33 protein-coding genes and 1 pseudogene (1 of these 34 running past the window's edge) are annotated in these 52,446 nt (G+C 45.7%); 19 read left to right on the plus strand and 15 right to left on the minus strand.

Annotation, left to right across the window (positions count from 1 at the left end; genetic code table 11):
- Nucleotides 1–71 carry the beginning of a dodecin family protein gene (locus ACSLP7_RS04705; protein ID WP_291185282.1) on the minus strand. 130 nt of this gene lie to the left of the window's left edge, so 71 of the gene's 201 nt are visible here — the first part of the coding sequence; its start codon is at nucleotides 69–71; its stop codon lies beyond the left edge, outside the window.
- Nucleotides 72–179: 108 nt separating this feature from the next.
- The gene (locus ACSLP7_RS04710) at nucleotides 180–1,085 is read right to left on the minus strand and encodes a NifU family protein (RefSeq protein WP_435578245.1); all 906 of its coding nucleotides are present in this window, start codon (nucleotides 1,083–1,085) and stop codon (nucleotides 180–182) included.
- A gap of 347 nt (nucleotides 1,086–1,432) precedes the next feature.
- Between ACSLP7_RS04710 and ACSLP7_RS04715 the strand changes: the two genes are divergently transcribed.
- The 4 genes from ACSLP7_RS04715 (at nucleotide 1,433) to ACSLP7_RS04730 (ending at nucleotide 24,918) form a co-directional block, all read left to right on the plus strand.
- Entirely contained in the window at nucleotides 1,433–8,824 is a 7,392-nt protein-coding gene (locus ACSLP7_RS04715) for a choice-of-anchor L domain-containing protein (protein WP_435578246.1), read from the plus strand.
- 103 nt (nucleotides 8,825–8,927) lie between these two features.
- Nucleotides 8,928–17,210 (plus strand): T9SS type B sorting domain-containing protein, encoded by an 8,283-nt coding sequence (locus tag ACSLP7_RS04720; RefSeq protein ID WP_435578247.1) that lies wholly within the window; start codon nucleotides 8,928–8,930, stop codon nucleotides 17,208–17,210.
- A 108-nt stretch (nucleotides 17,211–17,318) separates the two neighbouring features.
- On the plus strand, nucleotides 17,319–23,915 hold the full coding sequence (locus ACSLP7_RS04725) for a T9SS type B sorting domain-containing protein (RefSeq protein WP_435578248.1): 6,597 nt from the start codon (nucleotides 17,319–17,321) through the stop codon (nucleotides 23,913–23,915).
- A 4-nt stretch (nucleotides 23,916–23,919) separates the two neighbouring features.
- Nucleotides 23,920–24,918: a PorP/SprF family type IX secretion system membrane protein gene (locus ACSLP7_RS04730; RefSeq protein WP_272832975.1), complete on the plus strand. Its 999-nt coding sequence runs from the start codon at nucleotides 23,920–23,922 to the stop codon at nucleotides 24,916–24,918.
- A gap of 50 nt (nucleotides 24,919–24,968) precedes the next feature.
- Here the strand turns inward: ACSLP7_RS04730 and ACSLP7_RS04735 are convergent, their stop codons facing one another.
- Nucleotides 24,969–26,138: a vWA domain-containing protein gene (locus tag ACSLP7_RS04735; RefSeq protein WP_435578249.1), complete on the minus strand. Its 1,170-nt coding sequence runs from the start codon at nucleotides 26,136–26,138 to the stop codon at nucleotides 24,969–24,971.
- A 197-nt stretch (nucleotides 26,139–26,335) separates the two neighbouring features.
- On the opposite strand from ACSLP7_RS04735, the gene ACSLP7_RS04740 reads away from it, so the two are divergent.
- The 3 genes from ACSLP7_RS04740 to ACSLP7_RS04750 are packed head-to-tail and all read left to right on the plus strand — an operon-like array spanning nucleotide 26,336 to nucleotide 29,850.
- The gene (locus ACSLP7_RS04740; protein WP_435578250.1) at nucleotides 26,336–28,585 is read left to right on the plus strand and encodes a histidine kinase; all 2,250 of its coding nucleotides are present in this window, start codon (nucleotides 26,336–26,338) and stop codon (nucleotides 28,583–28,585) included.
- On the plus strand, nucleotides 28,582–29,313 hold the full coding sequence (locus tag ACSLP7_RS04745) for a LytR/AlgR family response regulator transcription factor (RefSeq protein WP_435578251.1): 732 nt from the start codon (nucleotides 28,582–28,584) through the stop codon (nucleotides 29,311–29,313). Before ACSLP7_RS04740 ends, ACSLP7_RS04745 begins: the two co-directional genes overlap by 4 nt.
- A 6-nt stretch (nucleotides 29,314–29,319) precedes the next feature.
- A complete protein-coding gene (locus tag ACSLP7_RS04750; protein ID WP_435578252.1) occupies nucleotides 29,320–29,850 on the plus strand; it encodes a gamma carbonic anhydrase family protein in 531 nt (176 codons plus the stop codon).
- On the opposite strand, the gene murI is transcribed toward ACSLP7_RS04750, so the two are convergent.
- The 8 genes from murI to ACSLP7_RS04790 all read right to left on the minus strand — a co-directional run bounded on the left by murI (nucleotide 29,835) and on the right by ACSLP7_RS04790 (nucleotide 37,815).
- The gene (murI, locus tag ACSLP7_RS04755) at nucleotides 29,835–30,623 is read right to left on the minus strand and encodes a glutamate racemase (RefSeq protein WP_435578253.1); all 789 of its coding nucleotides are present in this window, start codon (nucleotides 30,621–30,623) and stop codon (nucleotides 29,835–29,837) included. The genes ACSLP7_RS04750 and murI overlap by 16 nt on opposite strands.
- A 68-nt stretch (nucleotides 30,624–30,691) precedes the next feature.
- Nucleotides 30,692–31,207, minus strand: coding sequence for an OmpH family outer membrane protein (locus ACSLP7_RS04760; RefSeq protein WP_272832969.1), 516 nt, complete (start codon nucleotides 31,205–31,207; stop codon nucleotides 30,692–30,694).
- A 51-nt stretch (nucleotides 31,208–31,258) separates the two neighbouring features.
- A complete protein-coding gene (locus ACSLP7_RS04765; protein ID WP_272832968.1) occupies nucleotides 31,259–32,122 on the minus strand; it encodes an OmpH family outer membrane protein in 864 nt (287 codons plus the stop codon).
- Nucleotides 32,123–32,165: 43 nt separating this feature from the next.
- Nucleotides 32,166–34,715: an outer membrane protein assembly factor BamA gene (gene bamA, locus ACSLP7_RS04770; protein WP_435578270.1), complete on the minus strand. Its 2,550-nt coding sequence runs from the start codon at nucleotides 34,713–34,715 to the stop codon at nucleotides 32,166–32,168.
- Nucleotides 34,716–34,719: 4 nt separating this feature from the next.
- Nucleotides 34,720–35,460, minus strand: a complete 741-nt coding sequence (locus ACSLP7_RS04775; protein ID WP_435578254.1) for an isoprenyl transferase — start codon at nucleotides 35,458–35,460, stop codon at nucleotides 34,720–34,722.
- Nucleotides 35,461–35,462: 2 nt separating this feature from the next.
- Nucleotides 35,463–36,158: a DUF6089 family protein gene (locus tag ACSLP7_RS04780; protein WP_291182121.1), complete on the minus strand. Its 696-nt coding sequence runs from the start codon at nucleotides 36,156–36,158 to the stop codon at nucleotides 35,463–35,465.
- Between the two features lie 93 nt (nucleotides 36,159–36,251).
- Nucleotides 36,252–37,145, minus strand: coding sequence for an NAD kinase (locus tag ACSLP7_RS04785; protein ID WP_435578255.1), 894 nt, complete (start codon nucleotides 37,143–37,145; stop codon nucleotides 36,252–36,254).
- Between the two features lie 13 nt (nucleotides 37,146–37,158).
- Nucleotides 37,159–37,815 (minus strand): CBS domain-containing protein, encoded by a 657-nt coding sequence (locus tag ACSLP7_RS04790; RefSeq protein ID WP_435578256.1) that lies wholly within the window; start codon nucleotides 37,813–37,815, stop codon nucleotides 37,159–37,161.
- 85 nt (nucleotides 37,816–37,900) lie between these two features.
- Here ACSLP7_RS04790 and ACSLP7_RS04795 point away from each other — a divergent pair, with 85 nt between their 5' ends.
- The 8 genes from ACSLP7_RS04795 to clpX all read left to right on the plus strand — a co-directional run bounded on the left by ACSLP7_RS04795 (nucleotide 37,901) and on the right by clpX (nucleotide 46,203).
- Complete coding sequence (locus tag ACSLP7_RS04795) at nucleotides 37,901–38,617, plus strand: pyridoxine 5'-phosphate synthase (RefSeq protein ID WP_435578257.1); 717 nt, start codon at nucleotides 37,901–37,903, stop codon at nucleotides 38,615–38,617.
- On the plus strand, nucleotides 38,614–39,378 hold the full coding sequence (locus tag ACSLP7_RS04800) for an alpha/beta fold hydrolase (RefSeq protein WP_435578258.1): 765 nt from the start codon (nucleotides 38,614–38,616) through the stop codon (nucleotides 39,376–39,378). Before ACSLP7_RS04795 ends, ACSLP7_RS04800 begins: the two co-directional genes overlap by 4 nt.
- Nucleotides 39,379–39,483: 105 nt before the next feature.
- On the plus strand, nucleotides 39,484–40,734 hold the full coding sequence (locus ACSLP7_RS04805) for an OmpP1/FadL family transporter (RefSeq protein ID WP_435578259.1): 1,251 nt from the start codon (nucleotides 39,484–39,486) through the stop codon (nucleotides 40,732–40,734).
- Nucleotides 40,735–40,758: 24 nt separating this feature from the next.
- A complete protein-coding gene (locus ACSLP7_RS04810; RefSeq protein ID WP_435578260.1) occupies nucleotides 40,759–42,291 on the plus strand; it encodes a G-D-S-L family lipolytic protein in 1,533 nt (510 codons plus the stop codon).
- A gap of 86 nt (nucleotides 42,292–42,377) precedes the next feature.
- Entirely contained in the window at nucleotides 42,378–42,731 is a 354-nt protein-coding gene (locus ACSLP7_RS04815; RefSeq protein ID WP_435578261.1) for a phage holin family protein, read from the plus strand.
- A gap of 78 nt (nucleotides 42,732–42,809) precedes the next feature.
- Nucleotides 42,810–44,132 carry a trigger factor gene (gene tig / locus ACSLP7_RS04820; RefSeq protein ID WP_435578262.1) on the plus strand — a complete coding sequence of 441 codons (1,323 nt, stop codon included), beginning with the start codon at nucleotides 42,810–42,812 and terminating at the stop codon, nucleotides 44,130–44,132.
- A 128-nt stretch (nucleotides 44,133–44,260) separates the two neighbouring features.
- Nucleotides 44,261–44,935 (plus strand): ATP-dependent Clp endopeptidase proteolytic subunit ClpP, encoded by a 675-nt coding sequence (gene clpP / locus ACSLP7_RS04825; protein ID WP_272832955.1) that lies wholly within the window; start codon nucleotides 44,261–44,263, stop codon nucleotides 44,933–44,935.
- Nucleotides 44,936–44,970: 35 nt separating this feature from the next.
- Nucleotides 44,971–46,203, plus strand: a complete 1,233-nt coding sequence (gene clpX / locus ACSLP7_RS04830; RefSeq protein WP_435578263.1) for an ATP-dependent Clp protease ATP-binding subunit ClpX — start codon at nucleotides 44,971–44,973, stop codon at nucleotides 46,201–46,203.
- On the opposite strand, the gene ACSLP7_RS04835 is transcribed toward clpX, so the two are convergent.
- On the minus strand, nucleotides 46,200–47,714 hold the full coding sequence (locus ACSLP7_RS04835; RefSeq protein ID WP_435578264.1) for a GH3 auxin-responsive promoter family protein: 1,515 nt from the start codon (nucleotides 47,712–47,714) through the stop codon (nucleotides 46,200–46,202). The genes clpX and ACSLP7_RS04835 overlap by 4 nt on opposite strands.
- 45 nt (nucleotides 47,715–47,759) lie before the next feature.
- Here ACSLP7_RS04835 and ACSLP7_RS04840 point away from each other — a divergent pair, with 45 nt between their 5' ends.
- Together ACSLP7_RS04840 and ACSLP7_RS04845 are read left to right on the plus strand one after the other, a co-directional pair.
- Nucleotides 47,760–48,563, plus strand: a complete 804-nt coding sequence (locus ACSLP7_RS04840) for a DUF2797 domain-containing protein (protein ID WP_435578265.1) — start codon at nucleotides 47,760–47,762, stop codon at nucleotides 48,561–48,563.
- 61 nt (nucleotides 48,564–48,624) lie between these two features.
- Nucleotides 48,625–48,864, plus strand: a complete 240-nt coding sequence (locus ACSLP7_RS04845; RefSeq protein ID WP_435578266.1) for a hypothetical protein — start codon at nucleotides 48,625–48,627, stop codon at nucleotides 48,862–48,864.
- On the opposite strand, the gene ACSLP7_RS04850 is transcribed toward ACSLP7_RS04845, so the two are convergent.
- Both ACSLP7_RS04850 and ACSLP7_RS04855 read right to left on the minus strand, forming a co-directional pair.
- Nucleotides 48,857–49,495: a LysE family transporter gene (locus ACSLP7_RS04850; RefSeq protein ID WP_435578267.1), complete on the minus strand. Its 639-nt coding sequence runs from the start codon at nucleotides 49,493–49,495 to the stop codon at nucleotides 48,857–48,859. The genes ACSLP7_RS04845 and ACSLP7_RS04850 overlap by 8 nt on opposite strands.
- 48 nt (nucleotides 49,496–49,543) lie before the next feature.
- The gene (locus ACSLP7_RS04855; RefSeq protein ID WP_435578268.1) at nucleotides 49,544–50,236 is read right to left on the minus strand and encodes a queuosine precursor transporter; all 693 of its coding nucleotides are present in this window, start codon (nucleotides 50,234–50,236) and stop codon (nucleotides 49,544–49,546) included.
- Between the two features lie 103 nt (nucleotides 50,237–50,339).
- On the opposite strand from ACSLP7_RS04855, the gene folK reads away from it, so the two are divergent.
- The gene (gene folK, locus ACSLP7_RS04860) at nucleotides 50,340–51,449 is read left to right on the plus strand and encodes a 2-amino-4-hydroxy-6-hydroxymethyldihydropteridine diphosphokinase (protein ID WP_435578271.1); all 1,110 of its coding nucleotides are present in this window, start codon (nucleotides 50,340–50,342) and stop codon (nucleotides 51,447–51,449) included.
- Here the strand turns inward: folK and ACSLP7_RS04865 are convergent.
- Nucleotides 51,446–51,988 carry an RNA methyltransferase gene (locus ACSLP7_RS04865; RefSeq protein WP_435578269.1) on the minus strand — a complete coding sequence of 181 codons (543 nt, stop codon included), beginning with the start codon at nucleotides 51,986–51,988 and terminating at the stop codon, nucleotides 51,446–51,448. The genes folK and ACSLP7_RS04865 overlap by 4 nt on opposite strands.
- Before the next feature lie 103 nt (nucleotides 51,989–52,091).
- On the opposite strand from ACSLP7_RS04865, the pseudogene ACSLP7_RS04870 reads away from it, so the two are divergent.
- Nucleotides 52,092–52,446 (plus strand): annotated as a pseudogene (locus ACSLP7_RS04870) (DNA mismatch repair protein MutS); the annotation flags it as partial.

A 52,446-nucleotide genomic window follows, 5' to 3' on the forward strand; every position in this document is an offset into this window, starting at 1 on the left:
GCGTTCTTAGTTGCATCTTCCCAACTCTCGTTAGAATTAGATAAAACCTCGATTACTTTTAAAACTGCCATAACTCTTTTGTTTAGTATTACAGTACCAAAGTAGTGTTACCCAGAACCAATCGGGCAGGGGAGTAAGGTATTTTTAACCTAGATGTATTTGGTCGAAAAAAGAGGCTTTTAACCGTTGATCGCTTCTACGTAAGAAACCTTGCCTTGAAGCATTTCACGCAACATGGTTTCAATACCGTTCTTTAGGGTAACGGTACTCGATGGGCAACCACTACAAGCGCCTTGTAGAATCACTTTTACGGTCTTGGTGTTAGCGTCATAAGAATCAAAAGCGATGTTTCCACCGTCACCAGCAACTGCAGGCTTTACGTATTCATCTAAGATCTCAACGATCTCTTTGGAGATTCCTTCCAACTCTTGCGGCTTTACAGGAACCACTTGGGCTTCTGGAGTGCGTTCTTCTGTAAGGATCGCATCGTCTAAGATGGTCTTGCCTTGAGCTACGTATTGGGTGATAAAATCACGAAGTTCTTGAGTGACCTCTTGCCATTCGATCCCCTCTAATTTCATAATGGAAATATAGTTTCCACTCATAAAGACTTCCTTGACAAAAGGAAAGCGGAACAAACGCAGTGCTAAAGGAGCGTTCTTTGCAGATTCCAAGGTTTTGAATTCGTAGGTGTCGTTCACCAAAGTTTTGTTGGCAACAAACTTCATTACCGCTGGGTTAGGAGTTACCTCGGCATAAACAGAAACAGGAACGTTCTTAGGTGCCTCCGCAGCGGTGATTACCGGTTTACCGGACTCGAGATATTCCGCAATTTGATCGGCCACTTGGTCTTGAACTTCATTCCACTCCACTATGTTGTAGCGTTCAATAGCCACAAAGTTTTGTGAGATGTACACGGTCTTTACAAAAGGTAAAAAGAACAATTCCTTAGCCAGTGGGCTGCGTCCCGATTCGTCAATATTGGCAAATTCAAAACTTTCTGACTGGGTCAGGAAGGTATCTGTGACAAATTTGACAATGGCCGGTTGTGAAGTTGGCTCTACAGTGACACGACGATTTTCCATGCGAATAACTTTTGTGCAAAATTACGAAATGCTCGACTTGTTCTTCAAGTATTTTTGCGCAATTCTAGTTCATTTTTAGGTTAATTTTTCCCGATTGCTTGTCTTGCGAAATAAATGGCTTTCAACCGCTTGGGATTTTAAGAAAATTTAGGAACCACTTCGGGTTTTTTGCCGTTAAACTGTTGTATAAGTATTGTTTATGCCGAAGTAGGTTTAAGAACTTTCTACTTTTCACCCAGTATTAGGCCCTCAATTAATTGCGATTGTCAGAATATCTCAGTTTCTTGTAAGGCTCTAACGTACTTAAGGTAAGGCTTAAAGCATATAACCAACAACCGACCAAAGCGATGAAAAAGCAATTACTATCCCTCTTTTTCCTCTTAGCATGTACCTATGGTTTTTCACAGACTATAGTCATGCAGGATGGTACCTTCAACACCTGTACAGGAACCTTTGTGGATTCCGGCGGGACTGCAGGGCCTTATGCGAATGGAGAAGATTTTACAATCACGTTTTGTCCGGATACCGCTGGCATGGCTGTTACTTTAGATTTTACAGTTTTTGCTACAGAAACTGGAGGGGATATACTCACAATCTATGATGGCCCAGATACCACAGGACCTATCATTGGTTCTTTTAGCGGACCTACATCGCCAGGTACCGTTTACACCTCACCCGCAACTACAACCGGTTGTCTGACACTGAGATTTCAATCGAATACGGTTGTTTTTGGAGCAGGTTGGGAAGCTGCCATCAGCTGTATTTTGCCTACAGATATTCCTTTGTCTCCTTTTATTGATGTAGATACTACAACCTACACCGTACAAGAATTAGTAGAAGATATTTTGATCGATAGCCCTTGTGCAGAGAGTTCCAATTATACCTCAAGTACGGGAATTGATTTTGGAGATGTTAACGGAATCGGTTATTTCAATGCTGAGGGAAGTGGATTCCCTTTTGCTGAAGGAGTTATCTTGACCACGGGGTCTGCAGAGGCTGCCGAGGGTCCTAATGATGAAATTCTCGGAGCCGGAGGCTGGCCGGGAGATGCCGATCTTGCCGCTATCTTGGGAATTGCTCCAGGTGATCTGAACAACGCCTCTTACATTCAGTTCGACTTCGTGCCGTCCATTCCCGAAATTGCCTTTGACTTTATTTTTGCTTCGGAGGAATACAACCAAAACTTTGAGTGTAGTTTCTCAGATTCGTTTGCTTTTATTTTGACCAATACGGCTACAGGTGTGGTGGAGAACTTGGCTGTATTGCCAGGAACCGCAATTCCAATTCAGGTAACCAACATTCGTCCTGAAGTTCCCGGTCAATGTGCAGCGGTCAATGAGATCTATTTTGACACTTATAATTTTGCACCCTTTGCTGATGAGACCACAGCGCCAATTGACTTTAACGGTCAAACCACCGTGCTCACCGCTATGGGAATGGTTACTCCGGGAGATCCGTATAACATTAAATTAGTAATTGCAGATAACCAAGATGACCTCTATGATGCGGCTGTTTTCATTGAGGCGGGGAGTTTTGATATTGATATCAACTTAGGTGATGATATTCTTATTTCAGATGGTTCAGCTCCTTGTGAGGGAGAAACTGTTAGTTTGAGTTCTGGAGGTGGTGCTCCAGGAGCCACTTACCAGTGGTATGTTTTCAATGATGCTACCGGAATGTTTGATGCCATTCCAGGAGAGACCTCTCCAACGATTATCATTGATACCCCTGGTTTGTATCGTCTTGAAGCTATTTTTTCTTCTGGATGTACCGTTGGAGATGAGGTTTTGGTTGAATTTTTCCCAGCGCCTATTCCGGGGACGCCAGATCCACTGACCATTTGTGATCGTGATAATGATGGTTTTGCTGAATTTACCCTTACCGACGCCGACGCTCAGATCATTGATGGCGGCACTGGATTGAACGTGCGCTACTACGAATTGCTCTCAGATGCAGAAGCAGGTGCAACGGGCGATCTTGCAAGTCCTTATACGAATACCTCAAACCCGCAGATTGTTTATGCGCGACTTGAAAATGATTTAACACGTTGTTTCAGTATTGTGGAGTTGGAGTTGATCGTGTACGATACTCCGGTTCTGGTAGATCCAATTCCAGATTTCATTGTTTGTGATGATGATGCCGATGAACTCTTCGTTTTCGATCTAACCACTTGGGATACTAACGTTACTGCAGACCCAACAGGATTGGTTATCAATTACTACGAGACCCTTGCTGATGCGGATGCCGCGACTTCACCCATTACCCCAGCGGACGCTTATACCAATACGTCCAATCCACAGACCATTTATGTGCGATTGGAGAATAGTGATGGCTGTTCCATTGTTGGAGAGTTTGATCTAATTATTAACCCATTACCCGTGTTCACCCCACCAGTAGCTTACGAGTTATGCGACTACGACGGTACTTTGGATGATGCCACGGAGTTTGATTTAAGCACGGTTACTACTGCGATGACTGCGGATGATCCTTTGCTTACGGTAAACTACTTTGTTTCTTTGGCGGATGCTGAGGCTGGCGCTCCAGCACTTCCTTTGCTGTATACCAACACGAGCAATCCTCAGACCATTTGGACGCGTATCGAAGTTACGGCCACGGGCTGTTTTGTGATTGAGAGTTTTGATCTGGTTGTTTTAGATACGCCATTTGCCAACCCACCAGTCTCGCTCAAGGAGTGTGATACGGACACGGACGGTTTTGATGAGTTTGATCTGACTCAGGCGGATGCGGATATCATTGGTGGTCAGACGGGCGTTTTTGTGAACTACTACTTCAGTTTTGCAGAGGCCGAGATCGGTGATCCGGCTACAGCACTGGCCAGTCCATATACCAACGTCACAAGTCCACAGACGGTTTACGCACGAATAGAAAATACCTTGACGGGCTGTTTTGATATCACGGAGTTAGAACTGATTGTGATTCTGGCCACCCCACTGCCCACCTACGAGCTTTGTGACGACGATGTAGCGGACGGCTTTACGGTCTTTGATCTCACGCTTTGGGATTTTGAGATTGCGGCAGACCCCACTGGTCTGGACATTACCTATCACGAGACGGCTGCGGACGCCTCAGCAGGAACTCCTGTCATTACTCCTGCAGACGCCTACACCAACACGAGTAACCCACAGACGATCTATGTCCGGGTAGTGAACTCCGACGGCTGTGTGACCATTGGTCTTTTTGAGTTGGAAGTACTTCCACTACCGATCTTTGTCACACCAACGCCCTTGGGTATATGTGACGATGCGGTCTTGGACGGCTTTGCACCTTTTGATCTGACGGTAAAAGATCCGGAGATCACCGGCGGCGACCCCACATTGAGTGTAAGCTATTATTTAACCGAGGCAGAGGCTGATGCTGCCACGCCAGCACTGACCAGTCCGTTTACCAATACGAGTAATCCACAGATCATCTACGCACGGATCGATGACTCCACCACAGGCTGTCACGATACCACGCCACTAGAGCTTATCGTCTATGCGCCACCTACGGCCTTCCCACCAACTCCATTGGAGCGTTGCGACAACGATGCGGACGATGTAGCGCTGTTTGATCTGACCCTTGCGGATGCGGATATCATCGGTGGGCAACCGGATGTGTTTGTGAACTACTACCTGACCTTGGCCTTGGCCGAGGCTGGAGATCCAGCCACGGCGCTGGTATCGCCTTACCCGAACATCGCCAACCCACAGATCGTGTATGCGCGCATTGAGAACTCCATTACGGGCTGTTTTGCCACTACGGAGTTGGAGCTGATCGTACTACCTGCAACCGATATCGGTAGCTTCCCAACCATTGAGCTTTGTGATGATCCGATTGCGGACGGTTCTACGACCTTTGATCTGACGCTATACGACACGGTAGTGGTGCCCGATCCAACGGGACTGACCATTACCTATCACGTTACCCCTGCCGATGCTGCTGTAGGAGCAGCGCCGATCACCCCGGCAGACGCTTACAACAACGTGACCAACCCACAGACGATCTATGTACGCACAGAAGACGCCGATGAATGTGTACAACAAGGACAGTTCGATCTTTTTGTTATTGCCAGACCGCTCTTTACTGTACCTACGCCATACGCGCTGTGTGAGGACGATGTGGTGGACGGCTTTACCGAGTTTGACTTGACGGTGAACAATTTGGAGATCATTGACGGCAATCCGTTCTACTCAGTACAGTATTACTTCAGTGATGCCGATGCAGAGGCTGGCGTGGATCCACTACCACCGATCTACACCAATGTGGTGAACCCACAGATTATCTACGTACGTGTGGATGATTCCTCGACGGGCTGCTACGGGGTACAACCCTTGGAGCTGATTGTGGTGAACCCAGATGCTGCGATGACTCCTGAACCGCTGACGTATTGCGACCCGGACAACGACGGCTTTGGTGAGTTCAACTTAGAAGACGCCACCTTAGAGATTACAGGCGGCGATCCAACACTTACGGTAACCTATCACGAGACGGAGGCCAATGCAGAGAGCGGGCTGTTGCCACTGGCAAGCCCGTACAACAACATTGTGTTTGGAACTCAAACCATCTATGCGCGGGTAGAAACTCCTCTTGTAGAGGACTGTTTTGTAGTGGTAGAACTCCAACTCATCGTCTTAGACACGCCTCAGATCGTTGATCCCGAACCACTTTTAGCCTGCGACGACAATGACGACGGCATTGTGGTGTTTGACTTGACGCTCAAAGATCCGGAGATCTTGGACGGTTTGGATCCTGCGGATTACACGGTAGAATATTATGAGGATGCGGCCTTCACTTCGCTGATCGCTCCGGCTACGGCCTATACGAACTTGACCAACCCACAGACGGTCTTTGTTTTGGTGACGGACAACACGAATATGTGCAGCTCTACCACCACTTTAGAGCTGATTGTAAACTTCCCACCGCGGGTATTCCCACCAGCGCCACTGGAGCTGTGTGATGTGAACAATCCGGGCGACGAGGTTGAGGAGTTTGATTTGGAGCTGGCCACGGCAGAGATCACGGGAGGAGACACCTCTTTGATTGTGACCTACCACGAGACTGCAGCCGATGCTGATGCGGGAGACAACCCACTGACGAGTCCTTACACCAACACGAGCAACCCGCAGACGATCTTTGTACGGGTAGAAGACCCGGACACGGGCTGTTTTGTGAGTGATGTGGTGACCTTAGACTTACGAGTAAACCCACAACCGAGTCCTACACCAGATCCCACGCCGATTGAGATCTGTGATGCGGACAACGACGGTTTTGTAGACAGTTTTATACTGACTGATAGAGACATTGAGATCATTAACGGGGAGCCTGATGTGGTGGTGAGCTACCACGAGACCCTGGCAGATGCCGAGGCGGATCTGTTCCCACTGGTATCGCCTTATGCGAACATTGTGGCCTACAGCCAGATTGTCTACGCCCGAGTAGAGAACACCCTGACGGGCTGCTTTGCCATTGTAGAGTTGGAGCTGATTGTACTGAACTCTCCAGAGCTGCCATTAGAGATCGAAGACTTTGTGATCTGTGATGACGATGACGACGGCATCGCAGTGTTTGATCTAACGACGAAGGATCCGGAGATCTACGGCACGCAAGACCCAGCGACGCTAGATCTGAGCTACCACTTGAGCGAGGCAGACGCCTTGGCAGGGGTGATGCCCATAGTAACACCAACGGCCTTTGTCAATACGACCAACCCACAGACGATCTGGGTACGCCTGTTTGATCCGCTAACGGGCTGCGCGAGTGTGGGCAGCTTTGAGCTGATTGTAAGCTTGCCACCGGTGATTGCCGCCCCGGGAGATCTGGATGCCTTGGAGCGTTGTGATGACGAGACCGCAGACGGTTTTGCCTCTTTTGATCTGACTCAGGCAGAAGACGACATTACCCTAGGAGCGCCAGGCTTATTGGTACAGTACTATACCACAGAGACAGACGCACAAAACGATACGGATGCGATAGACCCAGCGACGGACTACACCAACACGGTGAACCCACAGACGATCTGGGTTCGAGTGACGGACGGCGACACGGGCTGTGTCTCGTTCACGACCTTAACGATCCGAGTATTGCCTAACCCATCTCCGAACACGAACCCCGATCCGATCGAGGTGTGTGACGAAGTGACGGTAGGTGACGGGGTAGAGGTGATCGATCTGACCCAAAGAGAGGCAGAGATCATCGGCGGAGAACCAGGGGTATCGGCCAGTTATTATGAGACCCAGGCTGATGCACAGACGGGCGACCCACTGTTGGCCATCCCAGACCCAACGGCCTACAGCAATACCGAGACGCCACAGATCATCTGGGTACGCATTACCAACGACACCACAGGCTGCTTTACCCTGGTAGAGCTTCCGATTATAGTACACCCATTACCGGAGACACCAGAGGTGAGTGATTACATCATCTGTGAGTTGGCTACTGACGGCGTGGCGACCTTTGATCTGAACACGAAGATCCCAGAGATCTTAGGGGGACAAGATCCAACGGACCTAGTGATCACCTTCCACGAGGTGGAGGCCGACGCTGATGCAGGCATCAATGCGATTGCCACACCCGAGGCCTTTGTGAATGTGACCAATCCACAGACGATCTATGTACGCATTACCAATACGGTGACGGGCTGTTACTCGGCCACGCAGAGCTTTAACATCGAGGTTAGAGAAGGCGCCACGGCCACCGCACCAGCAGCAGTGTACCGCATTTGTGATAATGTAGGCGATGGCACGGACGGCATTGGGGAGTTCACCCTCTCTACACAAGATGCCGAGATACTGGGCGGACAAGATCCGGTGATCTATGTAGTGAGCTACCACGAAAACGAGGTGGATGCCACTACGGGAGACAATGCGCTACCAGACAGCTATATCAACACGAGCAACCCACAAGTGATCTGGGCACGGGTGACCAATACGGACACGGACTGCTTTGCCATCACTACAGTGACCTTGGAGGTATCACCACTGCCGGTGATCACCTTGGAGGACAGCTACAGACTGTGTGTGGATGAATTTGGTAACCCAATCCAGAACGAGTTTGGAGAGTCATCACCACCAGTGATCAACACGGGCTTAAGTGATCTGGACTACACTTTTGAGTGGTTCTTAAACGGCAATCCATTGCCAGAGACCACGGCGAGCATCGTAGCCAGAGCAGGCGGCACCTATACGGTGATCGCTACGGAGACCACCAGCGGACTGGGCTGTAGTGCGGAGGCCTCGACTACGGTGACGGTATCCTCACCACCGACGAGCTTCAGTGCCGAGGTGATCAGCAACGCCTTTGCAGACGATCATCAGATCCAGGCGGAGGCAACAGGGCTGGGGGTATACTTCTTCCAATTGGATGACGGACCGCTTCAGGAGAGTGGACTGTTCACCAATGTAACGCCGGGAGATCACATTGTGACCATCGTGGATCAGAACGGCTGTGGAAGTGTGAGTATCCCGGTAGGAGTGATTGACTATCCGCTGTTCTTCACGCCGAACCAAGACGGCTTCCACGACACTTGGAACATCATAGGAATTGCCAGCAATCCAACGGCGCAGATCTACATCTACGACCGCTTTGGGAAACTGCTCAAGCAGCTGAGTCCACTGGGTCCAGGATGGGACGGAACCTACAACGGTAACCCGATGCCGTCAAGTGATTACTGGTTCCAAGTGATTTACCAAGAAGACGGGATAAACAAAGAGTTTAAAGGACATTTTAGTCTTAAAAGATAGCTTTCAACGATAATTAACTAAATGATATCTAATAATATTTCTATTGATGAAGAAATGATCTAACTTATAAAACTAAAGATGTAGAAGGCAAAATAACCAAGCTATGAAAAAGGGATTGCTACTCTTAACGTTCTTGTTGACATATGCCGGTTTCTCACAAACCGTGGTCATGCAGGACGGAACCTTCAACACCTGTATCGGTAATTTTACCGACTCCGGTAATACAACCGCGTCATATGCAGATGGGGAAAATTTTACAATTACGCTCTGCTCCGATGTTGCCGGATTAGGAATACGATTAGATTTTACAGAATTCAATTTAGGTGCTGGAGACGGCATGCAAATATTTGATGGGCCAGATACCGCTGCGCCATTCCTTGGGTTTTTTACTGGTACTACCAGTCCAGGATTGGTTGAGTCTACGGGTGCTAGTGGTTGTTTAACTATAGTTTTTCAATCCGATGGCGCCGTTGTTGCTTCTGGTTGGAACGCAGATATCTCCTGTTGTCAAAGTATCGAAGCTGTATTTGACAGCTCAGTTCCCGCAGATGTTGGTGGAACCATTACAGCAGCTCCAACAGATAATATCACTTTTAATGGTAGCGCAATTTTTGGCGTTGATGGCACTGGCGCGACCTATGAATGGAATTTCGGCGATGGTACTACAGCGACCGGAACTACGGTAAATCATGCTTATATTGCCGACGGTGTTTATACCGTTACCCTCACCGTTACGGATGCCAGCGGATGCTTCAGTACCAATAATATTGGAGTACAGTGCGCAATCGGTAGCGCAGACTTAGAGGCAGTTCAGGTAGGAGATGTCGCATTTGCTCGTGGGTCCTATATGGAACTTGGATTAGCTGCGAATGGTGCATTTGGTCCTCCAGCAGGATTGAGACCTCCTCTTTTTAACGACCCGCGTGATGTTGCCAATAACCTTTTCGGATTTATAGCTAACCCGCAACAAGACGGTTGGATTGACTATGACGGTTGTTACTTTACACCAGGTTCTCCAGAAGAAGGCTTTGCCATTGAGATCGATGGAGTTGCCTACAACAACAATACTGCTTTTGGACCTTCAGGAATCTTTGAAATTCCTGGCGGGATAGTATCCGCAGCAATTGAAGCAGATCCCTGTATTGGAGAATTGGCGGTGATCACATGGTCGGGGCAGGTTGATGATATTCAAATAGATAGACGGGTAATCGTTACAAGATTGGGTCTGTTTATACAAATGGAAACTACAGTGACCAATGTTGGTGCCGTTCCTAAAAACGATATTTTCTGGATGCACAATGTAGATCCGGATAACAACCAATCCATCAACGGGAACTTCACAACCACCAATGAAATTATATCACAATCAGATTTTGCAGATCCTACGAGCTTTGTTTGTGCATTTCAAGGTCCTTTAGCAGCTTCTCAACCAGATGCTGACGGGTCCAACGTATGTTACTATGCAAACGACCCGCGCGCTAAGGTAACCTTTGGAGGATTTGCTAACCGAGACCCTTCTGATGTTTGGAACGGAATAGGGTTTACGCAAACAGAGGGCGCTATAAACACTGCGGATGAGGCCATTTCAATCGCCTTTAATATTGGTTCTTTAGCCCCGGGTGAGGCTAGAGATTTTGTTTATTTCTACTCGTTTGCTGATTTTGGGGGAGACGGGGTTTCTGCGCCTTCTCTTATCAATATTACGGGGACTCCACCAACTGTTTGTGACGGTACTGACGGCTTTATCACTTTTGCAAATTTGGTTCCCGATACAGATTACACCATCAATTATGAAGACGATGGGGTTCCTGTTGGGCCGCTGGTATTTACCTCTAATCCTCTGGGTGAGATCGTATTGACTGGTCTGGATGCCGGTACTTATGATATGTTCGACTTTGAGAATGCACTGGGTTGTGCCTTCACTGCAGACGATGTGATCAACTTACGCGATCCGGAGCCACCATCATTCACCGTTGTTGCAACAGATCCTACAGGCTGTACGCTGGACGGAACCCTCGAATTTGTCGGTTTGTTGGCAGACACGACCTACAGTGTTACCTATACGGTAGATGGTACGGTTGTGGGTCCTGTGGATTATACCTCAGATGCTAGTGGAACAATATTAATTAGTGGTTTGGGTCCTGGCACTTACACACTCATCACTCTAGAACGATTAGATTGTGTAACTATAGATCCGGGAACCTATGACCTTATCATTCCTGGTTTCACCTTTGATATTACAACAACCAATCCGTCGAGCTGTGTTCCAGAAGGAACCTTGACAATTACTGGCTTGAATCCAAGTGAAGCTTATGAGATTATTTACACTGTAGATGGTGTTGTGGTTGGTCCGGTAAGCTATACAACAGATCCGGCAGGGACCATTATAATAACAGGTTTAGCTCAAGGAACCTACACGGATGTCACCGTAGAGCAGGGAGGCGTTTGTTCTATTGTTGACCCGGGAGTTTATGAAATTGTTTATCCTGATATCATCTTCACCGTTACTACGGTAGACCTTATTCTTTGTGATTCTGACGGTGAGTTGATTCTAGACGGATTGTTTCCATCCACGACTTTTGATGTGACCTATACCGTTGATGGTACTGTGGTCGGGCCTTTGGCTTTGACATCTGATGGAGCTGGCCAGTTGATCATCGGTGGGCTAGATGCGGGAACTTATACAGATATTACCGTGGAGTCCTCTCCTTGTATCACTATAGATCCAGGGCCATATGTGTTGAATAATCCAGTTTTGGATCCAGTAGTAACGCCTATTGACTCACCAATTTGCGGTCCGGATGGAGCTCTACAAATTAGCAGCTTAAGTCCCGGATTTACCTATGATATTGCCTACACTGTTGATGGTGTTGCCCTGGGTGCTGTTTCCTATACTGCGGATACAGCTGGAGTTGTTTTGATCGGAGGATTGTTAGCCGGAGTTTATACAGATGTCATTGTGACCTTGAATGATTGTAACATCACTTTGCCAGGTCCTTTTGTGATCAATAACCCTCCTGATCCGGTATATACCCCACCAGTAGCTTACGAGCTATGTGATTACGACGGTACTTTGGATGATGCCACGGAGTTTGATTTAAGCACGGTGACTACGGCAATGACTGCGGATGATCCTTTGCTTACGGTAAACTACTTTGTTTCTTTGGCGGATGCTGAGGCTGGCGCACCAGCACTTCCTTTGCTTTATACCAATACAAGCAATCCGCAGACCATTTGGACGCGTATTGAAGTTACGGCCACGGGCTGTTTTGTGATCGAGAGTTTTGATCTGGTTGTTTTAGACACGCCATTTGCCAATCCACCGGTCTCGCTTAAGGAGTGTGATACGGACACGGACGGTTTTGATGAGTTTGATCTGACCCAGGCGGATGCAGATATCATCGGCGGTCAGACGGGCGTCTTTGTAAACTACTACTTCAGTTTTGCGGAGGCCGAGATCGGCGATCCGGCTACAGCATTGGCCAGTCCGTATACCAACGTGACGAGTCCACAGACGGTTTACGCACGAATAGAAAATACTTTGACGGGCTGTTTTGATATCACGGAGTTGGAACTGATCGTGATTCTGGCCACCCCACTACCCACCTATGAGTTGTGTGACGACGATGTAGCCGACGGCTTTACGGTCTTTGATCTCACGCTTTGGGATTTTGAGATTGCGGCAGACCCCACTGGTCTGGACATTACCTATCACGAGACGGCTGCGGACGCCTCAGCAGGAACTCCTGTCATTACTCCTGCAGACGCCTATACCAACACGAGTAACCCACAGACGATCTATGTACGGGTAGTGAACTCCGACGGCTGTGTGACCATTGGTCTTTTTGAGTTGGAAGTACTTCCGCTACCGATCTTTGTCACGCCAACCCCATTGGGTATATGTGACGATGCGGTCTTGGACGGCTTTGCACCTTTTGATCTGACGGTAAAAGATCCGGAGATCACCGGCGGCGACCCAACTTTGAGTGTAAGTTATTATTTAACCGAGGCAGAGGCTGATGCTGCCACGCCAGCACTGACCAGTCCTTTTACCAATACGAGTAATCCACAGATCATCTACGCACGGATCGATGACTCCACCACAGGCTGTCACGATACCACACCACTAGAGCTTATCGTCTATGCGCCACCTACGGCCTTCCCACCAACTCCACTGGAGCGTTGCGACAACGATGCGGACGATGTAGCCCTGTTTGATCTGACCCTGGCTGATGCTGACATCATCGGAGGACAACCGGATGTGTTTGTGAACTACTACCTGACCTTGGCCTTGGCCGAGGCTGGAGATCCAGCCACGGCGCTGGTATCACCTTACCCGAACATCGCTAACCCACAGATCGTGTATGCGCGCATTGAGAACTCCATTACGGGCTGTTTTGCCACTACGGAGTTGGAGCTGATTGTACTACCTGCAACCGATATCGGTAGCTTCCCAACCATTGAGCTTTGTGATGATCCGATTGCGGACGGTTCTACGACCTTTGATCTGACACTATACGACACGGTAGTGGTGCCCGATCCAACGGGACTGACCATTACCTATCACGTTACCCCTGCCGATGCTGCTGTAGGAGCAGCGCCGATCACCCCGGCAGATGCTTACAACAACGTGACCAACCCACAGACGATCTATGTACGCACGGAGGATGCCGATGAATGTGTACAACAAGGCCAGTTCGATCTTTTTGTTATTGCCAGACCGCTCTTTACGGTACCTACGCCATACGCCTTGTGTGAGGACGATGTGGTGGACGGCTTTACGGAGTTTGACTTGACGGTGAACAATTTGGAGATCATTGACGGCAATCCGTTCTATTCGGTACAGTATTACTTCAGTGATGCCGATGCTGAGGCGGGTGTGGACCCACTGCCACCGATCTACACCAATGTGGTGAACCCACAGATTATCTACGTACGTGTGGATGATTCCTCAACGGGCTGCTACGGGGTACAACCCTTAGAGCTGCTTGTAGTGAACCCAGATGCAGCGATGACTCCTGAACCGCTGACGTATTGCGATCCGGACAACGACGGCTTTGGCGAGTTCAACTTAGAAGACGCCACTTTAGAGATTACCGGCGGCGATCCAACACTTACGGTAACCTATCACGAGACGGAGGCCAATGCAGAGAGCGGGCTGTTGCCATTGGCAAGCCCGTACAACAACATTGTGTTTGGAACGCAAACCATCTATGCTCGTGTGGAGACACCATTGGTAGAAGATTGTTTCTCCGTGGTTGAGTTGGATTTAGTAGTCCTCAATACTCCAGAAATTATAGACCCCGAACCACTTTTAGCTTGTGACGACAATGACGACGGCATTGTGGTGTTTGACTTGACGGTGAAAGATCCGGAGATCTTGGACGGCTTGGATCCTGCGGATTACACGGTAGAATATTATGAGGATGCGGCCTTTACTTCGCTGATCGCTCCGGCTACGGCCTATACGAACTTGACCAACCCACAGACGGTCTTTGTTTTGGTGACGGACAACACGAATATGTGCAGCTCTACCACCACTTTAGAGCTGATTGTAAACTTCCCACCGCGGGTATTCCCACCGACTCCTTTGGAGCTGTGTGATGTGAACAATCCGGGCGACGAGGTTGAGGAGTTTGACTTGGAGCTGGCCACGGCAGAGATCACGGGCGGAGACACCTCTTTGATTGTGACCTACCACGAGACTGCAGCCGATGCCGATGCGGGAGACAACCCACTGACGAGTCCTTACACCAATACGAGCAACCCGCAGACGATCTTTGTACGGGTAGAAGACCCAGACACGGGCTGTTTTGTGAGTGATGTGGTGACCTTAGATTTAAGAGTAAACCCACAACCGAGTCCCACCCCAGATCCCACACCGATTGAGATCTGTGATGCGGACAACGACGGTTTTGTAGACAGTTTTATACTGACCGATAGAGACATTGAGATCATTAACGGGGAGCCTGATGTGGTGGTGAGCTACCACGAGACCTTGGCAGACGCCGAGGCGGATCTGTTCCCACTGGTATCGCCTTATGCGAACATTGTGGCCTACAGCCAGATTGTCTACGCCAGAGTAGAGAACACCCTAACGGGCTGCTTTGCCATCGTAGAGTTGGAGCTGATTGTACTGAACTCTCCAGAGCTGCCATTAGAGATCGAAGACTTTGTGATCTGTGATGATGACGACGACGGCATCGCAGTGTTTGATCTAACGACGAAGGATCCGGAGATCTACGGCACGCAAGACCCAGCGACGCTGGATCTGAGCTACCACTTGAGCGAGGCAGACGCCTTGGCAGGGGTGATGCCCATAGTAACACCAACGGCCTTTGTCAATACGACCAACCCACAGACGATCTGGGTACGCTTGTTTGATCCGCTAACGGGCTGCGCGAGTGTGGGCAGCTTTGAGCTGATTGTAAGCTTGCCACCGGTGATTGCCGCCCCGGGAGATCTGGATGCCTTGGAGCGTTGTGATGACGAGACCGCAGACGGTTTTGCTTCTTTTGATCTGACTCAGGCAGAAGACGACATTACCCTAGGAGCGCCAGGCTTACTGGTACAGTACTATACCACAGAGACAGACGCACAAAACGATACGGATGCGATAGACCCAGCGACGGACTACACCAACACGGTGAACCCACAGACGATCTGGGTTAGAGTGACGGACGGCGACACGGGCTGTGTCTCGTTCACGACCTTAACGATAAGAGTATTGCCTAACCCATCTCCGAACACGAACCCCGATCCGATCGAGGTGTGTGACGAAGTGACGGTAGGTGACGGGATAGAGGTGATCGATCTGACCCAAAGAGAGGCAGAGATCATCGGCGGAGAACCAGGGGTATCGGCCAGTTACTATGAAACTGAGGCTGATGCACAGGCGGGCGACCCACTGTTGGCCATCCCAGACCCAACGGCCTACAGCAATACCGAGACGCCACAGATCATCTGGGTACGCATTACCAACGACACCACAGGCTGCTTCACATTAGTAGAGTTGCCGATTATTGTCCACCCACTGCCGGAGACACCAGAGGTGAGTGATTACATCATTTGTGAGTTGGCTACCGACGGCGTGGCGACCTTTGATCTGAACACGAAGATCCCAGAGATCTTAGGGGGACAAGATCCAACGGACTTGGTTATCACCTTCCACGAGGTGGAGGCCGACGCTGATGCAGGCATCAACGCGATTGCCACACCCGAGGCCTTTGTGAATGTGACCAACCCACAGACGATCTATGTACGCATTACCAATACGGTGACGGGCTGTTACTCGGCCACGCAGAGTTTTAACATCGAGGTTAGAGAAGGCGCCACGGCCACCGCACCAGCAGCAGTGTACCGCATTTGTGATAATGTAGGCGATGGCACGGACGGCATTGGGGAGTTCACCCTCTCTACACAAGATGCCGAGATACTGGGCGGACAGGATCCGGTGATCTATGTAGTGAGCTACCACGAAAGCGAGGTGGATGCCACCACGGGAGACAATGCGCTACCAGACAGCTATATCAATACGAGCAACCCGCAAGTGATCTGGGCACGGGTGACCAATACGGACACGGACTGCTTTGCCATCACTACAGTGACCTTGGAGGTATCACCACTGCCGGTGATCACCTTGGAGGACAGCTACAGACTGTGTGTGGATGAATTTGGTAACCCGATCCAGAACGAGTTTGGAGAGTCATCACCACCGGTGATCAACACGGGCTTAAGTGATCTGGACTACAGCTTTGAGTGGTTCTTAAACGGCAATCCATTGCCGGAGACCACGGCGAGCATCGTAGCCAGAGCAGGCGGAACCTATACGGTGATCGCTACGGAGACCACCAGCGGACTGGGCTGTAGTGCGGAGGCCTCGACTACGGTGACGGTATCCTCACCACCGACGAGCTTCAGTGCCGAGGTGATCAGCAACGCCTTTGCAGACGATCATCAGATCCAGGCGGAGGCAACAGGGCTGGGAGTGTACTTCTTCCAATTGGATGACGGACCGCTTCAGGAGAGTGGACTGTTCACCAATGTGACTCCGGGAGATCACATCGTGACCATCGTGGATCAGAACGGCTGTGGAAGTGTGAGTATCCCGGTAGGAGTGATCGACTATCCACTGTTCTTCACCCCGAACCAAGACGGCTTCCACGACACCTGGAACATCATTGGAATTGCCAGCAATCCAACGGCGCAGATCTACATCTACGACCGCTTTGGGAAACTGCTCAAGCAGCTGAGTCCACTGGGTCCAGGATGGGACGGAACCTACAACGGTAACCCGATGCCGTCAAGTGATTACTGGTTCCAAGTGATTTACCAAGAAGACGGGATAAACAAAGAGTTTAAAGGACATTTTAGCTTAAAAAGATAACCCTTGATCAATAAATATGTTAATAAAAGGTGTTAATCATAGAATTTGTTTAACTTTTGCCTTCGTGCCGAAGAATGATCGATATATTTGACAGCTAAACTACCTACAATGAAAAAGCTCCTTTTACTCCTCTTTTTCTGTCTTTCATACGCTGGTTGGTCCCAAACCATTCTAATGCAAGATGGAACGTTCAATACCTGTGTTGGAAACTTTACAGATTCTGGAGGAACCGTTGGTGCCTACGCGAATAATGAAGACTTTACGATAACCTTATGTTCTGATATTCCTGGCCTTGGAATTGAATTGGATTTTACTGCATTCAATTTGGCCACGGGAGACTTCATGGAAATCTATGATGGGCCTACAACGGCCTCACCATTGATCGGAACATTTACAGGCGCGGCAAGCCCAGGTTTTGTTGAGGCCTCTGATCCATCGGGTTGTTTGACGATTCGTTTTGTATCCGACGCAGTCATCTTTGGAGCTGGTTGGAATGCTAACATATCATGTTGCCAATTGGTGACCGCAGTATTTGACAGCTCGGTACCCGCAGATGTTGCTGGGGTTATTGTTGCTGATCCACTTGATAATATCACTTTTAACGGTAGTGGAATCTTTGGAGTAGATGGTACGGGAGCTACCTATACTTGGGATTTTGGAGATGGAACTACAGATACAGGGACCACGGTTAATCACGCCTATGCAACCAGTGGAATATATTTTGTCAATTTAACGGTTACCGATGCCACAGGCTGTTCGAGTTCAAATGATATAGGGGTCCAATGTATAATTGGAAACGGAGATCTCGAAGCCATGATGGTCGGAGACGTCGCCTTTGCGCGCGGATCCTATATGGAAGTAGGTGTAGTTGAGAACGGGGTGTTCGGAGCACCCGCAGGACTAGCGCCGCCTTTCTTTCACGATCCACGTGATGTTGCCAACAATCTCTTCGGATATATTGCAAATCCACAACGAGACAACTGGGTCGATTATGACGGATGTTACTTTACTCCGGGATCGCCTGAGGAAGGCTTTGCTATAGAAATCGATGGTATTGCCTATAATAATAACCGAGCTTCTACAGGTTCGCCACCACCTATTTTTGACATTCCAGGTTCGATTACGTCGGCCTCTATTGAGTCAGATCCTTGTAGTGGGGAATTGGCAGTGATCAATTGGTCGGGGCAGATTGATGATATTCAAATTGACCGTCGAATTATTGTAACGGGCTTTGGTCTGTTTATTCAGATGGAAACCATTTTGACCAATGTGGGCGCTACTCCTAAAAACGATATTTTCTGGATGCACAATGTAGATCCAGATAACAACCAATCCATTAATGGTAATTTCGTCACAGATAATGAGATCATTGCACAGGCTGCCCCTGGACAACCTTTGGCCTTTGTTTGTGCTTTCCAAGATCCTTTGGCAGCTTCTGAGCCAGATGCCGATGGGTCTAACGTGTGTTTTTATGCTCGAGATGAGCGCTCACGGGTGACCTTTGGAGGATTTGCAAACCGTGATCCTTCTGATGTTTGGAACGGAATTGGGTTTACACAAACGGAGGGAGCAACAAATACTGCGGATGAGGCAATCTCTATAGCCGTTAACGTTGGAACCTTAAATCCGGGAGAATCTGAATCCTTTGTGTACTACTACACCTTTGCAGATTTCACAGGATCGGGAGTAATTACTACTCCAACTTTGATCCGATTCACTGGAACCAATCCAACAGTTTGTGGTGGTGATGACGGTTTCATCAATATTTCCAACTTAGTACCTTCTACTACCTATGATATTACCTATGAAGATGACGGTGTTCCGGTAGGACCTATCAGTCTAACCTCAGACGTATTAGGAAATATTTTGATCACTGGCTTAGACGCCGGGGTTTATGACGCATTCGCGTTGACCAATGCTTTAGGGTGTGATTTTATGGCAGACGATGTAGTTACGCTCGTAGATCCAGGTGCCCCAGTTTATACAGTATCAGCGACTCAACCAACAGGTTGTACAGCAGATGGTATTCTTACATTTACTGGATTAAATCCATCCACAACATATGAGGTAACTTATACTTTAGACGGTGTCGTGGTTGGCCCAGTTAATTATACAACAGATGCAGCTGGTGAATTTACAATCACTGGGTTGGATCAAGGAACTTATACCACAATCAACGTTTCTTTAGGTGGTTGTGACGCTTTTGATGGTGGAACGTATATTCTGGCATATCCTGGCTTTGCCTTTACAGTTTCAACCTCTGACCCACCAACCTGTGCGCCAGATGGTACTCTGACCATTTCTGGATTGAATCCGGGTGAAACTTATGATATTACCTATACCGTAGACGGTGTCGTGGTTGGTCCAGTAAGCTATACAACGGATGGTGCTGGAAACATCATTATTACCGGATTGGCGGAAGGAACTTATACTAACGTTACCGTAGAGCAAGGTGCTTGTTCTATCGTTGACCCAGGACCATATACGATTACCTATCCACCTCTAACTTTTACGGTAACTACCACAGATTTGATCCTTTGTGATTCTGATGGGGTTATCACTTTAAGCGGATTGGATCCGTCAACAACCTATAACGTTACTTACACTGTAGATGGTGTGGTGGTTGGTCCAGCACCTTTTACATCTGATGCAGCTGGAGATATCATCATTGGAACTTTAGACAGTGGAACTTATACGGATATTACCGTTGAGTCTTCACCGTGTATTACGGTTGACCCAGGACCTTACGTCCTGAGTGATCCTATTTTGACTCCTGCAGTAAGTGTTTCTGACTCCACGATTTGTGGTCCAGGAGGTACCATTACCATTACAGGCTTAACTGCTGGTTTCAACTATAGCGTTGGATATACACTTGATGGAACGCCTATTGCGGCGGCTGTGTTTACTGCAGACGCAACCGGTACGGTTACCGTTGGCGGTGTGCTCGCGGGGACTGTGACGGATGTTACCATTACACTCAACGACTGTACTGAAGTAATTCCAGGACCGTTTGTGATCAATAACCCACCAGATCCTGTTCCTGTGGATCCAGAGCCATTTGTACTTTGTGACACAGGTGTTGCTGATGGATTCACCGAATTTGATTTAACCGTCAAGATCCCTGAGATCACAGCTGGCGATACAGATCTTGCAGTGAGTTTCCATTTAACACTTGCGGATGCTGATACAGGAACGGCGCCGTTGCCAACGCTTTATACCAATATTTCAAATCCACAGACCATTTTTGTTCGTGTGGAATCGGTTACGACAGGCTGTTATGCAACAACTTCAATGGAGTTGGAAGTGCTTGACGCACCAACGGCTATTACGCCAACTCCTTTAGAATACTGTGATCCTGATAATGACGGATTTGGTGTGTTTACTTTAGAGGATGCCACTCTTGAGATCACTGGCGGTGCACCGGATGTGATCGTGACTTATCATGAAACTTTAGCGGATGCTACCAATGGCGTTTTACCATTAGTTAGTCCGTATAACAATATTGTATTTGGAACTCAAACAGTATACGCTCGCGTTGAAAATGCTGTGACTACAGGAGACTCATGTTTCAATATTGTCGAGTTAGTACTCATCGTACTAGACACGCCTCAGATCGTTGATCCCGAACCACTTTTAGCTTGCGACGACAACGACGACGGCATTGTGGTGTTTGACTTGACGGTGAAAGATCCGGAGATCTTGGACGGTTTGGATCCTGCGGATTACACGGTAGAATATTATGAGGATGCGGCCTTTACTTCGCTGATCGCTCCGGCTACAGCCTATACGAACTTGACCAACCCACAGACGGTCTTTGTTTTGGTGACGGACAACACGAATATGTGCAGCTCTACCACCACTTTAGAGCTGATTGTAAACTTCCCACCGCGGGTATTCCCACCGACTCCTTTGGAGCTGTGTGATGTGAACAATCCGGGCGACGAGGTTGAGGAGTTTGACTTGGAGCTGGCCACGGCAGAGATCACGGGCGGAGACACTTCTTTGATTGTGACCTACCACGAGACTGCAGCCGATGCCGATGCGGGAGACAACCCACTGACGAGTCCTTACACCAATACGAGCAACCCGCAGACGATCTTTGTACGGGTAGAAGACCCAGACACGGGCTGTTTTGTGAGTGATGTGGTGACCTTAGACTTACGAGTAAACCCACAACCGAGTCCCACCCCAGATCCCACACCGATTGAGATCTGTGATGCGGACAACGACGGTTTTGTAGACAGTTTTATACTGACTGATAGAGACATTGAGATCATCAACGGCGAGCCGGATGTGGTGGTGAGCTACCACGAGACCCTGGCAGATGCCGAGGCGGATCTGTTCCCACTGGTATCTCCTTATGCGAACATTGTGGCCTACAGCCAGATTGTCTACGCCAGAGTAGAGAACACCCTGACGGGCTGCTTTGCCATCGTAGAGTTGGAGCTGATTGTACTGAACTCTCCAGAGCTGCCATTAGAGATCGAAGACTTTGTGATCTGTGATGATGACGACGACGGCATCGCAGTGTTTGATCTAACGACGAAGGATCCAGAGATCTACGGCACGCAAGACCCAGCGACGCTGGATCTGAGCTACCACTTGAGCGAGGCAGATGCCTTGGCCGGAGTGATGCCAATCGTAACGCCAACGGCCTTTGTCAATACGACCAACCCACAGACGATCTGGGTACGCTTGTTTGATCCGCTAACGGGCTGCGCGAGTGTGGGCAGCTTTGAGCTGATTGTAAGCTTGCCACCGGTGATTGCCGCCCCGGGCGATCTGGATGCCTTGGAGCGTTGTGATGACGAGACGGCAGACGGTTTTGCAAGCTTTGATCTGACTCAGGCAGAGGACGACATTACCCTAGGCGCACCAGGCTTACTGGTACAGTACTATACCACAGAGACAGACGCACAAAACGATACGGATGCGATAGACCCAGCGACGGACTACACCAACACGGTGAACCCACAGACGATCTGGGTTCGAGTGACGGACGGCGACACGGGCTGTGTCTCGTTCACGACCTTAACGATAAGAGTATTGCCTAACCCATCTCCGAACACGAACCCCGATCCGATCGAGGTGTGTGATGAAGTGACGGTAGGTGACGGGATAGAGGTGATCGATCTGACCCAAAGAGAGGCAGAGATCATCGGCGGAGAACCAGGGGTATCGGCCAGTTACTATGAAACTGAGGCTGATGCACAGGCGGGCGACCCACTGTTGGCCATCCCAGACCCAACGGCCTACAGCAATACCGAGACGCCACAGATCATCTGGGTACGCATTACCAACGACACCACAGGCTGCTTCACATTAGTAGAGTTGCCGATTATTGTCCACCCATTACCGGAGACGCCAGAGGTGAGTGATTACATCATCTGTGAGTTGGCTACCGACGGCGTGGCGACCTTTGATCTGAACACGAAGATCCCAGAGATCTTAGGGGGACAAGATCCAACGGACTTGGTTATCACCTTCCACGAGGTGGAGGCCGACGCTGATGCAGGCATCAATGCGATTGCCACACCCGAGGCCTTTGTGAATGTGACCAATCCACAGACGATCTATGTACGCATTACCAATACGGTGACGGGCTGTTACTCGGCCACGCAGAGCTTTAACATCGAGGTTAGAGAAGGCGCCACGGCCACCGCGCCAGCAGCAGTGTACCGCATTTGTGATAATGTAGGCGATGGCACGGACGGTATTGGGGAGTTCACCCTCTCTACGCAAGATGCCGAGATACTCAATGGACAAGATCCGGTGATCTATGTAGTGAGCTACCACGAAAACGAGGTGGATGCCACCACGGGAGACAATGCACTACCGGACAGCTACATCAATACGAGCAACCCGCAAGTGATCTGGGCACGGGTGACCAATACGGACACGGACTGTTTTGCCATCACTACAGTGACCTTGGAGGTGTCACCACTGCCGGTGATCACCTTGGAGGACAGCTACAGACTGTGTGTGGATGAATTTGGTAACCCAATCCAGAACGAGTTTGGAGAGTCATCACCACCAGTGATCAACACGGGCTTAAGTGATCTGGACTACACTTTTGAGTGGTTCTTAAACGGCAATCCATTGCCGGAGACCACGGCGAGCATCGTGGCCAGAGCAGGAGGCACCTATACGGTGATCGCTACGGAGACCACCAGCGGACTGGGCTGTAGTGCGGAGGCCTCGACTACGGTGACGGTATCCTCACCACCGACGAGCTTCAGTGCCGAGGTGATCAGCAACGCCTTTGCAGACGATCATCAGATCCAGGCGGAGGCAACAGGGCTGGGAGTGTACTTCTTCCAATTGGATGACGGACCGCTTCAGGAGAGTGGACTGTTCACCAATGTGACTCCGGGAGATCACATCGTGACCATCGTGGATCAGAACGGCTGTGGAAGCGTGAGCATACCGGTAGGAGTGATTGACTATCCGCTGTTCTTCACCCCGAACCAAGACGGCTTCCACGACACCTGGAACATCATAGGAATCGCCAGTAACCCTACGGCAAAAATTTATATATTTGACAGATTTGGAAAGTTACTCAAGCAGCTGAGTCCACTGGGTCCAGGATGGGACGGAACCTACAACGGTAACCCAATGCCATCAAGTGATTACTGGTTCCAAGTGATCTATGACGAAGACGAAATTGAAAAAGAATTTAGAGGACACTTTACCTTAAAAAGATAATTGCATGAACTTGAAGAAATTATCCCCGATTATTGCCCTACTTGTATGTGGTATAATGAATGCACAGGAAGGAATACCTGTGTACTCAGATTACCTTTCAGATAATCTATATCTACTGCATCCATCTATGGCTGGGGCTGCAAACAGCAACCAGATTAGACTATCGGCTAGACAGCAATGGTTTGATCAAAATGATGCGCCGAACTTACAAACTTTGGCCTTTAATGCTAGATTGGGGGATCAGTCGGGAATTGGAGCAATCTTGTTCAACGACCAAAACGGTTTCCACTCTCAGACTGGAGGATATCTGACCTATGCTCACCACATTATGTTTTCAAGATCTCCCGTAGATCTGAATCAACTCTCGTTTGGTTTGAGTGCTGGTTTGGTGCAGTCTTCTTTAGATGAGACTAATTTTGACTTGAATGACTTTGACCCAGTAATTGCGGGTATTATTCAGAGTACGTCTTACTTTAATGTAGATGTTGGAGCGTCTTATAACTTCTTGGATTTTTCAGCGCACTTTACTGTAAAGAACTTGATTTTTAGAAATAGAGGATTGTTCTCAGAAGAGTTTGAATCAGCAAATCAGAGACGTTACTTACTATCTGCAGCATATACGTTTTCTACGCGTTACAGTGGATGGACCTTTGAACCGTCTACCTTGTTTCAGCTTACTGAGCGCACTGGAGAGAAGTTTATTGACTTAAACTTCAAGGCTTATAAGGAACTTGACTTTGGTACTGTTTGGGGTGCCTTGTCTTACCGCAGAAGTTTTGACGGTGCGGAGTTCTTAGACGGAGTGAATATTGGTGATCAGAAGTTGCAGTTGGTTACTCCTATTGTTGGGGTGAACTACGGGCAGTGGATGTTCGCTTACACCTACTCTTACCAAATCGGAACGGTGCGATTTGATACCGGTGGATTCCACCAGATCACCTTAGGATTTGACTTTGGAAAACGCAGAGAGGAATACGATTGTAATTGTCCTGCGATTAACTAATAAAAAAGCCCCGATGATTCGGGGCTTTTTCTTTTTCTAGCTTGTTGTAACTAGCGTTCCCAAGTGTAATTTTTCTTTTCTGCCTGCTTTTTAATGGCTTCTAGCATAGCGTTACCTAAGCCGTTTGTTCCTTCTTCTTTTTGCTTCTCTGCAATGAATAAGCGGCGTTTTTCATTGAGCTTTTGAATCTCCTTTTGAATCTCAGCTCTGACCGCTGCTTGCTCAGCAACATAAGCTTTGATCTCTTCTGGAGTTTTCCCTTTCAGCTCTTCCGGAAGGTATTCTTCCTCTAATTCTTCCAGTTCGAAATCCTCATCAGCTTCAATGGCATCAACAAGGTCCCAAGAAGTATTCTTATACATTCCACTTCCCTTGCTTACTGTTCTGCTCACTGCGTTAGCCTTTCCGTAAGATTCTGCATTGCTGTCTTGAACAGCTTGCTGTTCAGCCTTAGCATATCCAATCGCGCCATAGCGCACATAGGTATTGTTAAGCTTAAGGTTGAGTTGTAAGATCACATCGTCATAAGGCGATGCAATATGCACGGTACGTTGATTGTGGTCAATAGCCATATAATCTCCGTAAGTCAAATCCGCTCCGTCTTTCCACTTAGTGTGAACTCCTTGATTGAAGTCTCCGCAGAAAATAGTGTTCACGACTACTCCTTTTTCCTTGGCGTCTTGAGCGGCGTCCACGTAGTTTACAGTTCCTTGAGTAAAGGGTTCGTTTCCGGCAATGAATACCATTTTAAGATCGTCTCCATCTTTACCCCAATTCAATTGGTTTAAGGAAGTCTGTACCACTTGTCCGCAGTACTCACTACCTCCATTAGTACTTAAAGAAAAAAGCTCTTTAGATACTTCATCTAAGTCATTGGTAAAGTTGAGTACCTGTCTGATATGTCCTTCTTGACTCGGTAAGCCATCATTACCATATTCGTAAAGCGCAATTTGCAAGTTCGGTTGTACTGATTTGCAACGCGCATAAGAAAGTTCATTGACAATTTCCCAAAGTTGAGCCTTGGCTTGGTCAATAAGACCGTCCATGGAATTACTGGTGTCTAATAAAAGGGCTACTTTAATAAAGTGCTTATTGGGATTGTTGGTGGCAGGTGCAGTAGTGGCGACGGCCAGATCCTTCTCATTATCGCTTACTTCACCTTTGCAAGAGGGCAGTAATGTCATGCCCAGAATACAGCTTGCTATCAAAATTCGTTTCATGTCGATATTTTTTATTTTACTGAGGTAAAACTAGCGGGATGGGTCTGAAAGAAAAAGTCAGAATGAGGCAACCATGCCAACCGTTTAGGGAACTTCACTCTGGTTTTAGGCAAGTGGTCAATTTTGGCCTAATATTAGCATTTATGGTAACTGAGCGGTTTTCTTTACTGCTTAAAAAAGCCTAAGTTTACATCACTATGCAAGCTCGATACACATATCTATTGCTTATACTATTACTGTTTGGATTCGCTCCGATGGGCCTAGCTCAGGTCGATGCCGATAGTGGTGGTCGAACGCGCCTGCAACCCCGCGAGAGTTTTATGCTCAAGGGAAGCATCTTTGATGATGAGCTGCTCGAGCCAATTAGCAATGCAAATATTGAGATATCGGGAGGTGCTTACACCACTACAGATGCTGCAGGAGACTTTAGTATTCGGGCTCGAATTGGGGATCAACTCATTGTGACCAGTGATGCTTTTGAGACTGTATATTATGAAATTCAAGACGATCAGTCTGTTCGGATTTTGGTCAAAAAAGCGCCGGGTACAGAAAATGATGAAGTAAGTCAGAAGAAGTTATCTTCTAGAAAGAAAGAATACACCAATGTGTTTCCTAAGTATATTGATTCTGCTAAAAGTTATTTAAAACAAGACGCCAAGAAGAGTATTGAGTTTGTGACCCAAGCTTTGGAGTCTACTCGTGATCAGCGCCCAACTTCGGCCCAAAATGGAATTGCCTTTGAGACCTTGGGAGACATTAACGACTATTGGTTGCAACACGATCTGGCGGTGGAGAATTACAAAAGTAGTCTGCGCAGTCTTCCTAAAACAGAAGTAGAAATAAAGCTGGCGCGTACCTATCGTAATAACAAGAATCATCAAGAGAGCCTACAGGCCTATCAGCAGCTGTTGGAAAAGGATCTGACCAACTATCAAACTGTACAGGTCTATGAAGGGCTGGGCGATACCTATATCGCCATAGGAGACCTAGAAAACGCAGTTGACAATTACCAACGCGGTCTGCAAGTTGCCAAAGATCATTTGATCACCCCAAAGATCACCAATCTTAATTCAAAAATTGGAGAAGCATACGCCGCAGCGGGTTCTCCAGCAATTGCAAACGATTATTTTGAAAGCTCTTTGGAATTAGCAGCAGATGAAAGCGAAGTGCGTTCTGTAAAAGAGCAAAGCAAGGTGGCTGATTTTTACAACGCCAACCGGGACTTTGACAAAGAGATCAAGCTGCGTACAGAGACGCTCAATATGTTGGATTCTATTGACCTTTCTACCATTACGGCAGCGGATGATGTAGTGGAAGACTTAACTCCGCAACGTCAGAATTACAAAATAGCCAATGCTTTAGTCGCTCAGGACAATTATCAAGCGGCAATTCCTTACTTAGAGAAAAGTATTGCCCAGGCGGACGCCAGTGGTGATCTCGTGGTCCAAAAAGACGCTACTAGAAAACTATCTGAGGTATTCCGAGATCTGGGCATGGCAGAGAAGTCTGCGAGCAGTTATGAGAATTATGTAGCTGTGGTAGATGAGCTCTATCGCAGAAAAGAGCAGGAGCTTTCTCAAGCCGCACGTTTCAGTCGTGATATTGCCTTGAAACAAAACCGTATTACCAGTTTGGAAAATGAGCGACAACTCAACGAGTCGCGCTATAAATTGGCTTTTGAGAATCAAGAACTCATCGAAAAGAACAACAAGGTTCAAAAGTGGATCATTGCCTCCCTTGTAGCCTTAGCTGTCTTGCTTCTGGCCATGGCTTATTTCTTAAACAAAGGCATTCGTCAGCAGAAATACGCCAACAACCTTTTGGCGTTAAAATCGTTGCGTACCCAGATGAATCCGCATTTTATTTTCAATGCCTTGAATTCTGTAAACAGTTTTATAGCCAGTAGTGACGAGCGCACTGCCAATAAATATCTATCTGATTTTTCCAGGCTGATGCGTTCCGTGCTAGAGAACAGCGAGGAGGATTTTATTCCGCTCTCTAAAGAGATCGACCTGCTGAGTATTTACACCAAATTAGAGCACTTTCGTTTTAAAGACAAGTTTGACTATGAGATCATCTTGGATGAAAAACTTCACGTAGACGACTTTGTGATTCCGCCAATGCTGCTGCAGCCCTATATTGAGAATGCGGTATGGCACGGCCTGCGTTATAAAGAGACAAAAGGCAAATTGGAAGTGCGTTTTGATCAAACGGATTCAGAGACCATCACCATTACCATCACCGATGATGGAATAGGACGTCAAAAATCTAAAGAGCTCAAAACAGCCAATCAGAAAAAACAGCAATCTAAAGGAATGGGTAATATCAAAAAACGTATCCAGATCCTGAATCAAATGTATAAAGACAAGGTGGACGTCACTGTGAGTGATCTGCAAACAGACGGCAGCGGTACACGTGTAAGCCTTATTGTAAAGAAAGACCAATGATCTTAAAAGCCATCATCGTAGAAGACGAAGAAACCAGCCGGGAAATTCTAAGAAACTACCTCAAAAAATACTGTCCTAGTGTGGAACTGGTAGGGGAGGCAGCTGGAATTGAAGAAGGCCTGACCTTGATTCGCAATAATAGTCTGGATCTGGTATTCTTGGATGTGGAAATGCCTTATGGGAACGCTTTTGATCTTTTGGACAAGGTAGGCGATAGAACCTTTGAGACTGTTTTTGTGACGGCCTATGATCACTACGCCATAGATGCTCTTAATGCACACGCTTCTTACTATTTGCTTAAGCCAATCTCTATTGATGAGCTCATCAAGGCTGTGGACTATGTTACAGAAATCAAACAGCAAGAAGAGCGACTGCAAGATCAGGTTTTGGTGCCCTCATCTAAACAAGTTCAAGGGAAGATCACTATTCCGCTTCAATCGGGCTTTGAGGTTTTGGCTGTAGATGATATTCTCTATTGTCAGGCCGATGATAATTATACACAGATCTATTTAGAGAAAGGCAAGAAACTGGTCAGTAAAACCCTAAAATACTTTGAAGATATCCTAGCCGATCAAGGCTTTGCCAGAATTCACAAATCCTATTTGGTCAATGTCAATGCCGTAGTTGCCTACAATAAAGGCAAGGGTGGGAGTGTAGTTTTGAGCAACGGAAAAGAACTCTTGGTCTCCGCCGCGAAGAAATCCGCCTTACTCTCTTACTTTAAATAACGAAGCATGCATATTTTACCCGTTCGCGGTATTCATCCGCAGATCCCTGAAGACTGTTTTATAGCACCCAATGCAACCATAGTTGGAGAAGTTACTATGGGCCCTCGGTGCAGTGTTTGGTTTAACGCGGTACTTAGAGGTGATGTACATTATATCAGGATCGGAGAACAGGTCAATATTCAAGACGGAGCAGTAATCCATGCAACCTATAAAAAGTCTCCGACCACCATTGGCAATAATGTTTCCATTGGCCATAACTCAATTGTTCACGGCTGTACCATTCACGATAATGTCCTGGTTGGTATGGGCAGTATAATTATGGACGATTGTGTGGTGGAGTCGGGTAGTATCATTGCTGCCGGAGCTGTTCTAACCAAAAACACTCATGTTCCTGCTGGAAGTATTTTTGCGGGTATGCCAGCAAAAAAGATCAAATCAGTTAGTCCAGAGCTTTCTTCTGGGGAGATCGATCGGATAGCCAATAATTATGTGAAGTACGCTTCTTGGTTTAAAGATCCGGATCAGAAATCTTTATAGCTGATGTTTTTCGGAGCGGAATGGTCTTCCAAAATCTTTGAGATCACCTCAGGGTCACCATTGGTATAAAACTGATGGTATGGCTTTTCATGCTTATAACTCAGAGAGTGTTCTTCTAGAATCCGTTGGGTTTGACGTGCAACGGCTTCCCCGCTATCAATAATCTTTACCTCTTCATTCAACAAGGTTTTGATCTTAGGAATCAAATACGGATAGTGGCTACAACCTAATACCAAATGATCAATATTTGCTGCTTTCATTGGAGCTAGGTATTTCATCAAAAGTGATTTCATCTCTGGACTGTCGATTTGATCGCTTTCAATAAGCTCAACCAAGCCCGTTCCAATGACCTCAATAACTTCAACGTCTTTCGCAAAGGTCTCTGAGGTCTTTGCAAACAGCGCGCTGCTCAAAGTGCCTTGTGTGGCAAGGATGCCCACGCTCTTGGTGCGCGTTTGGAGTGCAGCGGGTTTTATGGCGGGTTCTATCCCAATAAAGGGAAGCTCATAATTGCTCCGCAGATAATCAATAGCATTGGTGGTTGCGGTATTACAGGCCACCACAATGATCTTTGCGCCTGCTGCAATAAGAAACTCCGTATTCTTAATGCATAGGGCTAAAATCGCTTCTTTGGGCTTTTTGCCATAGGGTGCGTTCTTACTATCGGCTAAATACAAACTATGCTCATAGGGCATTTGGGCTTCAATAGCACGCCAGATGGAAGTGCCGCCAACACCAGAATCAAATATGCCAATAGGTCCTTTGAGCTTCATGTGCTAAAAATAAAAAACTGCCTCCGGGATTCCGAAGGCAGTTTTGAAAAGTTTTGAGAAAGTATGGATTAGATTCCCATCTCTTTCTTTACAGCATCCAATAGGTCTGGACCATCACAAAGGATAACTCCGTTTCCTACTGCACAATCCAATACGTATTGGTAACCTTGTGCACGAGCCACTTTTTGGATGGCTGCACGCGCTTTTTCCAACAGTGGAGTCATAAGGTCAACTTCTTTTTGTTGAAGGTCCTTAAGTGCGTTTTGCTGATATTCTTGAATTTTCTTCTGCATGTCCTGAACCTCTTTAGAGCGACGGATGTTCTCATCATCGGTCTTGCTCTCAGCTTCAGCATTATATTGCTTCATTTTAGCTTCCCACTCCTGAGCCATGGTTTTGATCTCAGCATCGTAAGTGGCTTGCAACTTCTTTAATTGGTTTTGTGCGTCAACCATGCTCGGCATAGCTTCAACCAACTTTTGGGTGTCAATATGGGCAGTCTTAGCCACATCTTGCGCCTGCACAAATCCGGTAGCTCCAACAAACAACACCAACGCTACGCATAAAGATTTCAAATGTTTCATTGTAATTGTATTAATGTTTATAAGTATTATAGATTATCAATTTTGTTTGAGTTATAGGCCTCCGCCATCGTCATCGTCACCGTCATTATTTCGGCGAGCAGCACGTGCTGCATCGATGCTATCTTTTCTAGCTTGACGCTCCGCTAACAAACGTGCACGCTTTGCATCAAATTCTGCTTTCTTAGCAGCGCGAACTGAATCACGAACTCGTTTGCGCTCTGCTAAAAGTGTTTCTCTTTCTGTCTTCTGAGCGGCAGCAGCTGCAGCACGTTCAGCGTTCTTGGCTTCGATCTCTTGCTCTTTAGCAGTCACTACTGCATCTTCTTCTGCAGAAAGTGCCTCACGAGCTTCAATCTCTTCTTTGTCCTTTTTAGACGTTGCTTGAGTACGTTTTGCCGCTCTGTTGATGGCGCGTACCACTTGATCACTAATATCGTTGCGCTCCGCAGCGAATAGCATCACAATGTCTGCAGACTTGTCAAAGATGAAATCGTATTTTTTAGCCTGTGCGATCTCCTGAACTATGTTGAAGACCTGATCTTGCACGGGTTGTACCAATTGTCTGCGTTGGATGGCCAAATCGCCATTTGGTCCAAATCGCTTTTGTTGGTAATCCAATACTTCATCTTGCTTGAGTTGAATCTCTTCTTCGCGTTCTTCAATGAGTTCCTTAGTAAGTAAAACACGTTCGTTACTAAGGTCCACCTTCATTTGATCAACCTCTGCCAATCTTTTTTCAATGTCCTTTTTCCACTGTTGAACTTTATTGTCCAATTGCAGGGAAGCCTCTTGGTATTCCGGAACGTTTTCCAGAATGTATTCCATATCGATATAACCGATGCGCGCTCCGCGTTGCGCATAGCTCAAGCTGCCGATCATTAGGGCAGATACCAAGAGAATTAATTTTAATCGCATAGTCTTAGTCAGTTGAGTAATAGAAAATATCGTGCCAAAGCGTTTAAAAGCGTTGACCAATTATAAAATGCGTTTCCCATCCATTAGGCTCGATTCCACCAGGAATAGGGTCGAAACCGTATCCGAAATCGATTCCCAAAAGTCCAAACGCAGGCATAAATATACGGATTCCTGCGCCAGCAGAACGATTAATAACGAAGGGATTATAATCTCTAAAACTATCCCAAGCCGCTCCTCCTTCTATAAACGTCAGCGCGTATATTGTTGCCAGTTGTTTCAAACTGATAGGGTAACGCAATTCTAACGTAAATTTGTTGAAAATCGTATTTCCATCAATGGTGGATAAAGATTGGTTTGGATATCCACGCAGCTGAACCACTTCACGTCCGTCCAAACTGAAAGCTCCTAGACCATCACCCCCGACAAAGAAACGCTCAAAAGGAGGGATTCCACGGTCGTTATTGTAGGCGCCTAAGAAACCGAATTCGGCATGCGTTCTCAGTACAAGTTTGTCAACTACTCGAGTATACCAAGTTGCGTTGAATTTGATCTTATAGAATTCCAACCACTTGAATCGCTCTTGGTCAATTCTCGCTTGATCAGGGTTTCCGTTAGCGTCTTGGAATTCTGGATCGTTCTGCAAGTTTCCAAAGTCTGTACTGCTAAATAATGACCAAGGCGGCGTCAATTTAGCCGTAAGGGCAAATTGAGAACCTCCTAAAGGATAGATCGGGTTTACCGTAGTATTATCACGACTCAGTCCAATAGTATAGGCCAAGTTGTTTGAGAATCCGTCACCAAAAGTAAAGAGGTTGGTGATGTAGTTCTTCAAGTCAAAGTGTTGGAAACTTACCGCGTGTGAGATCTGGAAGAAGTCATCCGGCCATTTCAAGCGCTTCGCAATACCTAATGATCCACCCGTGATCAAGAATTTTCTAGATCTATCTGCATCTCTACTTCTAAAGTCGAAGAAGAACTGCACCGTATGTGAGAACGAGGCTGAGAATTGGATCGGTTTACGTCCGCCCAACCAAGGCTCAATAAATGATAAGCTATAGGTTTGGAAGAACGTACTGGCTTGCGCACGTAAGGAAAGTGTTTGTCCGTCTCCCATCGGAAGCGGTTTGTACGCTTTTCCATTAAAGATGTTTCTGATCGAGAAGTTGTTGAATGACAATCCAACGGTTCCTACGAATCCACCTCCACCGTAACCACCTTGAAGTTCGATCTGGCTAGAACCTTTCTCAACCACGGAGTATTCCATGTCTAAGGTTCCTGAGTTTGGATCAACATTCTTAAAGTTTGGTGCAATCTGTTCCGGATCAAAGTATCCTACTTGTCCTAATTCACGAACGGTACGTACCACGTTTGCCTTAGAGTAGATCTCTCCAGGGCGGGTTCTGAGTTCGCGATACACCACGTGGTCGTTAGTACGGGTATTACCCACAACGGTCACGTGATCAAAATATGCCGGTTTCCCTTCAATGATTCGGATCTCGAAGTCTATGGTGTCGTTTCTTACGTTTACCTCTACTGGGTTAATTCTAGAAAAGAGGTAACCGTTATTCTGGTATTGGTTGGTGAGGTCTAAAGCCTCTGGATCTCCTACATCAGCAATGCGCTCTTCCAGCAACACTCCGTTGTAAGTGTCTCCTTTTTGGATTCCTAGAACACGACTTAAAAGTTCGTCGCTAAATACACTGTTTCCGATGAAATCAATATCTCCAAAGTAGTATTGATTTCCTTCTTCTACAGTAAGCTCTAGGGCAACAGTATTGTCATCTTTACGGATCAAGGTATCACTAACGATACGTGCATCGCGATAACCGTTTTCCTTGTACTTGTCCAAAATAGATTCTTTATCAGCCTCGTAATCGTCTTCGATATACTTCGAGCGTTTCCAAAAACGAAGCGGGAATCTCTTTTTGGTATTCTTCATGGCCTTTTGAAGTTTGGCATCCGTCAAAGCTTCATTGCCGTTAAAGGTGATCTCGTCTACCTTAACTCTTTCACCTTTATCAATAGCGATGGCCAGGTCTTGTTTTGTTTCCAAACCAGTAATGGAATCCATTACATTGGTAGTACTCATAATTACCTGAGCATTCAAGAATCCTTGCTCGCGGTATCTATTCAAGATGTAATTCTTGGTAGTGGTTAGTAGGTTTTGAGTAACCTTTTGTCCCTTTTTGAGTTCGTTGTCATTAATGATATCACGAGCCTTTCTATCGCGAATTCCCGTAATAGAAACATTGTTCAGTGTTGGCAGTTCTTGGATGTTGATCTCCAGGTCGACCACATCGCCTTCCATGCGGGTAACATAAATACTGATGTCTGAGAACAGGTTCTGATCCCAAAGGTTGGTAATAATATCGCTCAAACGTTGACCAGGAACGTAGATGCGTTCTCCAGTTTTGAGGCCGGTAAAGGTAAGTACCGTTTGTGCGTTGTAACTTTTGAGTCCCGTGATCTCAATATTGCCGATCTCGTATTTGCGGTTTGCGTCAAGGTCACGTTTCTGACCGTAGCTCGAAAAGCTCAGCAAAAAGAATAAAAGGAGAAGGGGTAATGTTCTTTTATAGGAATTCAAAAATATAGTGTTAGTTAAGTTGTTCACTGGTCTTTCCAAATCTGCGTTCTCTGTTTTGATAATTCAGGATAGCCTCGAGTAGATGTTCCTTTCTAAAATCGGGCCAAAGTACCTCTGTAAAATATAGTTCCGCATAAGCGATCTGCCATAGTAAGAAGTTGCTTATACGCTGCTCTCCACTGGTGCGAATCAACAGATCCACGTCCGGTAAATTAAGCGTGTAAAGATGCTTATTTATAACGTCTTCATCAATCTCTTCAATCGAAATTATATTATTTTTAACTTTGGAACTTATTTCTTTAATAGTTTTTGTGATTTCCTCTCGGGAGCCATAGCTCAATGCCAAAGTCAAGGTCATTCGCTCGTTGTCTTTGGTAGCCTCAATCACTTCATTTAATTCCGCTCTCGCCTTGCTGGGCAAGTCATTCAGCGCTCCAATAGCGCCTAAGCGAATGTTGTTTTTCTGGAGGGTTTCTACTTCCTTTTTCAAACTGGATACCAAGAGTTTCATCAGGGTTTGAACCTCTAATTTGGGTCTATTCCAGTTTTCAGTAGAAAAGGCGTAAAGTGTTAAAAAAGGTATTCCTAATTCGGCTGCACCTTCCACAATTTCTTTAACCGCTTTGGTACCACTTTCGTGTCCTTTGGTTCTGAAAAGACCGTGCTTTTTTGCCCAGCGTCCGTTGCCGTCCATAATAACGGCCAGGTGCTTCGGAAGCTTTGCTTTGTCAATACGATCTAGTTTGCTCATCCTTAGAAATTACAATAACACGGTTGTCGACCAAAGGTAAAACTCAGGGTTAGCCCTGTAAATACATACCAATCGTCGCTGTTTAAATTGCCGAATTTTAAGCTTTGGTCTTCGGCAAGATCCTTTACAGGATTACTTCCGTCCAAGGCGTCTGTTAAGGTATATCTGGCCCCAATTTCCAATCCGAGAATCATTTTGGTTCCCAGTGTGGCTTTGTAACCCACTACCATTGGGATCGCGAAATCCCAGGCGCTGTCAAATTTACGAATCACATCGGTATTAGGGTCCCTAAAAAGGTTATTATATCGAAAATACGTCAAACCGGTGTATAAATACGGTGTACGCTGCGGTCTGCCAGAATACATACTGAATTCCACGAAGTTAAATTCCAGACCAAGAGAAGCTTCGGTTATGGAATTCGTGAAGGTTAGACCGCGTTGGGCACGTCTGGTTTCGCTAGATTTGTTATCGTCTCCTTTGAGGTTGGATTGGATCAAAGTAAAGCGGAATGCGTGTCTTGGTCCGCGATTCCATTTCAAGATCCCACCAAAGTGCAGGGTATTGGGCGAGATGTAATTGGTGCGTCCTACATCACCAATAAAATTGGTTCCACCTAGAACGGCTCCAATCTCGTAGGTTTGTCCGAAGCTCAAAAAGCTTCCTAATCCCATAAAAAACAGCAAAAATAAGGCCCTCATATCCCTGAAAAAACGTGCAAATATAACAATAAACTTGAGGTATCCACAGCCTTCGCTGTATCCTCCGAGAAGTAAAACAGTAAAACGCCTGTTTTATTGTTTAAAATTGCGCTTGTCTTCGCCCCAAAGTAGCTTCTGGCGAATGGTTTTGATAAAGCTGTCGTGATTCAGCTGAACCAAGGAAATTGTAAAGGGTGCTCGGGTGATCTCAACCTCGGTATCGTTACTTAAGGTTACGATACGAGAATCCAAGGAAAGCAAATAAGAATCTTCCCTGCCGTAGACCTGGAGTCCGATAGTAGTATCGTCTGGAATTACAAAAGGTCTTGCATTCAAATTGTGCGGTGCGATTGGGGTGATCACAAAGGAATTGGATTGCGGATCAATTACCGGTCCTCCACAGCTCAAAGAATACCCCGTGGAACCGGTAGGCGTGGCTACAATAAGTCCGTCTGACCAATAACTGGTAAGGTACTCACCATTGAGCTCTGTCGCTACGCGGATCATGCTGGTAGTGTTCTTTCTATTTACGGCTACTTCATTGAGGGCAAAATTTAAAACGCCATCCATGGCATCAGCCGGAGTTGTTTTAACCTGTAAAAGACTGCGTTCAGAAATGCTGTATTGGCCTTCGAGTATTTGATCAATATGTTCTTTAAGGTCGTCTTTTTGAATTGTAGCTAAAAATCCGAGACGGCCGGTATTGATCCCAACGATTGGGATGTTGAGATCTTTGACATAAGTAATGGAACGTAAAATGGTTCCGTCTCCACCAATACTAAAGAACAGATCGTAAGAGTCGTCTAATTGCGTGAAGGTTTCAAAAGCTTCGTAGTCTTTCTCAATGTTTTCATTGGCGCGGATGAGTTCCAAAAAGTTGGCTTCTATGAATACATCAGCTTGGGCTTTGTCAAGCGCGTTGAGCACTGAGGCGATATAACCGCCTGAGTTCTTGTGATAAAACTGTCCGTAGATCGCGATCTTCATGCCCGAGGCTTAATTACATATTGAGGTATTTGTCCAAATACTTAGAACGCGCTTTTAGGCTATCCAGATAGGTGTCCTCCGCATGTTGAGAGACAATATTGTAGCCGTAACGTCTAAAGGTCTGTACAATGGTATTGATGCCGGTAGGTGCTATCTTTACGGTAGCTTGGATTAGATCGTTCTCCATATGGGAAACGAAAACTCCTAATAATCGCGCATCGTTAGATTCCACAATTTGACAGATCTCACTAAAGGAATAATCATTGACTCCCTTTTCAATAATGATGATCCCTCCAGCTTCATGTAAAAAGGGGGTTTCGCTAAAGAGATTCATGATATCACCCAACTCAAAATAGCCGAGATACTCCTGTTCTTCATTAAGGACAGGCATGATATTGCTGGAATGTTGCGCAAAAGCCTCCAACACATCCAGCCAATTGGTATTCTCGCGCACAAAGAATCCCTCTAAGGCATATTGCACCTCTAAGAGTGTCTTGTCGCTTTCAAAGCAATGCGCATCAGTCTCTGAAATACACCCTAAATAAGTGCCTTCATTATAAACCGGTAGATGGGAATAGGTGAGGTTGTTGAAGGTGTTTTGTACTTCACTCACCATAGTTTTCAAGCTGAACGGTCTAACGTCGTTAATAATGTATTCCGCAGTATTCAATACCAATAATTTTTATGCAAATTAATCAATTTTAAGCAGCATGAGCCTTTATCATCTTCGTATTTTTGTATTCAAATACTAAGCCATGACGCGATTAAGCGTAAATATTAACAAAATTGCCACCCTGCGTAATGCACGAGGTGGTAATGTGCCGAACTTGCTTCAAGTTGCTTCAGACATTCAAGATTTTGGAGCCCATGGGATTACCATTCACCCGAGACCAGACGAACGTCATATTCGTTACCAAGACGCTCGCGACCTAAAAGCTGTTGTTCATACGGAATTCAATATTGAAGGGAATCCGGTGGGTAGCTTTGTAGATTTGGTCAATGAAGTGATGCCTGAGCAGGTCACTTTGGTGCCCGACTCCATTGACGTTTTAACCTCAAATGCAGGTTGGGATACGGTAAAGCACAAAGATTTTCTAACGGAGATCATTGCAGAGTTCAAATCCAAAGGCATGCGTACTTCCATTTTTGTGGATCCTGTTGCGGCCATGATTGAAGGAGCTGCCGAGGTTGGGACCGACAGAATTGAGTTATATACAGAAGCTTTTGCCAGTGGTTATGCTGCAGGTGATCAACAGGCTGTGAAACCTTATGCCGGCTGCGCCCAATTGGCTCATGAACTAGGTTTGGGAATTAATGCCGGACATGATCTGTCCCTAGATAATATTGCCTTCTTTGCGCAAGAGGTTCCGCATTTGGCAGAAGTATCCATTGGTCACGCCTTAATCTCAGAATCCTTGTACTTAGGCTTAGAAAATGTGGTGAATATGTACATCCATAAATTACAATCATGAGTTTATTGCACTCCAGAATTGTCGGAGAGGGACAGCCTTTGATCATTCTTCACGGCTTTTTAGGCATGGGGGACAATTGGAAGACCTTGGCCAATAAATTTGCAGAAGATGGATTTCAGGTGCATTTGGTGGATCAAAGAAATCACGGGCGCAGCTTTCATGATCCTGGATTTTCTTATGCTTTAATGGCTCGAGATCTGCTCGCATATATGGACCACCATGGAATGGAGTCTGCCAGTTTCATTGGGCATTCTATGGGTGGTAAAACGCTTATGGAATTCGCTACCCAGAATCCGCAGCGCGTGTCTAAAATGATCGTTGCGGATATCGCTCCAAAAGCCTATCCGCAGCATCATCAAGCTATATTAAATGGACTGACCGTTCTTTGGGAAGCCTCATTAACAGGGCGTTCTCAAGCCGATGAATTGCTGAGTCAATATGTTGCAGAGCCTGGAGTGAGACAGTTTTTGTTGAAGAATCTCTACTGGGTTGATAAAGGAGTTTTGGGACTCAGGATGAACCTTCCCGCATTAAAGCAACATATTGAAGAAGTGGGCAAACCTTTGGCAGATCAGGCACGTTTTAATGGGCCGAGTTTGTTTCTCAGAGGTGCAAAATCAGACTACATACTTCCTGTGGATGAAATCATGATAAAAAGACATTTTCCTGCGGCAATCATCGATGAGGTCTCAGCTGCTGGACATTGGCTACATGCCGAAAATCCTAGGGAATTTTACCAAAATGTTATAGATTTTTTATAACATTGCACAACATTTATTATGTATGCATAATAAATAGGTAGTGCTTAAAAAGAACTACCTTTGTAATTGAACTAATACTACAATCTAATTTTTTAATCCCTTTTTATGAAAAAATTACTCATTTTCGCTGTTTTTGCGTTGACTGCGGCGGTGACTTATGCAGGTGGATACCGTGTGAGTCTTCAGGGGCAGAAATCTCTGGCTATGGGACACACGGGTGTGGCAGTCGTAAACAGTGCCGAATTGGTGTTTTTTAACCCTGCCGGTATGGTCTACCTGGAAAACAAACTGAACATCTCTGCTGGTGTTTCTGGTGTTTTTGCTGATGTAAAATTTCAGAATGCAGAATTCGGATATTCCACAGAGACTGATAGCCCTGTTGGAACTCCATTTTATCTGTATGCTTCTTACAAAGCTAACGACTGGTTAGCCTTTGGTCTTGGTGTTTACACGCCTTATGGTAGTTCTGTTGAATACCCGAATGACTGGGAAGGATCTCACTTGGTAAATAATATTGAGTTGGCTGCGATCTTTGTACAACCAACGGTTTCTGTAAAGATCTTTGACGAGTTGAGTATCGGTGGTGGACCTATTTATGTGACTGGTTCTGTAAACTTCAACAGAAACTTGAACCGAACTTTATCTGACTTAGACGGCAACCGAACAAACGTTACTATTGATGCTTCTGGTGTTAATGCTTGGGGTTATACTATTGGTGCGATGTTCAAACCAACCGATAAGATCAATATTGGATTCAATTACCGTTCAGAAATTATTCTAGACGCTGAAGGCGGAGAGGCTGACTTTGAGAATGTACCAAACTCACCTTTGACTCCTTTTGCTGATACTACTTTTGACGCATCCTTGCCACTTCCGGCAGAATTGACCGTTGGATTCTCTTACCAATTCCACAGCAAGTGGTTGTTTGCTTTTGACTTCAACCGTGCGTTTTGGGATGTGTACAATTCATTAGACATCGACTTTGCAGATCCTAACATTCCGGATTCATTCAACCGTAGAAACTATAAGAATGCTTCTATTTACCGTTTTGGTTTGCAGTATGAAGCAACTTCTAAGTTTACTTTACGTGCAGGTTACTACTTTGATGAGTCTCCGGTACAGGACGGATTCTTCGCTCCGGAAACTCCGCGTAACGATTCTAACGGATACACTGCTGGTTTGACTTTCAACTTGAGCGATCGTTTCCAGATCGATGCTTCTTTCCTTTACTTGAGATTTAAAGAAGTTGACGCTTCTTACGATTTCTATTTTGAGGATGGCGTTGCTGTACCATTTGGAGGGACTTACAAGTCGAACTCTTTCATTCCAGGTCTTGGAATCTCTTATAGAATGTAATCACAACTTAATCTGATAAGCCATATGAAAACATATATTAAATATTTATTTGTCGCTTCTGCAGCTTTCTTAGCAAGTTGTGAAGTTGAATTTGAAGAACCGATCACTGACGAAGGCTTTTACACCACTGGTGAGGCCAATATGTCAAGTTTTGTGGCCGTGGGTAACTCCCTTACTGCTGGTTTTGCAGACGGTGCACTTTATATCACAGGACAAGAGAACTCTTATCCAAATATCCTAGCCAACCAATTCGCTTTAGCTGGAGGTGGAGATTTCACTCAGCCTTTGATGAACGATAATTTGGGTGGATTGCTTTTAAGCGGAAACCAGATTTCTCAAAACCGTTTTGTATTAGCTGCGGATGCTGAAGGTAACTTAGGACCAGCTGTTCTAGGTGGTATGCCAACTACGGACGTTGCTAACGGATTAGCTAGCCCATTCAATAATATGGGAATTCCAGGTGCTAAGAGTTTTCACTTGGTAGCACCAGGATACGGAGATGTAAACGGAGTTCTTACGGGAACTGCTAACCCTTACTATGCTCGTATCGCAACTAACGCTTCTGCAACTGTTGTTGGAGATGCTGCTTCTTTGAACCCATCTTTCTTTAGCTTGTGGATCGGAAACAACGATATCTTGAGCTACGCGACTAGCGGTGGTTCTGGTGTAGATCAACTTGGAAACTTGGATCCAACAACTTATGGTCCAAACGATATCACTGACCCTAATGTTTTTGCTTCTGTATTTAGTCAAGAAGTAGAGGCTTTAGCTGCTGGTGGATCAGGAGGGGTTGTGTTGAACATTCCTGATGTAACTTCTATTCCATTCTTTACTACAGTGCCTGTAAACTCTGTTCCATTGGACGAGGCTACTGCTGCTGCATTGAATGCGAACTTTGCGCTTTACAACGACCTTATCTTGCCTGGATTGGTAAGCTTTGGAGTGATCAGTGCTGAAGAAGCTGCAATGCGTACCGTTTCTTTTGAAGCTGGATTGGGCAATGCGCCAATCATTGTAGATACAGACCTTACTGATGTAACTACGATCCTTCAAGGACCTCCTGCTAACCTTGATCCAGAAACTGCTGCATTGCTTGGGCAATTGCGTCAGGCTAATGAGAATGACTTGATCGTTCTTACTGCGGCTAGTGTTTTAGGAGCTCAAGTTGGAGATGACCCAACAGCGATCAACGGGGTATCTGTACCTCTAGCAAACCAATTTGTATTGACTGCTACAGAGCAAGCACGTGTTGCTGCTGCTGGAGCTGCTTACAACGCTGCTATTGAAGGTATTGCTGCTGCTAATGATATTGCCTTTGTAGATGCTAGAAGTGCTTTGGCACAAGTGGCTAACGGAGGAGTGATGAGCAACGGAGTAATGTTGACCAATGAGTTTGTAACTGGTGGAGCGTTTTCTTTGGATGGGGTTCACCCAACACCAAGAGGATATGCCTACACGGCAAACTTGATCATTGATGCGATCAACGCCAAATACGGAGCTACAATTCCAAAGGTAGATATCGGAACTTTCGGAACTATTACCTTGAGTAACGATTAAGACCATCTAAATATCACATGATAAAAAGCGTTATCTTCGGGTAACGCTTTTTTTTATGAAATGAGCACAAACAAATTTTCAAATTGATGAACACGCTGATTAAAATCGCATTAACCGCTGGGGCGGTTCTTATACTGGCTAATGTTTTGCCCGGAGTATCTGTTTCCGGTTATTGGGGTGCGATCATTGTCGCGATTGTTCTATCGATCTTGCGCCTTTTTGTAAAACCTTTATTGATCTTGTTTACTTTGCCGCTGACGATACTTACGTTGGGCTTATTTCTCTTTGTGATCAACGCCATAATTGTGTTGCTGGCCAGCGAGATGCTCGATGGATTTAGGGTAGATGGATTTTGGTGGGCGGTACTGTTCAGTATATTGCTTTCCTTCTTGCAAGCCTTTGTCAATTCCTTGGTCAAAGAAGAAAAACCAAAGGCCTGATAATCAAGTCTTGCTTCCCTTGCTGATGGCTTAAAAAAGTCGTAGTTTTGCACTCCGATTTTCAGAGAAAAATACATTATGAACATCAGCAGAACCGATATTGATGATTTGAACGCCGTAGTAACTGTGGCGATCGAGAAAAAGGACTACGCAGACAAGGTAGAAACCATTTTAAACAACTACAGAAAGAACGCTAATATTCCTGGCTTTAGAAAAGGACATGTGCCTATGGGCATGGTGAAGCGTCAGTATGGAAAGGCCGTTTTGGTCGATGAGGTAAACAAATTGCTTCAGGATTCCTTGCACAAATACCTTACTGAAGAAAAGTTGGAGGTACTTGGAAATCCACTGCCAAAAAATGAGACCGACATCAATTGGGACGGAGACGATTTCAACTTTGAATTTGAATTGGGTCTTGCTCCTAAGTTTGATGTAAATATGGCTCCAAAGAAAGCCGTTACTCAATACAAGATCGTTGCCGATGATGAAATGATCGACAACCAAGTAACAAGCATTCGCAAGCAGTACGGAAAATTGATCAGCCAAGCTGAGGTTGTTGCAGATGCAGAGATCACCGGTACTTTCAAAAATGAAGAAGCTGGAATCGACAATAAAACTACGCTATCTCTAGATCGCGTTGACGGAAAACGTCAGCAGAAAGCATTATTAGGAGCAAAAGCAGGAGAGACAATTACTCTTAAAACCAAGTCTATGTTCAAAGACGATTTCCAAAACCAACAAGTTTTTGGAGTGTCTTCTGACGATGCAAAAGGACTTGACGTTGAAGTGGAGTTCGCTATTGACGAGATCAACACCCGTGAGCTAGCTGAGATGAATCAGGAGCTGTTTGATAAACTCTTCGGAAAGGACGTAGTGAAGTCAGAAGAGGAGCTGCGCGGAAAGATCAAAGAAGATGCTGAGCGTCAGTTTGCCCAACAAGCAGATCAAAAATTATTGAACGATGTAGTTGATTCATTGATCGACAACACCAAATTCGATCTGCCTGATGGATTCCTAAAACGTTGGTTACGCGTTGCAGGAGAGCAAGAGCTTTCTGAGGACGAAGCCAATGCAGAATACGAGCGTACTGAAAAAGGTTTGCGTTACCAATTGATTGAAGGCAAACTGCGTGCAGAGCACAATTTGCAAGTGACTTTTGACGAGTTGAAAGACTACGCTCAAAACATGATCAAAGCGCAGATGGCTCAGTTTGGACAAATGGATCCGTCTCAAGAAGAATTGGATGGCATTACGGCTCGTATCATGAGCAACCAAGAAGAAGTTCAGCGTTTGCAGGAGCAGCTAAACGGCCAGAAAATGCTTGATTTCTTTAAGGAAAATGCAAAATTAAAGACTAAGGAGGTAACCTACGACGCCTTCGTAAAAGAGGCCTACAGTTAAACCGGCTTATTTTAATTATCTTTAGGCGTCGAATCCGAGAGGATTCACGCCTTTTTTTGTCAATCAAAACTAAAATGTATAATTGATTTCCTTTTAGACAGTTTAGTTTAAAAATCAAACCCATTTACATGGATTACGGAAAAGAATTTAAAAACTTTGCTATAAAGGATCAAGGGATCAGCTCTACGTATTACGATAAGATCGTGAGCAGCATGTATCCGGTTGGTCTAACTCCAAACATTATTGAAGAGCGTCAAATGAACATTGCGATCTTTGATGTATTCTCACGATTGATGATGGACCGCATCATCTTTTTGGGAACAGGTATCAACGATCAGGTGGCCAATATCATTCAAGCACAATTGTTGTTCTTGGAAAGTACAGACAGCTCTAAAGACATTCAGATCTACATCAACTCCCCAGGAGGAAGTGTATACGCCGGATTGGGTATTTACGATACCATGCAGTTCATCAAGCCAGATGTGGCTACGATCTGTACCGGAATGGCAGCTTCTATGGGAGCCGTATTGCTTTGTGCCGGAGCTCAAGGCAAGCGCAGTGGATTGACCCACTCTCGTGTTATGATTCACCAGCCGCTAGGTGGTGCGCAAGGACAGGCTAGTGACATTGAGATCACTGCCCGTGAGATCTTGATCTTGAAAGAAGAATTGTATCAAATCATCGCCAAGCATTCTGGCCAGACTTATGAGAAGATCTACCAAGACTCCGACCGTGATTACTGGATGAAGGCAGACAAAGCCAAGGAATACGGAATGATTGATGAAATACTAACCCGCGGATAATTGCCGTTATACGCTTTACCTGAATACCCAGAAAGATGGCTAAAGAAGAATTAGAATGTTCGTTTTGTGGGCGTAAAAAGCCAGAGACCAACTTGCTTATTGCAGGGCTGGATGCGCACATTTGCGACCGCTGTATAGAACAGGCTCATGGAATTGTGGTAGAAGAAGCTACCCACAGCAGCAATGCTGAACTTTCTAAGGAGCTCATGCTGAAGAAACCCAAAGCCATCAAAGAATTTTTGGACGAATACATCATTGGGCAAGAACACACCAAAAAGGTGATGTCTGTGGCTGTTTACAATCACTACAAAAGATTGTTGCAACCACCAACGGATGATGATATCGAGATTCAGAAAAGTAACATTGTCATTGTTGGGCAAACCGGAACGGGTAAAACTTTAATGGCCAAAACGGTGGCACGTATGTTAAACGTGCCTTTGGCCATTGTAGATGCAACAGTGTTGACTGAGGCAGGATATGTTGGAGAAGACGTAGAAAGTATTTTGACGCGTTTACTTCAAGCTGCAGATTACAATGTGGAGAAGGCGCAGAACGGAATCGTTTTTATTGATGAGATCGATAAGATTGCTCGTAAAAGCGACAATCCTTCCATTACCAGAGACGTTTCTGGAGAAGGGGTGCAACAAGCCTTATTGAAGCTGCTTGAAGGGACTACCGTGAATGTACCGCCAAAAGGTGGGCGTAAGCACCCGGATCAGAAGTTCATTGAAGTCAATACGGAGAATATTCTATTTATTGCCGGTGGAGCTTTTGATGGTATTGAACGCGCCATCACCAAGCGTTTGAACATGCAAGCGGTTGGATTTAGCGCTTCTAAATCAGACGACGCCTTTGAGCGTGACAACTTGCTTAAATACATTATTCCTAAGGATCTTAAAGACTTCGGATTGATTCCAGAGATCATCGGACGTCTGCCTGTTTTGACACATATGGATCCATTAGATAAAGGAACCCTAAGAGCTATTCTTACCGAGCCAAAGAACGCGATTGTAAAGCAATACAAGAAACTCTTTGAGATGGACGAGATTGACTTTGTGATCACAGAAGAAGCTTTGGATTATGTGGTTGATAAGGCCATTGAATACAAGCTTGGAGCTCGTGGATTGCGTTCGCTTTGTGAAGCGGTATTGACAGACGCTATGTTTGAGATGCCTGGTACGGATGACCGTCAATTGCATGTGACTAAAGAGTACGCAGAGAAAAAGCTCAACAAGTCAACCATTAAAAAGCTCAAGGCCGTTTCTTAAGCATTCAGCTTAAGTAATTCCTCTAAATAATCGCGAGTATTTGCCAGGCGAGGCACCTTGTGCTGTCCGCCCAATTTGTCTTTTGCTTTCAGCCAATCGTAGAAGACTTTTTCGCGTCCAAAGTGAACCGTAGGAAGGTTTAGCGTGGTATTGTTGTATCGCTTGGCTTCGTAATCAGAATTTACTTCTTGTAGGTATTGATCGAGTAAACTGGTAAACTGCTTTTGGTCTGTAGGTGGTTTTTTGAATTCGATGAGCCACTCATGAGCCCCTTTTTCACGTCCCTCCATAAAAATAGGGGCAGCGGTATAATCCACAATTTCGCAATTGGTTTTGGCAGCCACCTTTTTGAGGGCGCTTTCTGCGTTTTCAATGATCAATTCCTCTCCAAAGACATTGATGTGATGTTTGGTGCGTCCACTCACGCGAATATGATAGGGTCTTACGGAAGTGAATCGAACGGTATCTCCAATCTTGTAACGCCACAATCCGCCGTTAGTGGTAATTACAATAGCGTAATTCTTTCCAACTTCTACTTGATCTAATGGAATCACGCGCTGCTCTGGAGTACCGTAGCAGTCCATCGGAATGAACTCGTAAAAGATTCCGTAGTCTAACATCAGTAAGAGGTCTTTGCTGTCGTTCTTATCTTGAATGGCAAAGAATCCTTCAGAAGCATTGTAGATCTCGTAGTACTTAAAATCTGACTTGGGCAAGATGTGTTTGTACTGATCCATATAGGGCTCAAAACTCACGCCCCCGTGAAAGTAGACTTCCAAATTCGGCCAAATGTCAAAAAGGTTATTCTCTCCAGTGGAAGTCAGTACCTCATTGAGTAAAACTAACATCCAAGAAGGTACACCAGCCAAACTGGTCACGTTTTCCTGTATGGTTTCATTGACAATGGCCTGCATTTTGGTTTCCCAATCGGCCATAAGTGAAACTTCGCTGCTCGGCGTAGAACTGAATTCTGCCCAAAAAGGCATATTGTCAATCAAGATTGCAGACAGATCTCCAAAGGCAGTGCCATTGCTTTTGTATAGTTCCTTGCTCCCGCCTAAACGTAAACTTTTGCCCACAAATAGTTGAGAGTCGGGATTATTGTTCAAATACATACAAAGCAGATCCTTACTGGCTGCGTAATGGCAATTTTCTAAGGATTCACCACTTACGGGTATGAACTTGCTTTTGCTAGAAGTGGTTCCGCTAGACTTTGCAAACCACTTGATAGGGCTGGGCCAAAAAATATTGGATTCCCCTTGTCGTGAACGTTCTATGAGGTCTTTGTAGTCTTCATAACTACTAATGGGTACGCGAGCCGCAAAGGTTTCATAATCCTTGATATCTTCAAAGCCATAGCGCTTGCCAAGCTCCGTATTCTTGGCTTTTACCAAGAGATTGCTCAGCAGTTCACGTTGCACTTCATCGGGGTATTTTAAAAAGAGTTCAATCTGATGGAACCGCTTTTTTAAAAACCAGGAGGCAATAGAATTTACAATCGGTATTGGCATTTATTTGCGCTATCTTTAGGCAATAAAAATAGGAATTTTAAGCATATGACCTATACTGGAGTACTCACAAAAATGAAGACGCAAAACGGCCAGCCCGTGCAGTATTTCTTGAACTTTGAGACCGATTTCATCAACGTCAATCAACTTTTGGGAAAGCGCATTAGTTTGCAGTTTCTCAAGTATGAATGTCTCAACTGCGGATTAGACAAAAAAATCTTCCGTCAGGGGTATTGCTATGACTGTTTTTATGACGTGCCTCAAGCTGCAGATTGGATCATTAAACCTGAACTCAGCAAAGCGCATTTGGGCCAAGAGGACCGTGACTTGGAGTATGAAAAGAAAATGCAGCTACAGCAGCATATTGTGTACTTGGCCAATTCCAGTTCTGTAAAAGTTGGGGTGACTCGTAAAAGTCAAGTGCCAACGCGTTGGATTGACCAAGGTGCGCATGAAGCCATTGCCATTGTTGAGGTTCCCAACAGATATTTGGCTGGGATCACCGAAGTTGCGTTGAAGGATCAAGTAAGTGATAAGACCAACTGGCGGGCCATGCTTAAAAATGATATCAAGGACGAGGATCTTGTCGATTGGCGTGATAAACTCTTGCCTCTAGTGCCGGATGAAGCCAAGGAGTATGTCTTGGAGCAGCAAGCGGAAACACATTTGGAGTTTCCTGTGCAGCAATATCCGGAGAAACCCAAAAGCCTTAATTTAGTCAAAGATGGAGCCTATACAGGAACCCTAGTGGGTATCAAAGGGCAATACTTGATCTTTGAAGACCAAACGGTTTTCAATGTGCGCAGTAATGAAGGGCTTTATGTCGCCTTGGAGTTGGGGGTGACCGCCTAATACTGTCTTTAACAGCTTTTTAATAAGTCCTTGACAGAGATAGCGTTATCTTTATAGGGCTATGAATAAACTAAAACTTTCCGCCATGTCTTTGGTGTGGATCACCACACTACTATTGGTAACCTTAACGATAATGGTTACTATGGATCTTCCTTTTAATTGGATGTTTTATTTGAGTGTGCTCGGACAGGTATTCGTGGTATTGATGGTTTATCGGGTGTTGACCGATGACTATACGACTGATAAGACCTTTGACGATTTCTACGAAGATTACGATACTGAGGCCAAACGCTTTAGATAATCCAAAGACGCAAGGCTTGCACCACGGCTATACCAATTAAGGCGATGCCGATCAAGGTATGCATACAAACTTTTCTGCGCTTTTTGGTTTCTTTTGAGGCTAAGCGTTTGCCCGTGGATCCGTAGATCATCAAGATTCCAACCTTGCCCAGAAAAACTCCGAAGAAAAAGAAAAGTAGAGAACTCAAATCTAGCATTGCGGAAAGCTCCACATAATTGCTATTGACCAAAGCTACTGCTACTAACCAAAACAACAACACAGGTGGGTTGATCGCGGCCAACAGGTAACCTTGAAGCAGCCTTGTGCTAAAACTACCAGATTCGCTAGACTTCTTTTTGCGTTTGGGAAGTTGTTGTTTAAATAAAAACAGGGTCCCAACAATCAAAAAAACTCCAACAAATAAGACTTTGATCCAAGGATTCATCTTTAAGAAATCAGCGACAAACATACTATAGCTCAAGGCAAGGAAAGCCAAGGAGATCTCACCCAAACCAGCGCCATAGGCAATTTGATGACCTTGTCGTTGACGGCCTTTGGCCGCTGCGCTGATCACAGCAATATTGGAAGCTCCAGGAAAGGCGCCGCCTATTCCAGCCAATAGAACTCCAATGATGAGATATAGAACAATCATGCCCATTTAGTGGTACATGATTAGAAGACCTTACACCTAAACCTGAGTTTAACGCAATTCTTCGCTGCCTTTAAGGCCAAATAAATGTCTGAGATAATAGACTCCAGCGTAGAGTAGTGGGGTGTCTAAAAGCGCTACTAAGATCTTAAAAAGGAAACCGCTAATGAGTAAACTGGTAAAGATAGCCCATGGCAGTTTTCCAAAACTACAGAGCAATAAAAGCACCGTGAAGGTATCTACGAACTGAGAAGTGAAGGTAGAGAAGTTGTTTCTCAACCAAAGGTGTTTGCCTTTGGTAATTCGCTTCCACCAGTGAAAGATCTGAATGTCTATATATTGTGCAAGTAGATACGCCATCATCGAAGCAAAAACAGCGACCGCCGTGGCTCCAAAGACTAATGTGAAGATCTCATTGTCCAAGGGACTTGTGGGGATGGCGTTAAAATGATCGGCAGTCCAGACAATCGCCAAGGAGAAAAAAGAAGCAAAGATTCCAGTGGTTACCATTTGATTTGCCTTCTTCTTGCCATAGACCTCGCTTACAATATCTGTAATCAAGAATGTAATGGGGTAGGGCAAAATACCCACGGAGATCTCAAAGGTGTATATCCCTAAAAAATCAATCGATACAAATTTTTGAAAGATCAGGTTAGAAACCACCAAAGAGGTGATGAACAAGGCAGCGAGAATCAGATAGATACGATCGGCTAAAGGGCCGTTTTTTGGTATAGAATCACTCACTTAGCGAAGTTACGATTTTAATAAACACTGTTATTATCTTTTGCGGACTTTGCTTATTTTCGCTCTTACCTAATCACTGACCCTCATCAAAGATAAACGCACCATATACCTCGCACTCGGGAGCAATCAAGGCAACCGATTTGAACAGCTGCAAGCGGCGGTGAATGCCTTGTTTGAGACCCTTGGTGATGTTAGAAAGATTTCTGCAGTGTACAGCAGCCCAGCTATGGGCTTTGAAGGTCCTGAGTTTTTGAATTGTATTGTGAGAATGGAGTCTAATCTGTCTAACTCCAAACTTATCAAAGAGGTGCTGCGTATCGAAAAACACCTAGGAAGAATCCGAGGCGAATCAGCGGGCTACAGTTCACGAACCATAGACATAGATGTCATTGCTATTGACCAGGCAGAGGTAGATTCTAAGAGCCTAACGGTGCCGCATCCCTCCATGCAAGACCGCCTTTTTGTTTTGCAGCCTATGCATGATCTGGCTCCCGATTGGAACCATCCTAAACTGGGAAAAACTGTTGCAGAATTGTTGGAGGCGTGCAGTGATGAATCCAGCCTTTCCAAACAGTCCAAATGGCTACGTAATCCAAAGAAGAACCTCCAATTGGATCAGTTTAAATACTTGGCCATTGAAGGGAATATTGGGGCTGGAAAAACCAGTCTGGCCACTTTGATCTCACATGATTTTAATGCGAAGTTGGTCTTAGAGCGTTTTAAGGACAATCCTTTCTTGCCCAAGTTTTACAAGGACCAAACACGTTATGCCTTTCCGTTGGAAATGTCCTTTTTGGCAGATCGGTATCAGCAGTTGTTGGATGATATTTCTCAATACGATCTTTTTAAGGAATTCATTGTTGCTGATTACGATCTGTACAAGTCATTGATTTTTGCAAAAGTGACTTTACAAGACGAGGAATACGCCTTGTATAAAAAGCTTTTCCATTTGATGTATAAGGAGATTGCACGTCCGGATTTATACATCTATCTCTATCAAACTACGGAAAGCCTTTTGGCTAACATCAAAAAACGCGGCCGCTCTTACGAGTCCGATATTCAACCTGAATATTTGGAACAGCTCAATCAGGGGTATCAGGAGTATATAAAATCCTTCCCAGAAGGAGGAGTAAAGGTCATTGATGTCTCTGGATTGGATTTTGTGGCTAACAGAGCAGACTATTTAAAAGTGCTTCGAGCAATCGTTTCTTAAGACTTAAACGCTAATTTTTGGAACAGATCCCAAAGGATCACTCCAGTGCTCACAGAAATATTTAGCGAGTGTTTGGTACCGATCTGAGGAATTTCTATCACACCTGCACACTGATCGATCACTTTTTGCTGAACGCCTTTCACTTCATTGCCAAATACAACTGCCATCGGAGTTTTTTCTGGAGCAAAGTCGTTTAGCATCGTGGCATTTTCTGTTTGCTCTATGGCGTAACTGTTAATGCCCTCTTGACGCAATTGCTCAATGAGCTCTGCGCAGTTTTCGCGGTATTCCCATTCCACGCTGTCTGTGGCACCTAAGGCAGTTTTTTGAATGTCTTTATGCGGAGGTGTCGCAGTGATTCCACAGAGGTAGATCTTTTCAATCCTAAAGGCGTCTGAAGTTCTAAAAACACTCCCCACATTATTCAGACTGCGGATGTCATCCAAAACCACAATAATTGGAGTTTTGTTTGCCGCTTTGAAGTCCGCTACGTTCAATCGGTCCAGTTCGCTATTGCGCAATTTTCTAAAGTCGCTCATGTGCTTGCAAAGGTAGGAGATTGTTAATAAAAGGGAATAACTCTAATGGGTTGATCTTCTCTAAAAATTCGAGTTTTTCTACTTTAGCTTTTCAACCCGTTTTATGGCCACAAAAGTCACCCCTTTAATGAAGCAATACAATGCCATCAAGGCCAAACACCCTGATGCACTTTTGCTTTTTCGTGTGGGCGATTTTTACGAAACCTTTGGAGAGGACGCTGTGCGCGCAGCTAAGATTTTGAACATCACCTTAACGGCCAGAAATAATGGCGGTGATAAAACGGAATTGGCCGGGTTTCCGCATCACGCTTTAAACACCTATTTGCCAAAATTAGTGACCGCAGGATGCCGCGTGGCTATCTGTGACCAGCTGGAGGACCCTAAACAGACCAAGACCATTGTCAAACGCGGAGTTACCGAGTTGGTGACTCCCGGAGTTGCTATCAATGATGACATTC

It is taken from the genome of Gilvibacter sp., from assembly GCF_965601605.1.
Taxonomy (GTDB): Bacteria; Bacteroidota; Bacteroidia; order Flavobacteriales; family Flavobacteriaceae; genus Gilvibacter.

Bases quoted from the DNA above. Each gene is read 5' to 3' on its own strand.
- ACSLP7_RS04795 (WP_435578257.1), top strand. From the start codon at position 37,901: ATGACGCGATTAAGCGTAAATATTAACAAAATTGCCACCCTGCGTAAT.
- ACSLP7_RS04745 (WP_435578251.1), top strand. From the start codon at position 28,582: ATGATCTTAAAAGCCATCATCGTAGAAGACGAAGAAACCAGCCGGGAA.
- ACSLP7_RS04840 (WP_435578265.1), top strand. From the start codon at position 47,760: ATGACCTATACTGGAGTACTCACAAAAATGAAGACGCAAAACGGCCAG.
- ACSLP7_RS04780 (WP_291182121.1), bottom strand. From the start codon at position 36,158: ATGAGGGCCTTATTTTTGCTGTTTTTTATGGGATTAGGAAGCTTTTTG.
- ACSLP7_RS04835 (WP_435578264.1), bottom strand. From the start codon at position 47,714: ATGCCAATACCGATTGTAAATTCTATTGCCTCCTGGTTTTTAAAAAAG.
- ACSLP7_RS04750 (WP_435578252.1), top strand. From the start codon at position 29,320: ATGCATATTTTACCCGTTCGCGGTATTCATCCGCAGATCCCTGAAGAC.
- ACSLP7_RS04775 (WP_435578254.1), bottom strand. From the start codon at position 35,460: ATGAGCAAACTAGATCGTATTGACAAAGCAAAGCTTCCGAAGCACCTG.
- ACSLP7_RS04730 (WP_272832975.1), top strand. From the start codon at position 23,920: ATGAACTTGAAGAAATTATCCCCGATTATTGCCCTACTTGTATGTGGT.
- ACSLP7_RS04710 (WP_435578245.1), bottom strand. From the start codon at position 1,085: ATGGAAAATCGTCGTGTCACTGTAGAGCCAACTTCACAACCGGCCATT.
- ACSLP7_RS04810 (WP_435578260.1), top strand. From the start codon at position 40,759: ATGAAAACATATATTAAATATTTATTTGTCGCTTCTGCAGCTTTCTTA.
- ACSLP7_RS04725 (WP_435578248.1), top strand. From the start codon at position 17,319: ATGAAAAAGCTCCTTTTACTCCTCTTTTTCTGTCTTTCATACGCTGGT.
- tig (WP_435578262.1), top strand. From the start codon at position 42,810: ATGAACATCAGCAGAACCGATATTGATGATTTGAACGCCGTAGTAACT.
- ACSLP7_RS04850 (WP_435578267.1), bottom strand. From the start codon at position 49,495: ATGATTGTTCTATATCTCATCATTGGAGTTCTATTGGCTGGAATAGGC.
- ACSLP7_RS04735 (WP_435578249.1), bottom strand. From the start codon at position 26,138: ATGAAACGAATTTTGATAGCAAGCTGTATTCTGGGCATGACATTACTG.
- clpP (WP_272832955.1), top strand. From the start codon at position 44,261: ATGGATTACGGAAAAGAATTTAAAAACTTTGCTATAAAGGATCAAGGG.
- ACSLP7_RS04715 (WP_435578246.1), top strand. From the start codon at position 1,433: ATGAAAAAGCAATTACTATCCCTCTTTTTCCTCTTAGCATGTACCTAT.
- ACSLP7_RS04800 (WP_435578258.1), top strand. From the start codon at position 38,614: ATGAGTTTATTGCACTCCAGAATTGTCGGAGAGGGACAGCCTTTGATC.
- ACSLP7_RS04785 (WP_435578255.1), bottom strand. From the start codon at position 37,145: ATGAAGATCGCGATCTACGGACAGTTTTATCACAAGAACTCAGGCGGT.
- ACSLP7_RS04805 (WP_435578259.1), top strand. From the start codon at position 39,484: ATGAAAAAATTACTCATTTTCGCTGTTTTTGCGTTGACTGCGGCGGTG.
- clpX (WP_435578263.1), top strand. From the start codon at position 44,971: ATGGCTAAAGAAGAATTAGAATGTTCGTTTTGTGGGCGTAAAAAGCCA.
- ACSLP7_RS04815 (WP_435578261.1), top strand. From the start codon at position 42,378: ATGAACACGCTGATTAAAATCGCATTAACCGCTGGGGCGGTTCTTATA.
- ACSLP7_RS04740 (WP_435578250.1), top strand. From the start codon at position 26,336: ATGCAAGCTCGATACACATATCTATTGCTTATACTATTACTGTTTGGA.
- ACSLP7_RS04760 (WP_272832969.1), bottom strand. From the start codon at position 31,207: ATGAAACATTTGAAATCTTTATGCGTAGCGTTGGTGTTGTTTGTTGGA.
- ACSLP7_RS04720 (WP_435578247.1), top strand. From the start codon at position 8,928: ATGAAAAAGGGATTGCTACTCTTAACGTTCTTGTTGACATATGCCGGT.
- ACSLP7_RS04765 (WP_272832968.1), bottom strand. From the start codon at position 32,122: ATGCGATTAAAATTAATTCTCTTGGTATCTGCCCTAATGATCGGCAGC.
- murI (WP_435578253.1), bottom strand. From the start codon at position 30,623: ATGAAGCTCAAAGGACCTATTGGCATATTTGATTCTGGTGTTGGCGGC.
- ACSLP7_RS04865 (WP_435578269.1), bottom strand. From the start codon at position 51,988: ATGAGCGACTTTAGAAAATTGCGCAATAGCGAACTGGACCGATTGAAC.
- ACSLP7_RS04845 (WP_435578266.1), top strand. From the start codon at position 48,625: ATGAATAAACTAAAACTTTCCGCCATGTCTTTGGTGTGGATCACCACA.